The organism is Pseudarthrobacter sp. YAF2, from assembly GCF_052113345.1.
Classification (GTDB): domain Bacteria; phylum Actinomycetota; class Actinomycetes; order Actinomycetales; family Micrococcaceae; genus Arthrobacter.
Genome location: NZ_JBFRDA010000004.1, coordinates 166249 through 223919, shown reverse-complemented (window position 1 = coordinate 223919; position 57671 = coordinate 166249). Strand labels below are relative to the sequence as shown.

The window sequence follows — 57671 nt, the reverse complement described above, 5'->3', positions numbered from 1 at the left end:
CGTGGCCGCGGCCCGGAGCTCGTAGCCGTCGCTGCGGGCCTCGCCGCCTGACGGCGTGTTGAACACCATGTCGATCTCGCCGGCGACGATGAGGTCGGCAATGGTGCCTTCCCCTTCGGCGCTGCTTCCCTCGGCGACTTTGCGGACCGGGGTGGCCTGGATGCCGTTGCGGCGCAGGACGTCGGCGGTACCGCCGGTGGAGACGATCTCGAACCCGAGGTCCGAGAGCCGCTTGACGCCCATGATCACCGAGCGCTTGTCCCGGTTGGCCACGGACACGAAGACTTTGCCCTCGGTGGGAAGCGCGTTGTTGGCGCCTGCCTGGCTCTTGGCGAAGGCCGTGTCGAAGTGCTTGTCGATGCCCATGACCTCGCCGGTGGAGCGCATCTCGGGCCCGAGCAGGGAATCCACCACCTTGCCCTCGGGCGTCCGGAACCGGCTGAACGGCAGCACGGCTTCCTTGACTGCCACGGGCGCGTCCAGCGGAAGGGTGGAGCCGTCGCCGGTTTCGGGCAGCATCTTGTAGGCGCTGCGCAGCTGGTTGATGGTCACGCCGGTGCCGATCAGTGCAGCGGCCTTGGCCATCTGGACGCCGGTGGCCTTGGACACGAAGGGCACGGTCCGGGAGGCCCGGGGGTTGGCTTCCAGGACGTACAGGACGTCCGAGGCCAGCGCGAACTGGATGTTGATCAGGCCCCGGACGCCCACGCCTTCGGCGATGGCGCGGGTTGCGGTGCGGACGCGCTCGATGACGTTGCTGCCCAGGGTGATGGGCGGCAGCACACAGGCGGAGTCGCCGGAGTGGATGCCGGCTTCCTCGATGTGTTCCATGATGCCGCCCAGGTACATGTCGGTGCCGTCGTAGAGGGCGTCGACGTCGATTTCGACGGCGTCCTCCAGGAAGCGGTCGATCAGTACCGGGTGGTCGGGGGTGATTTCGGTGGCGTTGGCAATGTAGCGGGAGAGGTTGGGCTCGTCGTAGACGATTTCCATGCCGCGGCCGCCCAGCACGTAGGACGGGCGGACCAGGACGGGGTAGCCGATCTCGTCCGCGATCTTCTTGGCGTCCTCGAAGGAGACGGCGGTGCCGTTCTTCGGGGCCACCAGGCCGGCTTTGTCCAGCACGCGGGAGAACGCGCCACGGTGCTCGGCGAGGTCGATGGCCTCCGGTGAGGTGCCCAGGATGGGCACGCCGGCGTCGGCGAGCTGCTGCGCCAGTTTCAGCGGGGTCTGGCCGCCGAGCTGGACGAACACGCCCATGACGCCGCCGGTGCGTTCCTCGGCCGCGATGACCTCCAGGACGTCCTCGAGCGTGAGGGGCTCAAAGTACAGCCGGGTGGAGACGTCGTAGTCGGTGGAGACGGTTTCCGGGTTGCAGTTGACCATGACGGTCTCGTAGCCGGCCTTGCGCAGCGCCATGGACGCGTGGACGCAGGAGTAGTCGAACTCGATGCCCTGGCCGATGCGGTTGGGACCGGAGCCGAGGATCAGGATGGACGGCTTGGAGTGCAGTGCAACCTCGTCCTCCTCGTCGTAGGCCGAGTAGTGGTACGGCGTGTAGGCGGCGAACTCGGCGGCGCAGGTGTCAACGGTCTTGTAGACAGGGCGGATGCCGAGGGCCTGGCGGACGCCCCGGACCACGGCCTCCGGGTTGTGGGTGAGGGAGCCGATCTGCTCGTCCGAGAACCCGTGGCGCTTGGCGCGCTTGAGCATATCCGCCGTCAGTGCACCTGCCTGGCGGATTTCGTGGGAGATCTCGTTGAGCAGCTGGAGCTGGTCAAGGAACCAGGGATCGATCTTGGTGGCCTCGAAAAGCTGCTCCACGGTGGCGCCGCCCAGGAGGGCGCGCTGGACCTGGTGCAGGCGCTCGGTGGTGGGGCGCTTGGCCTTTTCGATGAGTTCGGCTACCTCCCATTCCGGGACGCTGCTGAAGTCCAGCTGTGAGCCCTTCTGTTCCAGGGAACGCAGTGCTTTCTGGAGGGCTTCGGTGAAGTTGCGGCCCATGGCCATGGCCTCGCCCACCGACTTCATGGTGGTGGTGAGGGTGTTGTCCGCCGCCGGGAACTTCTCGAAGGCGAAGCGGGGGACCTTGACCACCACGTAGTCCAGGGTGGGCTCGAAGGAGGCGGGGGTCTTCTGGGTGATGTCGTTGGGGATCTCGTCCAGGGTGTAGCCGAGCGAGAGCTTGGTGGCGATCTTGGCGATCGCGAAACCGGTGGCCTTGGACGCCAGCGCGGAGGACCGGGAAACGCGGGGGTTCATTTCGATGACCACCACGCGGCCGGTGGCGGGGTCGATGGCGAACTGGATGTTGCAGCCGCCGGTGTCCACGCCCACCTCGCGGATGACGGCGATGGCGACGTCGCGCAGCTTCTGGTACTCGCGGTCGGTGAGGGTCAGTGCCGGAGCCACGGTGATGGAGTCGCCGGTGTGCACGCCCACGGGGTCGAAGTTCTCGATGGAGCAGACGACAACCACGTTGTCGTTCTTGTCCCGCATCATCTCGAGCTCGTATTCCTTCCAGCCCAGGATGCTCTCTTCGAGCAGAACCTCGCTGGTGGGGCTGTACTGCAGGCCCTGTCCGACAATGCGGCGCAGGTCATCCTCGTTGTAGGCCAGGCCGGAGCCCAGGCCGCCCATGGTGAAGGAGGGGCGGACCACCATGGGGTACCCGAGGTCGCCGGCGGCGGTGAGGGCCTCGTCCATGGTGTGGATGATGTGGCTGCGGGCGGATTCGGCGCCGCAGCGCTCCACGACACCCTTGAACTTTTCGCGGTCCTCGCCGAGTTCAATCGCGGCGATGTTCGCGCCGATGAGTTCCACGTTGTATTTCTCGAGCACGCCGTTCTTGTCCAGGGCGATGGCGGTGTTCAGCGCGGTCTGGCCGCCCAGGGTGGGCAGCACGGCGTCGGGCCGTTCCTTGGCGATAATCTTCTCCACCACCTCGGGGGTGATGGGTTCGACGTAGGTGGCGTCGGCGAACTCGGGGTCGGTCATGATGGTGGCCGGGTTGGAGTTCACGAGGATGACGCGCAGGCCCTCCTCCTTCAGGACGCGCAGGGCCTGGGTGCCGGAGTAGTCGAATTCGGCGGCTTGGCCGATGACGATCGGGCCGGAACCAATGACGAGGACGCTTTTGAGGTCTGTACGTTTCGGCATTACTTCTTGTCCTCGGTCTTGTTGTCGTTTTTGGTGTCAGCGCCTGCGGGGTGGGCGGCGTCCACGGGTTCCTTTGACAGGTTGGCATTCCTGCCGTCCCGCGTGCCTTCCATGAGCTCGATGAAGCGGTCGAAGAGGTACGCGGCGTCGTGCGGGCCGGCGGCTGCTTCGGGGTGGTACTGCACGGAGAATGCGGGGATGTCCAGGCAGGCGAGGCCTTCCACGACATCGTCGTTCAGGCTGATGTGGCTGACTTCCACCCGGCCGTACCGTGCCTCCGGTGCCTGGGTGGCGCCGTCGAGCGGGGCGTCCACGGCGAAACCGTGGTTCTGGGACGTGATTTCGACCTTGCCGGTGCGGCGGTCCATCACGGGCTGGTTGATGCCGCGGTGTCCGTAGCGGAGCTTGTAGGTGCCAAAGCCCAGCGCCCGGCCCAGGATCTGGTTGCCGAAGCAGATCCCGAAGTACGGCAGCTTTTCGTCCAGGACGGAGCGCAGGAGGCTGACTTGGGCGTCAGCGGTGGCGGGGTCGCCGGGGCCGTTGGACATGAAGAAACCGTCCGGGTTGACGGCCTTGACGTCCTCGAGGGTGGCGGTGGCGGGCAGCACGTGGACGCGGACGCCGCGCTCTGCGAACCGGACCGGGGTCATGGCCTTGATGCCAAGGTCGATTGCCGCGATGGTGAAGCGGGGTTCGCCATCCCAGCCGTGGTCCTTCGGTTCCACCACGTAAGCTTCGTCCACGCTGACTTCCTCGGCCAGGCGGGAGCCCTCCATGGGGGCGCTGGCCAGGACGGCGTCGACCAGTTCCTTGTCCGTGGCCTCAGCTGCCGCGCCTGAGAAGATGCCGGCGCGCATGGTCTTGTGCTCGCGCAGGTGGCGGGTGACGGCGCGGGTGTCCACGCCCTGGATGCCGACAATGCCCTGGTCCACCAGTTCCTCGTCGAGGGAGCGCTCGGAACGCCAGTTGGAGGGCCGGCGTGCGGCGTCCCGGACAATGTAGCCGGCCACCCAGATCCGCCGGGACTCGGCGTCCTCGCTGTTCACACCGGTGTTGCCGATGTGCGGGGCCGTCTGGACCACCAACTGGCGGGCGTAGGAGGGATCGGTGATGGTTTCCTGGTAGCCGGTCATCCCGGTGGCGAAGACGGCCTCGCCCAGTGCGGTGCCGGTGGCGCCGTAGCTGGTGCCGCGGAAAATGCGCCCGTCTTCGAGAACTAGCGCTGCCGGAGCGGAGGTGGTTGCTGTCAATGTATTCGCTTTCACTGTCTTACTTTCCACTGGTGGCACCAGCCGCTGGGGCTGACGAAATCAAATTCTGAAGGGCCTGGTAGAGAACGTCCTTGTCGGCCGCGCGCCGGGTCCGGAAGCCGGTGTCCAGCCCGTGCGCGCCGAGCGTCCATGCCAGCACCAGCAGGCCGTCCTTCTCCACGAACTTACCCGCCATGCCGCTTTCCTGCCGGACACCCAGGAGGGAAGCTGCGGGGATGTACAGGGCCGGCGCGCCTGACCGCTCGTAGAGGACGCCGTGCGGGTACACCGCGAGGGTTGCGTTGGTGCGGATCCCCAGGCCATGGACGGCGATCCGGTCGAGCCAGTCACCGGCGGTGGTGGTAGCCACGTACTGCCCTTCGGCGACGGCGGCGGGCTCACCGGGTGCGGCGGGCACCGGGGGCAGCTGTTCGACGTCGGACTGGCGCCTCAGGCGGTTCCGCCAGCCGATGCCCAGGAGGACAAAGACGACGGCGACGACCGCCAGCATGGCAAGTCCGGGAAGGATCTTGTCCATCAGGCAGCTCCCGCAGGGGTTGCTGCGGCGTCGGGGTGCGGCGTATTCAGTGCACCATCGAGCACAGTGGGGTGTCCCTTGAAGAAGGTGACTACCACCTTGCCCGGCAGTTCCCGGCCCTTGAACGGCGAGTTGCGGCCCATGGTGGCCATCGCGAACGGATCGACGGTCCAGCGGGCTGCCGGGTCCACCAGGATGAGGTTGGCGGGTTCGCCCGCCTCGATGGGCCGTCCCTGGTCGGTGAGCCGGCCGATTCTTGCCGCGGCCGTGGACGTGACCCTGGCGAAATCCGCCCACGTCATGAGCCCGGTTTCGATCATGGCGTGCTGCACGACGGAGAGGGCGGTTTCCAGCCCGGTCATTCCCATGGCGGCCTGCGCCCATTCACACTCTTTGTGCTCGCTGGGGTGCGGTGCATGGTCGGTACCCACAACGTCGATCGTGCCGTCTGCGAGCCCGGCACGCAATGCCTGGACGTCTGCGTCGGTCCGCAGCGGCGGGTTGACCTTGAAGACGGGGTCGTAGCTGCGCACGAGGTCGTCCGTGAGCAGCAGGTGGTGCGGCGTCACCTCGGCGGTGACGTCGATGCCCCGTTCCTTGGCCCACCGGATGATTTCAACGGAGCCGGCCGTGGATACGTGGCAGACGTGCAGCCGCGAGCCGACGTGCTGGGCCAGCAGGACGTCGCGGGCGATGATGCTTTCCTCGGCGACCGCGGGCCAGCCGGTCAGGCCGAGGACCGCGGAGACGTCGCCCTCGTTCATCTGTGCCCCGGCGGTGAGGCGGGGTTCCTGTGCGTGCTGGGCCACGACGCCGTCGAACGCCTTGACGTATTCCAGCGCCCGGCGCATCAGCACGGGGTCGTGGACGCAGATGCCGTCGTCGGAGAACATCCGGACCCGGGCGCGGGAGTCGGCCATCGCACCGAGCTCTGCGAGCTGCTCCCCCGCCAGGCCGACGGTGACGGCCCCGACCGGGCGTACGTCCACCCAGCCTGCGGTGCGGCCCAGGGTGTAGACCTGTTCGACGACGCCTGCGGTGTCCGCGACGGGGGTGCTGTTGGCCATGGCGTGGACGGCGGTGTAGCCTCCCAGCGCCGCTGCGCGGGTTCCGGTTTCGACGGTTTCGGCGTCTTCACGGCCGGGTTCGCGGAGGTGGGTGTGGACGTCAACCATGCCGGGCAAGGCCACGAGGCCGGCGGCGTCGATCACCGTGGCCCCATCGGCAGCCAGGCCGTTGCCGATTTCGGCGATGATGCCGTCGCGGACCATCAGGTCTGAGGCTTCGCCGCCAAGGATGGAGGCGCCCTTGATGAGGTAGGTTCCGGTGGTGGTCGTCATCAGATGCTCTCCTTGATGGGCGGGGCGGTGTAGGCCGGGGCCCGGGTTGCGGCTGGTTCGCGGGAATCCCCGGAAAGCAGCAGGTACAGTGCGGCCATCCGGACGGACACGCCGTTGCGGACCTGCGCCAGGACGGTGGACCGGGGTGAGTCCGCTGCGGCGGCGCTGATTTCCAGGCCCCGGTTCATGGGACCGGGATGCATGATGATGGTATCGGTCATGCCGAGGTCGTCCAGGGCGCGGAGCCGGTTGTCGTCGAATCCCCAACGGCGGGAGTATTCCCTGGTGCTGGGGAAGAACGAGGCGTTCATGCGTTCGCCCTGGACGCGGAGCATCATGACGGCGTCCACACCGTTGGCCAGGGTTTGGTCAAGGTCATAGCTGACGCTGCAGGGCCATTGCTCGACGCCGACCGGCAGCAGCGTGGGCGGCGCCACCAAGGTGACCTCAGCACCAAGGGTACGGAGCAGCCAGACGTTGGATCGCGCCACGCGCGAGTGCAGGACATCGCCCACGATGGCTACACGCAGGCCCTTGAGGTCGGTTCCTTCCGACCCGGTGCCGGCCAGCCGGGCCCAGTGCCGGCGCATGGTGAAGGCGTCGAGGAGGGCCTGGGTGGGGTGTTCGTGGGTGCCGTCCCCGGCATTGATGACACCGGCGTCGATCCAGTCCGTTGCAGCGAGCCGGTGCGGCGCGCCGGACGCCCAGTGGCGGATGACGACGGCGTCGGCCCCCATGGCGGACAGCGTCTGGGCGGTGTCCTTGAGGGACTCCCCCTTGGATACCGAAGACCCCTTGGCGGCGAAGTTGATCACGTCGGCAGACAGCCGCTTCGCGGCGGCTTCGAAGGAGATGCGGGTCCGGGTGGAGTCCTCGAAGAAGAGGTTGACCACCGTGCGTCCGCGCAGGGCCGGGAGTTTCTTGACTTCCCGCTCCCCTACGGCAGACATTTCCTCGGCGGTGTCCAGGATGCGGATGGCGTTCGCGAGGCTGAGGTCCTCGGTGGACAGGAGGTGTTTCATGCGCCGCCCTCGATTACGACTTCGTTGACCGGGGTTCCGCCCTCGGGCGTGTCAGTCTCCTCGAGCCGGACCCGAACCTTTTCGGCGGAGGACGTGGGCAGGTTCTTGCCAACATGGTCAGCGCGGATGGGAAGTTCGCGGTGGCCCCGGTCGATCAGGACTGCAAGCCGGACGATGCGCGGCCGGCCGAGGTCCACGAGGGCGTCCAGGGCGGCGCGGATGGTGCGGCCGGAGTACAGGACGTCGTCGATCAGTACCACCACCTTGTTGTCAATGCCTGTGCGGGGCAGTTTGGTGGGGTACGGCGGCCGGGTCCCCTGGTGGGACAGGTCGTCGCGGAACATGGTGACGTCGAGCTGGCCCACGATGGCGGCGGCGTCCACAGTGGCGTCGGCGGCGGCGATTTTTTCGGCCAGCCGGAGAGCCAGCGGGTAACCGCGGCGGGGAATGCCCAGCAGGACCAAGTCCCGGGATCCCTTGTTGGCTTCGAGGATCTCATGGGCGATACGAGTGAGTGCCCGGTCAATGTCCGCCTGGCTGAGGACAACCCTGGCTGGAACCGGTGCGCTGGTGACAGAAGTCAACGCTCGTCTCCCCTTTCCCCGCCTCACAGGACGGAATTAAAAAAGGAATATTTGCTGTTCAAAATTACCACATGGCCTCCGGCTGCCCGTGCCCCGGGAAACGCGTCGCTGGTCACACCGGATGGCGCGGGTTTCCGGCTCCTTGGCCGTCCGGCGGCCCCCGCCTAGGCTTTCGGGTATGCCGACGTATCCGCAGCAACCAACACCTGGGCTCCCCGACGACCCGTACCGCGAGGCGCCCGGGCCGGTGCCCCAGCAGGCCAACCCCAGCTGGATGGGCCAGGTCCATCCCGGACATTACCGTTCAGCACCGGGGCACGGTGGCCTGCCGTTGGCCACGGTCGGGCCCCAGGTCCAAGGGACTGTACTGCGGGCATCGCGGGCGCGGAGTGGACTGGCGGGGCTGTCCATAGCAGGCGGTGTCCTCGCTCTCCTGAGCTTGTTCCTGGTGGTCCCGTTCCTTCTGTCCAACACCGGCACCGCCGGCTTCCTGATCGGGTTCCTGGCATCGCTGATTCCCTTGTCCGTGGTCCTGGGGGCGGTCCACATCATCGACAGGTGGGAACCGGAACCCAAGCGGCTGCTGTTCTTCGCGTTCCTCTGGGGCGCGGCGGTATCCGTAGCCGTGACGCTGCTTGTCCAGCCGTTCTTCGTGATCGCATTCCAGTTCACCGACCAGCCGGACCTGCAAACCTATATGGCCACTGTGCAGGCGCCCATCGTCGAGGAATTCGCCAAATCCCTGGGCCTGCTGATCATCCTGCTGGCAGCGCGACGGCAGTTTGACGGCCCGGTGGACGGCGTCGTGTTCGCCTTCACCATCGCGGGCGGGTTCGCCTTCACCGAAAACATCCTCTACTTCGGCAGGGCGGTGGCCGACTCAGCCTCCCCGGCCGGCGACCTCGCCCAAATCTTCTTCCTCCGCGGCGTGATGTCGCCATTCGCGCACGCGATCTTCACCGGAACCACCGGCCTGGTCATGGGTTTCGCCGCAAGGAAGTGGCACACCGGAGCCTCCGTGGCAGCGTTCTTCGTCGGGCTGCTGCCGGCCATGTTCCTGCACAACAGGTGGAACAGCATGGGCCGGGGTTTCCTGCTGGACTACATCGTGGTCCAGGTACCGATCTTCCTGCTGGCGGTGGGCGGCATCATCTTCCTTCGCGTTGCCGAGAAGCGGCTGACCCGGCAGCGGCTGCTGGAGTATTCGGCCGCGGGATGGTTCACCCCGGACGAGGTCCAGCTCCTGGCGACCCCCGGAGGCAGGCGCACGGCTTTGGCATGGGCCGCCAATTCGGGCCGGAAGCCACAGATGAGGCAGTTCCTGAAGGCCGCCACACAGCTCGCCAATACCCGCCAGCGGATCCTGAGCGGACGGGACGTGCCGCTCCACCAGGCCGAGGAACGGCAGCAACTCCAAAGGATCCTCGAGCTCCGCGCAGCGGTCTCCGGTTGAGAACGTAGAAGGGGCCCGCCGGTTGACCGGCGGGCCCCTTCTGCGTCACATGCTGTGAACCTGGTTGTCAGGTCAGGCGAGCAGCGATGGCTTCAGCTGCTGCAGCCTGCCGAGCAGGCCGTTGATGAACTGCGGCGACTCATCCGTTGACAACGTCTTGGCCAGCGCAACAGCCTCGCTGACCGCTACGCCGTCAGGGACGTCGTCGTTGTACAAGAGCTCCCAGGTGCCGATACGCAGGATGATGCGGTCCACGGACGGCATGCGTTCAAGGCTCCAGCCCTGCGAGTAGGTCTCCAGGAACTCATCAATGGCTGCCTGCTGGGACACCACGCCCTCGACGATTTCCAGGGTGTAGGGGTTGACCACCTGGTCGGTCTTTTCCCGGCGTGCGCGAAGCACGTCGAACGCCGAAACAGAGCGCTGCTCCGCCTCGAAAAGAACATCCAGTGCCCTGTTGCGGGCTTTACCGCGGGCGCTCACTACTCGGTGACCCGGCCCAGGTAGCTGCCGTCGCGGGTGTCCACCTTGACCTTGGTGTTGTTCTCGATGAACAGCGGCACCTGGATCTCGTAGCCCGTTTCCAGGGTGGCAGGCTTGGTGCCCGCGGACGAGCGGTCGCCCTGCAGGCCCGGCTCGGTGTAGGTGATTTCGAGGACAACGCTCGGCGGCAGTTCGATGTAGAGGGGGTTGCCGTCGTGGATGGCGATGTTCACCATCTGGTTCTCAAGCATGAAGTTGGTGGCGTCCCCCACCGTGGCGCCGGAAACGGTGATCTGGTCGAAGTCGGAGGTGTCCATGAACACGAAGTCCGCGCCGTCCTGGTAGAGGTACTGGTAGTCGCGGCGGTCGACGGTGGCCGTCTCAATTTTGAGGCCGGCGTTGAAGGTCTTGTCGACAACCTTTCCGGACATCACGTTGCGCATCTTGGTGCGGACGAACGCGCCGCCCTTGCCCGGCTTGACGTGCTGGAACTCGATGATGTTCCACAGCTGGCCCTCAAGCTTCAGGACCGTTCCGTTCTTAATGTCGTTAGTGGTTGCCACTGGTTTCCTCTGGTTTCGTTGTCCGGCCGTGTGGGCCAGGTGCTGTATGCCGGGCGGGCAAACCAATTCGGCCCGCCTGCACGTGTTTGTCAAAAATCGCGTGGATGCAAAAATTCCACAACCATTCTACCGGTAAATACCGGGCAGCCTTTCCGCCGCGGTGGCCTGCCGCCTCAGCAGGCCAAATCCAGGATGTCCCGTGCCCGCTGGAGCGCCACGGTGGTGGAGTAGATCTGGGCGGCATCCGCGGACTGTGCCACCCGCAGGTCCAAGGCCTTGGAGAAGGACTCCACAGCGGCGGACGTCTGGCCTGCCGCGTACTGGGTGGTGCCCAGGAACTGCAGTGCCAGCGCTTCGCGGGGAGTACCGTGGACCTCGGCCAGGAGCTGCCGGAACAGTTCAATGGCGCGGTCCATCCGGTGGGTGATGCTCAGTACCTCGGCTTCGAAGACGCGCAGCCGGAACGATTCCGGGTCCTTGAACCGTGCTTCGGCCAGGAGTTCCGCCGCCTCGGAGGCGTGGCCTTCGACCAGCAGGACGAAAATGTGGTCGGCGGGATCTGTCGAGGCTGACAGGGCTTCCCGGACAGCGTCCTCATTGACGATCTGCGGCATCAGGGTATCCGGGTTGATGCGGATTCCGGGGAACCCGGCCTGGGGCCAGTCGGCGGTGCCGGTCATGTCGGCCTGCATCAGGACGCAATCTCCTGGTACGCGGCGAACAGCAGCGAGGTGTCCGGCACGTCAAGGATGCCCGGCTTGGCGATTCCGTCCAAGACCACGAAGCGCAGCAGGTCGCAGCGGGACTTCTTGTCGCGCCGCATCCCGTCCAGCAGCCCCTGCCATCGGTCCCGCCGGTACGTGACCGGCAGCCCAAGCCCATCCAGGATGCTCCGGTGCCTGTCGGCGTCGGCATCGCTGAGACGGCCCACGCTCCGGGCAAGTTCGGCCGCGAACATCATGCCCACGGATACCGCGGCGCCGTGACGCCAGGAATACCGCTCCACCAGTTCGATGGCATGGCCCAGCGTGTGTCCGTAGTTCAGGATTTCCCGGAGCCCGGATTCCTTGAGGTCTTCGGAAACCACTTTCGCCTTTACAGCGATGGCGCGTTCGATCAGCTCGCGCAGGGCGTCCGAGCGGGGATCCACCACCGCGGCCGGGTCGTTCTCCACCAGGTCGAGGATGGCGGGGTCTGCAATGAAGCCGCACTTGATTACCTCGGCGAGGCCGGAAATGATTTCGTTCTTCGGCAGCGTGTCCAGGGTGTCCAGGTCCGCCAGGACGGCTGCCGGCGGATGGAACGCCCCCACCAGGTTCTTTCCCTCGGCGGTGTTGATGCCGGTTTTCCCGCCCACAGATGCGTCCACCATGCCCAGCAGGCTGGTGGGCATGTGGATGACCTTGACTCCGCGCAGCCAGGTGGCGGCGACGAAGCCGGCGAGGTCGGTGACTGCTCCCCCGCCAACGGCCACGATGGCGTCCGAACGGGTGAAGTCGTTCTGGCCCAGGACCTGCCAGCAAAATGCGGCCACCTGGATGTGCTTGCCTTCTTCGGCGTCAGGAATTTCCGCCGTGAGCGAGGTGAAGCCGGCCTCAGCCAGTTCGTCGCGGACGGTGTCGCCGGTGAGGCGCAGGGCACGGGGGTGAATCACCAGGACCCGCCTGACGCGTTCACCCAGCAGGGCGGGAAGTTCACCAAGCAGGCCGCGCCCGACGACGACGCCGTAGTTGTTGCCGGCACCTTCGCCGGTGACGTTGATGACTGTTGATTGCGTGTTCACTTCTCAACTTCCTGTTTGGCAGCTGCGTGGTGCCGCAGTGCTGCTTCCAGCCGTCCGCCGAGCTCGGGTATCGAACCGTGGCGGACGTCCAGGGTGATGTCGGCCAGCCTCTCGTAGACCGGCTTGCGGGTGGCGAACATTGCTGTCCAGCGCCCCATGGCATCGCCGGCGAGGAGCGGCCGGCCCGAGTTCCGGGCGATCCTGTCTGCCACGGTATCAGCGTCGCATTCGAGGTAGACCACTGTGCAGCGGCCCATGAGCTGCTGCGTCCCGGAGTCGAGGACGGCACCGCCACCCAGCGAAATGACCGTGGTGGTACCTTCCGCTTCCTCGACGGCCTCGGCGACGGTCCGGGCTTCAATTTCCCGGAACGCGTGCTCACCGCGGCCTGCGAAGATATCGGCGATGGATCCGTGCCCGGCAACGATGACGGCGTCCGTGTCAATAAACCGGACGCCCAGCTGTTGTGCCAGCTGCTGGCCAATGGCCGATTTACCGACGGCCATGGGGCCGATGAGCACAATCGGCCGGCCGCCTGCGTGGCCGGTACTGCCGTGATGAAGCACTATTGGCCGATCGAGTCCAGGGAAGCCGGGATGTTGTCCAGGTAACCCTTGATGTTGCGGGCGGTTTCTGCCACGGAGTCACCGCCGAACTTCTCGATGACGGCTTCGGCCAGGACCAGGGCAACCATGGCCTCGGCCACGACGCCTGCGGCCGGGACGGCACAGACGTCCGAGCGCTGGTGGTGGGCTTTGGCCGGTTCACCGGTGCTGACGTCGATGGTGCGCAGGGCGCGCGGCACCGTGGCGATCGGCTTCATGGCGGCACGGACCCGGAGGACGTCACCGATGCTCATGCCGCCTTCAATACCGCCTGCGCGGTTGCTGACGCGGCCGATGCGGCCCTTGGCGTCCCGGACGATCTCGTCGTGGGCGGCCGAACCCCGGCGTGCCGCGGTCAGGAAGCCGTCGCCCACCTCCACGCCCTTAATGGCCTGGATGCCCATCAGCGCCGCGGCCAGCCGGGCGTCGAGCCGGCGGTCCCAGTGCACGTAGCTGCCCAGTCCCGGCGGGAGCCCGTATGCGAGGACTTCCACCACGCCGCCCAGCGTTTCGCCTTCCTTATGCGCCGCGTCCACCTCGGCAACCATGGCATCGGAGGTTTCGCGGTCGAAGCAGCGCAGTGGATCGGTGTCCAAGGCGATCACATCGCCGGGCAAGGGCAGCGGGCGGCCTTCGGGCACAGTGACGCTGGCGATGGAAACCGTATGGCTGACCAGTTCGATCCCAAGATGCCGGAGGAACCGGGCTGCCACGGTACCAAGCGCCACGCGAGTTGCGGTTTCGCGGGCGCTTGCGCGCTCCAGGACGGGACGGGCCTCATCGAAGCCGTATTTCTGCATGCCGGTGAAGTCGGCGTGGCCGGGGCGCGGCCGCGTCAGCGGCGCGTTGCGGGCCTGGTCGGCGAGGATTTCGGGGTCCACGGGGTCGGCAGACATGATCTGCTCCCATTTGGGCCATTCGGTGTTGCCCACCTGGATGGCGACGGGACCGCCCTGGGTGCGGCCGTGCCGGACACCGCCCAGGATGGTGACCACGTCCTGTTCGAACTTCATCCGTGCGCCGCGGCCATAGCCGAGCCGGCGGCGGGCCAGGGAGTCAGCGATGTCCCCGCTGGTGATTTCCACACCTGCGGGAACACCCTCAATAATTCCCATCAAAGCCGGGCCATGGGATTCACCGGCAGTCAACCAACGCATAATTTCCATCCTGCCACGTAGGGCGGTCACAACGCCCGTCGGGCAAGGCCGACTGCGTCACACATCACATCTATGACAGCTGCGTTAACGTCTTCCCCGCGCCGGGTGAAGAGCCGCACCTGCTCCACCGCCTGGTACAGCAGCATCTCCAGGCCGGGCACCACGCGGCCGCCACCGGCCTGCCATACCGAGGCCACCAGGCTCGGCCAGGGATCGTAGGCGACGTCCAGGAGTACACCCGGCGTCGGTGTCTTCAAGGCGGCGATTTCCGCTGCGAGCCCGTCGGCCGTGCGCGGCGGCAGGGTGGAGATGACGACGTCGGCCTCCGACGTCGGGCGCGCAGCGGCAGCGAGGGGACGGACCTCCAGCGCGACGCCCAGGCTGTCGGCAGCGGCGCGGACGTCCGCCGTCCGCGAAGAATCACGGACGAAGACCTGAACCGTGGCTGTGCCAAGCTCCTTCAAGGCAGCAACAGCCGACGCCGCGGTGCCACCGCCGCCCAGGATGACAGCGGACGGTGCCGCAGCGGTCCCGGCGTGGCAAAGGGCATTGACGATCCCGGCGACGTCGGTGTTGGAACCGACAGTCTTCACCCCGTTGCCGGACTCCTCGAAGGTCACGGTATTGACGACGCCAAGGGTCTGCGCCACTCCGCGCACTTCGTCCACCTCATCGAGCATTGCGGTCTTCAGCGGCATGGTCACGGAGAGCCCGCGCCAGCCGGGCTGGTTCCGGATCTGGCGCATGAAGGACGGCAACAGCTGCTCGGTGACGTCGATGGCCGTGTAGCTGATAGCCGCGCCCAGCCACTCATACGCCGAAAGGTGCAGCGCGGGAGACTTTGAATGGCTGATCGGATGGCCCAGGACGGCAGCCCGCAGGCTCATGTGCAGCGGCCCGCGTTGGCCTTGCACCACGCGTTGTACTGCTCCACGTTGGCGTTGTGTTCGGCCAGCGTCTTCGCGAACTTCGTTTCGTTGGTGTCCAGGTTGACAGTCACCCAGTACAGGTAGTCATTGGACTTGGGCCTTGCGGCTGCGTCGATGGCAGTCTTCCCGGGAGAGCCGATGGGACCCGGCGGGAGTCCGGGGTTGGCGTAGGTGTTGTACGGGTTGGACTTGTCCTTGCGCTGTTCATCCGTGAAGTTCAAGCTCTTGGTGCCCAGGCCGTAGGTCACCGCCGAGTCGACCTGGAGGAAGCCGCCGGTCTGGTCGTTCGGCTTAAGGCGGTTGTAGATCGCACCCGCCACGTCCCCGTAGTCGGCCTGGCCGCCCTCGGCCTGGACAATGCTGGCCACGATGACGGCCTCGTACTGCTTGGCGGGGTCTGTGATTCCTTGCGACACCAGTTCATCGGTGGTGGCTTTCACCAGGGACTGGAGGATGTCCTTGGCCTGGGTACCCAGCGGGAAACGGTATTCGCCCGGGGCCAGGTATCCTTCGAGGTTCTTCGCGTTCGCCGGCAATCCAAACTGGGCAGGCTGGTTGCTCAGCGCTTGCAGCTGCTGCACGGAAATCCCCGATCCCTCGGAGATCGCCTGCAGCGACTCACTGATCCGCAGGCCGGCGCTAAGGGCGAAGTAGATGACCTTGGACTTGTCTTTGCCCGCAAGGACATTGACGGCGTCGGCGTTCTTCATTTCGGTCTTGAAGACGTAGTCGCCCGGGGACAGGGTTGCGCCGGATGCGTGGAACGCCTGCATGAAGGTATCGGCGTTGGCAACGACCCGCTGGTTCTCAAGATCGGTGGCAACGGACCGGGTGCCCTCGCCGCTTTGCACGGTCACGTGGACCTCGCCGGTCCCCGGTCCGGGGAAGTCTGATGGCTTGCCGCTGCCGAGGAGGGGCTTGAGGAACTGGGCTCCCACCGCCACGGCCGTCACGAACACAGCCAGCGTCAGGAAGAGGGCCAGCAACCTGCGGCGGCGCCGGACCTTCTTCGAAGGCCGCGGCACTACCTGGGCTGCCGAGGAGGCAGGAAGCAGCTCGTGGACGGGGTCCGGGTGAGTGGCGTCGGGATGCATATCGTCGTGGTGGCCTGCGTCGCCGTATGCATGGTCGTCGGGAATCTCCCCGTAGTGGTGCCCGTCGGCGTCATGGTGGCTGTCAAGGAGAAGAGCATGGTCCGGGTGGTAGGCCACGTCGTCGTGGTGCTGCATGTCCTGGTGATGCGCCGCGTCCGCGTAGGCGTGCGCAACCTCACGGTGCTCCGAGTCCTCAAAATGGGCCACGTCGTCGTGGTGCTGCACCTCCTCGTGGTTCGCGACGTCCTCGTAAACATGCGCATCCCCATGGTGCGCAACGTCGTCGTGGTGCGTGCCGGGCGAAGGCTCGTTGCCCCAGGTGTGGCCGGGGTGGGAATCACCGGCCGGCTGCACATCCTGAATGGACGGCGGCACTTCCGGGGCGGCCGGCACGTCACCGGCCTCAGGCAGCGGAGCGAAGGCTGGTTCGGCGGCGGAGGTACCGGCTGCCGGCGGCGTGGCGGGGGGCGGCGGCACCTCGCCCGTCTCATAAGCCTGCTCGGGGACGGTGTCGTGGCCGCCGGTATTGAGGCTCTTCTCGCGTGCGCGCAGTTCCTTGCGGGTCAACGGCCTCGCGGCCCCGGTGTCCTGCGGGCCGGAAGTGTCGTCAATGTTGGCAGGGCTCACTGTTGCCTTCCATTATCTGAAGATCGGGCCGTGTCTGCGGGGAGGGCGTGGACTGGTTGGTCCACCTCACCGGCCCCCAGGTCCACGGACGGGGATGGCGCTGTCACGCGTGAGCCGACATCCGCTCCCCTGGCTTTCTGCATGTCGATGGCGTGCTGAAGGATACCTGCCGCCGCGACCTGATCAACTACTTTACGGTGGTTCCTGCTGCTCATGCCAGCTTCGTGCAGGTTCCGGTGCGCCGTGACACTGCTCAGCCGCTCGTCCACGAGGTTCACCGGGACCGTCAAACCGCGGCCGGAAAACTCCGCGACCAGGAGCAGTGCGTAGTCAGTGGCCATCCTGGCGGAGGCGTGTTCCTCGCCTTTCATGGTCCGGGGCAGGCCCACGAAAACCTGGACGGCTCCCAGTTCCTCCGCAAGTTTGGCGATAACCCGCACGTCGGAGTTCTTCTTGGCGTTCCGGTCGAGGGTCTTGTACGGCGTGGCCAGGATCGCATCGCGGTCACAGATCGCCACCCCTACCCGGACGGTGCCCACGTCCACCCCCAGTTTGACGCCCTGGGGGTAGCCGCCGGCAGCTGCAGGATTGGTCATGGCTGGATTAGCGGGCCGAGATGGCGTCGACGACGGCGGCCAACGCGGCGCCAACCTTTCCGGCGTCGGTCCCTCCGCCCTGGGCGACGTCGTCCTTGCCGCCACCGCCGCCGCCGAGCACGCCGGCGGCAACGCGGACCAGCGCACCGGCTTTGACGCCGGCTTCCCGGGCTGCCTCGTTGGTAGCCACCAGGATCAGCGGACGGTCGTTCGCGACACCTGCGACGGCCACGGCGGCGGCCGCCGAACCGAGCCTGTTGCGAAGGTCCAGCGCCAGGCCCCGGAGGTCGTCAGCTCCGCTGACGGTGCCGGCGTGGTGGGCCAGCACCTTCACTCCCCCGGCATCCTTGGCGGTGTTGACCAGCTGCGCGGCTGAGGCAGCCAGCTGTTCCTTGCGGAGCCGGTCGAGTTCCTTCTCCGTGGCCTTCAGCTTGGCCAAGGTGGCGGAGATCCTGTCGGCGAGCTGGCCGGACGGGACCTTCAGCAGGTCGGTCAGTTCGGTCACCAGGGCGCGCTCGGCGGCAAGGTGGCGGAAAGCCTCCATGCCAACGAAGGCTTCCACGCGCCTGTTCCCTGAACCGACGGACTGTTCGCCCAGCAGGGACAGGCTGCCGATCAGCGAGGTGTTGGCAACGTGGGTGCCGCCGCAGAGCTCGCGTGACCATGCGCCGTCGATCTCCACCACGCGCACTTCGCTGCCGTAGTTCTCGCCGAAGAGGGCCATGGCACCCATGGCCTTGGCCTCGGCCAGCCCCATGATCTTCGTTTCCACCGCGTAGTTGTTGCGGATGGCCAGGTTGGACACCTCTTCGATTTCCGAACGCGTGGCGGTGCTCAGGCCCTCGCCCCAGGCGAAGTCGAAGCGCAGGTAGCCGGCTTTGTTGAATGAGCCGCGCTGGGTGGCCTCCGGCCCGAGGATCTGGTGCAGGGCGGCGTGCACGATGTGCGTGCCCGTGTGGGCCTGCTCAGCTGCATGCCGGCGTTCACGGTCGACGGCGGCGCGCACCAGCGAGTCTGCGCCGATCTCGCCTTCGCGGACAACGGCCTTGTGCACGCTCAGGCCCTTGATGGGGCGCTGCACGTCCAGGACCTCGACGACGAACCCGTCGCCGGTGATGAGGCCGGTGTCGGCAGCCTGGCCACCGGCCTCGGCGTAGAACGGGGTTTCGGCGAGCACGAGTTCGATTTCGTCGCCGGTGGCAGCCTGCTGGACCTTGCGGCCGGCGCTCAGGAGGCCGCGGACACGCGACTCGCCCTCGAGCTCGGAGTAGCCGGTGAAGACAGTCTCACCCTGGCCCAGGAGCTCCTGGAAGACGGTGACGTCGGCGTGGCCGCCCTTCTTGCCCTTGGCATCTGCCTGCGCGCGCTGGCGCTGTTCCTGCATCAGGCTGCGGAAGGCCGCCTCGTCAACTTTCAGGCCCGCCTCCTCGGCCATTTCGAGCGTGAGGTCAATGGGGAAGCCGTAGGTGTCATGCAGGGTAAAGGCATCCTCGCCGGACAGCGGCTTGTTGGCCGCCTTGGATTCCTTCACCGCGTCCTCAAGCCGGGCAGTGCCGGAGGCAATGGTGCGCAGGAACGCCTTCTCCTCGGCATAGGCGATGCGGCTGATCCGTGCGAAGTCGGTTTCCACCACGGGGTAAACGCCCTTCATGGCGTCCCGCGAAGCCGGCAGCAGCTCCGGCAGGCAGGCCTGTTCGACGCCCAGCAGGCGCATGGAACGGACGGCACGCCGGATCAGGCGGCGCAGGACGTAGCCGCGGCCCTCATTGGACGGGGTGACGCCGTCGGAGATCAGCATCAGGGCCGAGCGGATGTGGTCGGCCACAACGCGCATGCGGACGTCGTCCGTGTGGTGGGGGTCCTCGGGAGTCTCAGCGGAGGTGTATTCCCTGCCGGAGAGTTCCGCGGCCTTGTCGATGACCGGCCGGACCTGGTCGGTCTCGTACATGTTCTCGACACCCTGCAGGATCATGGCGAGGCGTTCCATTCCCAGGCCAGTGTCGATGTTCTTCTTGGGCAGCTCACCCACAATGTCGAAGTCCACCTTGGAGCGCACGTTTTCGATCTGGTACTGCATGAACACGAGGTTCCAGATCTCGATGTAGCGGGTCTCGTCAGCCAGCGGGCCGCCTTCGACGCCATAGGCCGGTCCGCGGTCGTAGTAGATCTCGGAGCAGGGCCCGGCCGGCCCGGGCTGGCCGGTGGACCAGTAATTGTCCGACTTGCCCATGCGCTGGATACGTTCAGCAGGGACACCGGTGTTCTTGAGCCACAGTTCCTCGGCCTCGTCGTCCTCTTCGTAGACGGTCACCCACAGCCGTTCGGGCGCGAGGCCGTAGCCGCCGTCGTCAACGCTTGTGGTGAGCAGTTCCCAGGCGAACTTGATGGCGTCTTCCTTGAAGTAGTCGCCGAAGGAGAAGTTGCCGCACATCTGGAAGAACGTGCCGTGCCGGGCGGTCTTGCCCACCTCTTCGATGTCGCCGGTGCGGATGCACTTCTGCACGCTGGTGGCACGGGAGTAGGGCGGTTCCTCACGGGCGGTGAGGTAGGGAATGAACGGGACCATGCCGGCCACCGTGAACAGCAGCGAGGGGTCGCTGGAGACCAGCGATGCGGAGGGAACCGCGGTGTGGCCCTTGCTGACAAAAAAGTCCACCCAGCGCTTTGTGATCTCCTGCGACTTCATGAGCTGTTTTCTTACCCTTCGTGGTCCGCGGCTCCTGCCGGGCGCGGAAAGTTAGTTCAGGTGGCGGGTTCCGGTTCGGTTCCTGCCGGTTTTCGTTGGCTGCTGCTTGCCCTGCGGCTCAGCGGCGCACCAGTTCCGCGGAGTCGACGCCCAGTGCGGCGCGGAGGTCGGTCTCACGCTCGCGCATCCCCGCGCGGACGGCGTCGGCGAAGTCGTACACCCCGTCCGCCAGCCGCCCAACAGCACGGTTGAGCCCCTCCGGCCCAAGGTTGGACTGGGCTTCGGTAACTTTGCGGAACGCGATGACGCCGATGGCCACGCCAATTCCCATCCAAACAATTCTTTTCATGTTGGTTCTTTTCGAATCTAGCGGCTGCGGCGGCCGGCGGCGGGCTTCGTGCGGTTGGCGAAGGCGCTGCGCACACCGTAGCTGAACGCGGCCACCTTGATCAGGGGCGAACCCACCGTGGCGGCTACCAGTGAGGACAGGGCGGAAATGTTGGCGGACGCATCCGAGACGTTGGACGAGATGCCATCGACTTTCTTCAGCTGCTGGTTGGTGGTCGAAACGGTGGCGGTGACCTCATCCATCAGGGGCGTGGCGCCGTCGCTGATGGACTTGATGGCAGTGCGCACCTCGTCGAAGACACTCCCCAGCTTCAGGATGGGTACTGCGAGCAGCAGTACCAGGAGCGCGAACACCCCAGCAGCGATCAGGCCGGCAATATCGCCACCAGACATAGACGTTCATCTCCTCGAAATTCCGTGGTCGGGTTCCATCCAGGCCGGGCCCGGAAGGCCCGTTGCGCAGATGTCCCCCAAGTACCTTACATACAAAGAAGCCCGTGGCGCTTGCCACGGGCTTCTTTGGATACGCTGCTGGGATTTAGCGTGCGTAGAATTCGACGACGAGCTGCTCTTCGCAGGTCACCGGGATTTCGGAACGCTTGGGGCGGCGGACCAGGCGGGCCTGCAGGGCTTCCAGCTTGACGTCCAGGTAGGCCGGAACGGCAGGCAGGACGTCGCGGTGGGCACCGGCTGCGGCAACCTGGAGCGGAACCATGGTCTCGCTGCGGCTGTGGACGTGGACCAGCTGGCCCTCGCCGACGCGGAACGACGGACGGTCAACGCGGACGCCGTCAACCATGATGTGGCGGTGCACAACGAGCTGGCGGGCCTGGGCGATGGTGCGGGCGAAGCCTGCACGCAGGACCAGGGCGTCAAGGCGCATTTCGAGCAGTTCGATGAGGTTTTCACCGGTCAGGCCCTTGGTGCGGCGGGCTTCCTCGAAGGCACGGGTCATCTGTGCTTCGCGGATGCCGTACTGGGCGCGCAGGCGCTGCTTTTCGCGCAGACGAACGGCGTAGTCGGAGTCCTGCTTCTTGCGGGCACGGCCATGCTCACCGGGGCCGTACGGGCGGCGCTCCATGTATTTGGCGGCCTTGGGGGTCAGAGCGATGCCGAGGGACCGCGAGAGGCGGGCCTGCCGGCGAGCACGAGTGTTGTTAGCCACTTGTGTCCTTCCAATATCTGCGGTGTGTCAGTGTTACTGGCCTCCACGATGGAGAGCATCGGCCAACCGCTGCCTTTTGCTACTGGGCACAGGGCATAACCTTCTCAACGTAAATTTGGGGAGATTGTGCGCCGGCCTTGCCAGACGAAGATTCAGCTTACCATGCCGTCACGTGCCCCGGACAATCTTCCGCAACCGCTCAAGCCGCACTGCGATGTCCCGTTCGGCGCCGTTGTTGGTCGGCTGGTAGTAGTCCCGCCCCACGAGGTCGTCCGGCGGGTACTGCTGGCTCGCCACCCCGTGCGGAGCGTCGTGGGCGTACTTGTAGCCAACGCCATGGCCCAGTTGCTTGGACCCCGGGTAGTGCGCATCCCGCAGATGAGCGGGGATCCCGACGCCCAGCCCGGCCCTGACGTCGGCGATGGCCTTGTTGATGCCCATGTAGACGGCGTTGGACTTTGGCGCGGTGGCCAGGTGGACCACTGCCTCGGCGAGGATGATCCGCCCCTCGGGCATCCCGATGAGCTGCACTGCCTGGGCTGCGGCCACCGCGGTCTGGAGCGCGGTGGGATCCGCCATGCCCACGTCCTCTGCCGCGGAAATGACGATCCGCCTGGCCACGAAGCGGGGGTCCTCCCCCGCTTCGAGCATCCGCGCAAGGTAATGCAGGGCGGCGTCCACATCGGATCCCCTGATGGACTTGATGAAGGCGCTGGCGACGTCGTAATGCTGGTCACCGGCCCGGTCATACCGGACGGCGGCAGCATCCAGCGCGCGCTCGGTGTGGCGCAACTCCACGGTGACCGGTTCGGAAGTGCCGCCTTCCTCCGGGACGGAACGTTCGACGTCGTCCGCGTCACCGAAGGCGACCCCCGCCGCGGCTTCCAGCGCCGTCAACGCCCGGCGGGCATCGCCGCCGGAGAGCCGGACCAGGTGGTCGAGTGCCTCGTCGCTGAGCCGTACCTTGCCGCCGAGCCCGCGGGGGTCCTCCACGGCGCGCACCAGGAGGCCCTCGATATCCGCGTCTGTGAGTGGCTTGAGCGTCAGGAGGAGGGACCGTGACAGCAGCGGCGAGACCACGGAAAAGGAAGGGTTCTCCGTGGTGGCAGCCACCAGGACCACCCAGCGGTTTTCGACGCCGGGCAGGAGCGCGTCCTGCTGGGCTTTGTTGAACCGGTGGATCTCGTCCAGGAAGAGCACGGTGGTGGTCTTGTAGAGGTCGCGGGCCGTCAGGGCGTCGTCCATGACGCGGCGGACATCCTTGACGCCGGCCGTGATGGCGGACAGTTCAACGAACTTCCGTCCCGGTCCGCGGGCGATGACGTGCGCCAAGGTGGTTTTTCCGGTGCCCGGGGGTCCCCAGAGGATCAGCGAGCTCGGCCCCGCCGGTCCGGCGGCGTCAGCACCGGCCGCCAACTGCCGCAATGGTGAGCCCTGGCCGAGCAGGTGCTGCTGGCCCACAACTTCGTCCACGCTGCGCGGCCGCATGCGCACCGCCAGCGGGCTCCGCGGCGACGCCTGCCCGCCGGGACCGGCACCTGCCCCGGCGACGGGACCGTCGTCGTCGTCGTTTTCTGGGCCGTGCCCGAAGAGATCATCCACATAGATAGGCTACTTCCAGTCCACTCCTGCTTTTCCCAGGGCTCCCGACAGTGAAGGATCGCCCATGCCCGCACCTGTTTCCGCCGGTGGCCCGCCGTCCGTCCGGACGGCGTTCGTGCCCGGCACCCGGCTGGCAGGCTGGGTGGAGCGGTTCGGGTCCTCCCACGGCGGTTACCTGTTGCAGGATGACGACGACGGGCTCCGGCTGGTGGCCGCCGATGGCACAACGGCCCTCCTGCAGGCGCCGTGGCCCGCGGACGGCCGTCCCGGACGCGGCAGCGACCCAGTGGAGCGCCTGGCCACCCTGGCGTCCCAGCCGCGCCGGCTCGGACTACTGCTGGTGCGGCGGGGTGGTTACGGCATCGGGGTGGCAAGCGAGGGCATAGTTCTGGCGTCGAAGGCGGGCACCCGGTATGTCCAGTCGCGCACCGCGGCGGGCGGCCAGTCACAGCAGCGCTTCGCCCGGCGGCGTTCCAACCAGGCCGACGCCCTGGTGTCCGCCGTTGCGGAACAGGCGGCTGGCGTGTTCGGTGGTGTGGCGTTCGAGTACGTGGTGCCGGGCGGTGACAGGGCCCTGGCGGACCTTGTCCTTCAGCAACCGCCCCTGCGCCCGTATGTCCAGCTGCCCCGCCTTGCTTATCTCGACGTACCGCAGCCCCGGGCCGCCGTCCTGAAGAAAGCTGCAGCAGACGCCTGCTCGGTAAGGGTCACGGTGACCGAACCCGCAGGCGGGTGACCTGGCCGGCAGGTTTCGACAGGCTCAACCACCGGAGGCGGGGCAGCCTCAGCAGCCGGTCAGCGACCGGCGCGGCCGTTCCTGCCGGTACAGATAGCGGCCCGCCTCCCGGAATCCGGCTTTGACATATAAAGCCTGTGCTCCGTGGTTCTGCGCCGTCACCAGCAGCCAGAAGTCCGTCACGCCGCGCTCCGCGCCGGCGTGCAGCATGGCCCGGAGAATGGCGTCCGCGTACCCCTGGCGGCGCGCGTCGGAACGGGTGGCCATGCCGTAAACGCCGCCGAGGGTGCTGCCGGCGGGCAGGGCCAGGCGCCCGACGGCGGCGGCGCGGCCGTCGTTGTCCCGCGCCAACGCGTACACCGACGGGCACCCTTCGAGGATTGCCCGTGCCGTGGCGAGGGCGTCCTCGCCTCCGCGGCCGTCGACCTCCCACCAGACCCGCAGCCAGTCCTCGGACGGCAGCTGTGACAGTTCGATTGCCTGGTCTCCCCGGCCGGCCCAAGGGGCACCGCCTGAGGTGGCGCTGCGCGTCATGACCACGGTCTCGGACTGCCGGGTGAAGCGCTCGGCGTCGAGCAAGTCGTTGAGCGCTGAAGTGGCGGGATTGTCGAAGAGCTGGAAGATCACCGGCAGCCGGCGCCTGCGGTACCACGCCCGGGCATCGGCGAGCAGACGGGCAAGGTCGCCGCCGGATTGGCCGGCGGACGCGGCGCGCGGCCAGATGGAGTTGGCCCGCTGCGTGACGCCTGCCGCCGCCCGGAGCACCCAGGTGCCGGCTTCATGCCGTTCAAGGGCCGGCCACGCAGCGTCCATGGCAGCTTCGAGGTCCAGCCGTTCACCCTGCGGGGTTTCGGTATTGCCGGGTGTGGACAACGGATGGCTCCTTCGTTAAAGGCGGGAGGTTCCCCGGTTTTCCGGGGAACCTCCTGGGCCTGCATCCTGATGCTGCCTGCTCTGCTCTACTGCTTTGCTTCGGGCTTCTTCTCTTCCGGCTTTTTGGCCTCCGGCTTGAAGTCCACGCCGGCTTCTTTGCGCTGCTGCGGCGTGATGGGTGCCGGTGCCTCCGTGAGCGGGTCATGGCCGCCACCGGACTTCGGGAAGGCGATGACGTCGCGGATGGATTCCACACCGGCGAGCAGCGAAACGACGCGGTCCCAGCCGAAGGCGATGCCGCCGTGCGGAGGTGCGCCGTACTTGAAGCCCTCCAGCAGGAAGCCGAACTTGGTCTGCGCGTCTTCCTTGTCCAGTCCCATGAGTTCGAAGACCCGCTCCTGCACATCGCGCTGGTGGATACGGATGGAGCCGCCGCCGATTTCGTTGCCGTTGCACACGATGTCGTAGGCGTAGGACAGCGCCGACTCCGGGTCCTTGTCGAAGGTGTCAAGGAACTCGGGCTTCGGCGAGGTGAAGGCGTGGTGGACAGCAGTCCACTGCCCTCCACCGACGGCCACGTCGCCTGAGGCAACCGCGGCGGCGGCGGGCTCGAACATGGGGGCGTCCACTACCCAGCAGAAAGCCCAGTCAGTGGGATCGATCAGGCCCGTGCGGTGGCCGATCTCGACGCGTGCAGCACCGAGCAGGGCTCGCGACGGGGTCTTCTCGCCCGCGGCGAAGAATATGCAGTCGCCGGGCTTGGCGCCAACCGCGTCGGCCAGTCCCGCGCGCTCGATCTCGGTGAGGTTCTTTGCGACCGGTCCGGCGAGCTCGCCGTCTTCTTTGTACAGGACGTAGGCAAGACCCTTGGCGCCGCGCTGCTTGGCCCATTCCTGCCAGGCATCAAGGGCCCGGCGTGCCTGCGAGGCACCCCCAGGCATGACGACGGCACCAACATAGGGTGCCTTGAAGACGCCGAAGTTGGTGTCCTTGAAGAATTCGGTGAGCTCGGTCAGTTCCTGGCCGAAGCGAAGGTCCGGCTTGTCGGAACCATAGCGCGCCATGGCGTCTGCATACGTGATGCGCTGGATCGGCGTGGGAATATCCACTCCGATGAGCTGCCACACCGCCTTGACGATGTTTTCGCCGAGCCTGATGATGTCGTCCTGGTCCACGAAGCTGGCCTCGATATCCAACTGCGTGAACTCTGGCTGCCGGTCCGCGCGGAAGTCCTCGTCCCGGTAGCAGCGGGCGATCTGGTAATACTTCTCAAAGCCGCCCACCTGCAGCAATTGCTTGAACAGCTGCGGCGACTGCGGGAGCGCATACCAGGAACCCGGTGCCAGGCGTGCCGGAACCAGGAAGTCGCGGGCACCTTCCGGTGTGGAGCGGGTCAGCGTGGGAGTCTCGATTTCCACGAAGCCCTCATCGTGGAGCAGTTCGCGGGCCACCCGGTTGGCCTCGGAGCGGAGGCGCAGGTTCCTGCTGGGGCCCGGACGGCGAAGGTCGAGGTAGCGGTGCTTGAGGCGCGCTTCCTCGCCCACTTCGACATGCTCGTCAATCTGGAAGGGCAGCGGGTCGGAGGTGTTGAGGATGGTGACGTCCTCGGCGATGACCTCGATCTCACCCGTGGCCAGGGCCGGGTTCTCGTTGCCCTCCGGGCGCCGGGAAACAGTGCCCTTGACCTGCAGGACGTATTCGTTGCGCAGGCCATGGAAGACCTCTTCTTCTCGCACCACCACCTGCGAGACACCGGAAGCATCGCGCAAGTCAACGAAGGCCACACCACCGTGATCACGACGGCGGCCCACCCAGCCGGCCAGGGTTACGGTTTGTCCAATGTGCTCGGAACGAAGGGATCCGAGGTCATGTGTGCGCAGCACAGCACGCCTTTCTGCGGGAAAACAGTGGGAAGTTCAATATGATCGTTCCGGGAACGATCCCGTCCGAGTTTACCCGCTGGAAAGGTACTGCCGCCTCATGGGCCAAACTCAGCAACTTCAACGAAGGCTCGGCACCTTTGATGCCACCGCCATTGGCCTTGGCTCCATGCTGGGCGCCGGCGTGTTCGTGGCCTTCGCCCCGGCAGCGGCCCTGGCCGGGAACCTGCTGGTCCTGTCCGTGGTCATTGCCGGCGTCGTGGCGTACTGCAATGCGGTAGCCTCTGCGGCTCTCGCCGCGAAGTACCCCACCAGCGGTGGAACCTATGTTTACGGCCGGAAACAACTGGGCGAATGGCCGGGCTTCGTGGCCGGCTGGGGGTTCGTCACCGGCAAGACGGCGTCCTGCGCGGCAATGGCCCTGACCTTCGGCAGTTACGTTGCACCGGACTACGCTGCCCAGGTGGCGGTTGGCGCGGTAGTTGCACTGACCGGCGTCAACCTCCTCGGCATCACCCGCACTGCCCTGCTCACGCGGATCCTGTTGTGCTTCGTGCTGGCGACCCTGGTGTTCGTCGCCGTGGCCGCGGCGCTCGGCCCGCATCCTGCCGCGGTCCTGTCCGGTGCAGGTTCCGGCGGGCCGGCCGGGGTCCTCCCAGCAGCCGGGCTGATGTTCTTCGCCTTCGCCGGCTACGCGCGGATCGCCACACTGGGGGAAGAAGTCAAAGACCCCACCCGGTCCATTCCGCGGGCTATCCTTGCCGCCTTGGCAGCCGCTTTCGCCATCTACCTGCTGCTGGCTTTGCTACTGCAGGCCCACTTGGGAAACCGGCTCGCTACTGCGAGGACTCCCCTGCTGGACGCGGTGCTGGGGTCGCAGCTGGCGGCGGGCGCACCGCTGGTGCAGGCCGGTGCCGCCGCCGCGTGCCTGGGCGCCCTGCTCGCGCTGATTACGGGAGTAGGGCGAACAACGCTCGCCATGGCGCGGGAACGTGACCTTCCCGGTCCCCTGGGCACGGTGGGCGGCACCCACACCGTTCCGTTCGTCGCCGAACTGGCTGTGGCAGCCGTCGTGGTCCTGCTCCTGTTGACCACGGACGTGATGACCGTGGTGGGCTTCTCAAGCTTCGGGGTGCTGGTTTATTACGCAGTTGCGAACGCCTCCGCCTACACTCTTGACGCGCACCCCGGCTACGCCCCCCGCTGGCTGAACGCGGCCGGTTTCCTGGGGTGCGTGGTCCTGGCCTTCACGCTGCCGCCGGCGCCGGTGCTGACCATGGCAGCAGTGCTCGCAGCGGGGGTGGCCGGGCGCTGGCTGGTGCTGCGATTCCGGCAGCACCAGCCCGGCCGGTAACGCGGGCGCTAGACGGACGCTGTCGCAGCCGTTGTGGTGCTGACCTGGACGGTGAGGTCCTCCACCGGCGGCATCCAGGTCTCCGGGGCGGCCACCACTTGCGCGCCGGTCCGAATGTCCTTGACCTGGTGGGTGCCGTCGTCGTCCGTGAACCATACGAACGGGATTCCCCGCCGGTCAGCGAACTTGATCTGTTTGCCGAATTTCTCCGCCTTCGCCGCAACCTCGGTGGGGATGCCCCTGCTTCGAAGCAGGGCAGCAACGTCCTGGGCGGCGCCCCAGCTGTCGTCATGGCTCAGGGCCACCAGCACGGCCGTGGGCACGGAACGGGAGGCCTTGGCCAGGTCCTGGCTGAGGATCCGGGACACCAGGCGGGTGACACCGATGGACAGGCCCACCCCCGGGAACTTTCGGTTGCCCTTTGACGCAAGGGCGTCGTAACGGCCGCCGGAGCAGATGGATCCCAGCTGTTCATGACCCACCAGGACGGTCTCCACGACGGTGCCGGTGTAGTAGTCCAGGCCGCGGGCGATGCTCAGGTCCGCCAGGACCTTTCCGGGGGCCCGCTGCACGGCAGCGTCGATCACCTGCTCCAGTTCGTCCAGGCCCTCGTCCAGGAGCTCATCGCTGACTCCCAGGGCACGCACCTTCGCCACGAAGGAGGTGTCTTCCGTACGGATGGCTGCCAGCTGCAGGGCCTTGGCCGCCTGCTCGTCAGAGGCACCGAGCTCTGTCTTCAGGAGCTCGGCCACCTTGGCGGAACCGATTTTTTCGAGCTTGTCGATGCTGCGGAGCACGCCGGCGGTGTCATGGAGCCCGATCCCCCGGTAGAAGCCTTCAGCCAGCTTGCGGTTGTTGATCCGGAGCCGGAAGTCCGGGATGGGAAGCGCGCTGAGGGCCTCGGCGATGACCAGGGCAATCTCCACGTCGTAGCGGAACGGCAGCTCGCCGTCGCCCACAACGTCGATGTCCGCCTGGGTGAACTCGCGGGCCCGGCCTTCCTGGGGCCGCTCGCCGCGCCACACCTTCTGGATCTGGTACCGGCGGAACGGGAACGCAAGGTAGCCGGCGTTTTCCACGACGTACCGGGCAAACGGAACCGTCAGGTCAAAATGCAGTGCAAGCGCGTGGGGATCAGCCTTGCCGCCCTTGACGGGGTTGTCGCTGTCGTCCTCCTGCAGCCTGCTCAGTCCGTACACTTCCTTGTCGATCTCGCCCTTGCGCAACAGCTGGCCCACCGTTTCCACCGCGCGGGTTTCGATCGAGGCGAACCCGTGCAATTCAAAGACCCGGCGCAGGGTATCGAGCACATGCAGCTCCACCAGCCGCTCCTCGGGAAGCCACTCGGGGAATCCGGACAGGGAGGCGGTGCGTGCCATGGGGAAGGTTCTCCTTAGGGTGAAAGGTGCGCCGGGGGCTGCCCGCGCGCCGCTCAAAGCCGACGTTCGGCGGCAGCACAGCCAGCCATGCATAAACTATGTGCGGCAGCCAGTTTATGCGTCATCCGTGTGCATCTCTAATGCAGCGGACCGGCGCTGACGCTGGCCCACCTGCGCCCGGCGGCCATCCGCCGGGCACCAGCAGCCCGACGACGAGGAGGACCCTTGGCGGCCAGTTCACGCAGTGCCCGCGAAACAAAACGGCGCATCCAGCAAATGGAGGCCAAGCGCGAGCTGCGGCGCAGCCAGGACAAGCGGCGCAAACGCGACAACCTTGTGGCCGCCGGCGCGGGAGCCGCCGCCGTGGTGCTCGCCGTCGTACTCCAACTCACCGCCTTCGCCGGGAATCCCACCGAAGACGAATACGCTGCCGCGCAAGCCGGCCTGACCGAACCGTCTGCATCCGCAAGCGCCTCCGCCACCCCGTCTCCGCAGACCTCCAACGGAGCGAACATTCCCGCTCCGGACACGGCCGCCGGCAAGACGTTCTCCGGCGACCTGTCACTTAACGGCAGCCCGCTCGGCGTGGAAGTGGACGGCACCAAGGCGCCCCAGGCGGCTGCAGTGTTCAAGTCACTCAGCGATCAAGGCTTCTTCAACGGCAAGGTCTGCCAGCGCCTGACCACCGCGGACCAGTTCGGTGTGCTCCAGTGCGGCTCCGCCAATGGTGACAGCAAGGGTGACCCGAACTACACCTGGGGCCCTCTGGAAAACACCCCGGCCGACAACACCTATCCCGCCGGGACCATCGCCGTGGCCCGGACCGGGAACAACGCGTACGGCAACGGAACCCAGTTCTTCATTGTCTACAAGGACACCGTGATCAACCCGGATTCGGCCGGAGGCTATACGGTGGTGGGCAAGGTGACCTCCGGACTTGATGTGGTGTCCAAGATCGCCGCCGCAGGCATTACGCCGGGGGCAAGTGACACAGACGGCGCACCGATTCAACCAGTCACGATAGACTCGTTTTCTCTGAAGTAGGACGCCGGGCCGCAGCGGCCACGGCGCAGTACGTGAGTATTTCCCTCCAAGCGAAAGACTTTTAGCGGTGACAGACAGTCAGAAATCCGACGAAACAGCAACAGACCTGACCGTGGCAACGGCCTCGGACACCAGCGAAGGCGCCGGCACCGAAGCAGACAACGCCCAGGCAGCCGCGGCCCCGGAAGAATCCGCTCCTGCGGAAGCTCCTGACGCCGCCCCGGCACCAGCTCCTGCGGAAGCTCCTGAGGCGGCACCGGCTCCGGGTCCCCGGCCTTCCGCACCGTCTCCTGCCGCGTTCGCGTCGCGTCCGAAGCCTGCCGCCGCCGCTCCTGCCGCTGCACCCGTTCCTGCCGCGCCCGGCACGTCCGTCGCCGAGGCCTCCAAGTGGGGCCGGGTGGAAGGGGACGGCCACGTTTACCTGACCATCGACGGCGGTGAACACCCGGTTGGGCAGTACCCCGGCGTCAGCGGTGAGGAAGCCCTGATCTACTTCGCGCGGAAGTATGACGACGTCGTGGCCCAGATCGTCCTCCTGGAACAGCGGGTCAGCTCCAAGGCTCCCAGCACTGACATGCAGAAGACGGTGACGCACCTGCATGAACAGCTCGCCGAGCGGAACATGGTGGGCGACCTCCGCACCGCCGAGGCCAGGCTGGAAAAGCTTGCCGGCCAGATCTCGGAACTCGAAAAAGCCGAAAAGGCCGAGCACGACGCCGTCCGCGCCGCTGAGCTCGCCGCCCGGGAAGCCATTGTTGCCGAGGCTGAGGAGATTTCCGGCCAGGATCCCGCGCAGACCCAGTGGAAAACCTCCAGCGCCCGGATGAACGAGTTGTTCGAGAACTGGAAAGTCGCGCAGAAGAGCGGCGTGCGGCTGGGCCGCAGCAACGAGGATGCGCTGTGGAAGCGGTTCAGGGCTGCCCGCACCGTTTTCGACCGCCACCGCCGGGCGTACTTCTCCCAACTGGACAGCAACAACTCCGCGGCAAAGGCCGCGAAGGAAAAGCTGATCGCCGAGGCCGAGGCCTTGTCCACGTCAACGGACTGGGGCTTCGCCGCAGGCGAGTACCGCCGGTTGATGGACCAATGGAAGGCGTCGCCGCGGGCCAGCCGCAAGGACGATGACGCGCTCTGGGCCAGGTTCCGCGCCGCCCAGGACGTCTTCTTCACGTCCCGCCAGGCTGCGAACGACGAGATCGACCAGGAATACACGGCCAACCTGGCCGTCAAGGAGGAGCTGCTGGCCGAGGCCAACGCGATTCTCCCGGTGAACGACCTCGCGGCCGCAAAGAAGGCATTGCAGTCCGTCCGTGACCGCTGGGAAGAGGCCGGCAAGGTTCCCCGGGCAGACATGGGCCGGATCGAGGCCGGCCTGCGGAAGGTGGAGGACGCTGTCCGCCACGCCGAAGACGAGCAGTGGCAGCGGTCCAACCCGGAGCGTAAGGCCCGCACCAACAGCGCGCTGTCCCAGCTGGAATCTGCCATTGCGGGCCTCCAGGAGGACCTCGTGAAGGCGGAGAAGAGCGGCGACCAGCGCAAGATCAAGGCCGCACAGGAAGCGCTCGAAGCCCGCCAGGCGTGGCTGGACCAGATCCAGCGGTCGGCCAGCGAGCTGTCCTGACATCCTGTCCTGACTCAGTCGCAGGCCCGGTCCGGTTATCCACATAACCGGACCGGGCCTGTGCCTGTTAACGGTCGTTTGGGCAGGATGGGGGTATGGCCACAGCACCAGCTTCTTCCGCCCCCGGGCAAGGCAGGTTTGCCTTAACCGCCCCTTCCGCGACAGGCGGCCAGGCCCAAGGCGTCGGGGCCGCCCCCTCCCCGCCCCGGTTTCCGGAGTTGTATGCGCCGGGGGTGCCCTTCGCCGGCCCCGAACTGCAGTCCCTTGCCGCAGACGGGCTGTTGGCCCGGTTCCACCAACACGGCTACACCCTGCCCGGGATACCCGCCTCGCCCCAACTGCGGGCACGGGCAGCCGCTGCTGTGGTTCCCACGCCTGTTCGGCAACGCGTCGTTGCGGGGCGGATGACCGCAGCGTGGATCTACGGCTGCGCGGCGGAACCTGACCGCCTGGCGTTATTGGTGGATACGAAGCGGAGGGTATCCAGCCTGCGGAACACGCGCGGCTGTACCCTGCACGAAGTAAAGCTCGGCCCGCTCGATGTCATCAGCCTGGGCGGCCTGATGGTCTCCAGTCCCCTGCGGACAGCGCTGGATATTGCCTTGCACGTCGAAACGGAACGCGCCCTGCCTGCCCTCACCGCGTTGCTGGCCAGGCCGCAGCAGGACGTGATGCTTCGGCTGCTGGTGCGTGCCATCGAGGCGACTCCCCGGGTTCCCCACAAGCGGGCGGCACTGGAAAAGCTGGCGCTGCTAGCTCCGGCGTTTGTTGCCGGTGGTGCGGTAGACGTCGAACACCCCGTCGATCCGTCGGACGGCGCTCAGGACGTGGCTGAGGTACTTGGGGTCGCCCATTTCGAAGGCGAACTTTGAGATGGCCACCCGGTCCGTGGACGTGTGGACGCTTGCCGCCAGGATGTTGACGTGGTTCTCCGACAGGACACGCGTGACATCCGAGAGCAGGGATTTCCGGTCAAGGGCTTCAACCTGGATTTCCACCAGGAAGACGCTTGACTGGGTGGGTGCCCAGTCAACGTCCACGATCCGGTCCGGCTGGTCCTTGAGGTCCGAGATGTTCGTGCAGTCGGTACGGTGCACTGAAACGCCCGAACCCCTGGTTACGAAGCCAAGGATGGGATCCGGGGGCACGGGGGTGCAGCAGCGGGCCAGCTTTACCCATACGTCCCCCACGCCGCGGACCACGACGCCGGAATCGGAGAAGCGGGCCTTGGTGACCTGGGTGGGGATGCTGACCTCTTCGACGTCATCATCGGCGCTTTCGTTGCCGCCCAGGCTCTCGATGAGCTTCTCCATGACCGACTGGGCCGAGGTGTGCCCGTCACCCACGCCAGCGTAGAGGCCGGAAATGTCGGTGTACTTGAAGTCCTCGGCGACGGCGGCCAGGGCCTCGTGCGTCATCAGCCGCTGCAGCGGAAGGTTCTGCTTCCGCATGGCACGGGTCAGCAGTTCCTTGCCGCGGTCGATCGCCTCTTCACGGCGTTCCTTGCTGAACCACTGGCGGATCTTGTTCCGGGCCCTCGCACTCTTGACGAAGTGCTGCCAGTCCTGGCTTGGGCCGGCGCCCTCAGCCTTCGAGGTGAAGATCTCCACCCAGTCGCCGTGGTTCAGCTCACTGTTGAGCGGGACCAGCTTCCCGTTGACCCTGGCCCCAATGGTGCGGTGCCCCACCTCGGTGTGCACGGCATAGGCGAAGTCAACCGGCGTCGATCCCGCCGGCAGCGCCATGACCTCGCCCTTGGGGGTGAAGACGAACACTTCGCGGGCGTTGATTTCGAAGCGGAGCGAGTCCAGGAACTCTCCGGGATCGGACGTCTCCTGCTGCCAGTCCACCAGGGAGCGCAACCAGCCCATGTCGCCGTCGCGGGGGCTTCCGGGCCCGACGGCGGTGCGGTTGGGCTGGTCCTTGTACTTCCAGTGCGCCGCCACGCCGTATTCGGCCCGGCGGTGCATCTCGTGCGTACGGATCTGGATCTCCACCGGCTTCCCGCCGGGGCCGATCACCGTGGTGTGCAGGGACTGGTACATGTTGAACTTGGGCATCGCGATGTAGTCCTTGAACCTGCCGGGCAACGGGTTCCAGCGCGAGTGCATGGTGCCCAGGGCGGCATAGCAGTCCCGGACGGAGTCCACCAGGACGCGGACACCCATGAGGTCATTAATGTCGTCAAAGTCCTTGTCGCGGACGATCATCTTTTGGTAGATCGAATAGTAATGCTTGGGCCGGCCGGTGATGGTGGCTTTGATGCGGGCGGCACGCAGGTCCTCGGTGATCTGGTCGCGAATGACGCCCAGGCTCTTTTCCCGTTCCGGGGTCCGGTCCCCCACCATGCGGACAATCTCTTCGTACACCTTGGGATAGAGCGCCGCGAAGGACAGATCCTCCAGCTCCCATTTGATGGTGTTCATGCCCAGGCGGTGGGCCAAGGGAGCGAAAATCTCCAGTGTCTCCCGGGCTTTGCGGGCCGATGATTCCGCTGACACGAACCGCCAGGTGCGGGCATTGTGCAGCCGGTCCGCCAGCTTGATCATCAGGACCCGGATGTCCTTGGCCATGGCGACGACCATTTTGCGGACCGTCTCGGACTGCGCTGCCTCACCGAAGCTGACCTTGTCCAGTTTGGTCACGCCGTCCACCAGCATGGCCACTTCCGGGCCGAAGTCCCGCTTCAGGTCCGCCAGGGTGTAGGGGGTGTCCTCGACTGTGTCGTGCAGCAGGGCGGCCGCGAGGGTGGTGCCGCTGAGCCCGAGTTCGGCCAGGATGGTGGCGACGGCCACCGGATGGGTGATGTAGGGGTCACCGCTCTTGCGTTTTTGCCCGCGGTGGCTGCGCTCGGCGACGTCGAACGCGCGCTGGATGAGGTCGAAGTCCTCTTTGGGATTGTTGGCCCGGACAGTCCGCAGCAGCGGCTCGAGGATGGGCGAGTAGGTGGCCGTTCCCCGTCCGGTCAGGCGGGCAAGCCGGGACCGCGTGCGCTCCCGGCGGCCGGGAAACGTGGCACGTGCGCCTGAGTTGTCCACGGGAACCAACGATCCGGGGCGCGCCGAGGATGCCATACCGGCCTGTACACCGGCAGGATTCTTATCTTCCTCTGCCGTTGGCGCCGACGCCGAACGTTCTTCCAATGAAGCACCCCTCACCACCGTTTAATTACCCCAGTCTATTCCCCAAGGCAGCGACTTTTATAACCGGCCCCGCATACGCAAAGACCGGGCAACGCAGAGTCTGCGTTGCCCGGTCTGGGCGCGGAGTGAGGGCTGCCGTCGGCGGTGGATCAGGCCTTGGCCGGCGAGGCGGGAACAGCCCGTTCGGCTGCTCCGGCACGGCGTTGCTCGACGCGCCTGGCCTGCTTGACCAGGGCCGGTTCACCCTGGCGGAGCCATGCATACATCGGAGCGGCCACGAAGATAGTGGCGGCCGTGCCGATGAGGATTCCGACGAACAACGCCAGGGACAGGTCGCGCAGGGTGCCCGCACCGAGGAGTCCGGCACCGATGAAGAGGATGGCCCCGACAGGGAGGATGGCCACCATCATGGTGTTGATGGACCGGACCAGGGTTTGGTTGACGGCGAGGTTGACCTCCTCGCCGAAGGTCCGGCGGGTGGAGGCATCAATCCCGGAGGTGTTTTCCCGAATTTTGTCGAAGACCACCACAGTGTCGTACAGCGAGTAGCTGAGGACCGTGAGGAAGCCGATGATGGCCGACGGCGTGACCTCGAAGTCGCTGAGGGCGTAGACCCCGGCGGTGATGAACATCGTCACCGCCATGCCGGCGAGAGCCGAGAGCGACATCTTCCAGGTGCGGAAGTACAGGGCCATCAGCAAGGCCGCGAGGAGCACGAACACCGCGAGGCCGATCAGCGCCTGCTTGGTCACGTCAGCACCCCAGGTGGGACCGACGAACGTCGATGTCACCTCGTTGTCGGTGACCCCGTAGGCCGTGGTCAGGCCTTGCTTGATCTTGAGGGTTTCGTCGTCGGTCAGTTTGTCGGTCTGAATGCGCATGGTGTTGCCTGCGACGTTGGCTACCCGGGGGACGCTGCCGGCCACAACATCAGTGACGGCATGCTCGCCGACGGTGGCGTCGGTCGTCTTCACATTGGAGACCGTGAATTCGGAACCGCCGCGGAACTCGATGCCGAGGTTAAAGCCGCCCTTGGCAACCGGGATGAGGATGGACAACGCCACTGCCACGGCAGCGATGAGGAACCAGATCTTCTTGGCGCCCACGAAGTCGTAGGAGCGCTTTCCGGTGTAGAGCTCATTACCAAAACTGGCGAAGCCTGACATTACTTGTTCTCCTTCGCGGAGGTCTTCGACGAGCCTGCAAGCTGTTCCTGCTTTTCCGCCAGGCGCCGTTCGGCGATGGTCATGCGGCGCTCAGCCTCGGCCGCGGCACCGGCGTTCTTGCCGCGCACCGCCGTGGCGGGCCGGTCATCGGGGGTCCGGATTCGGCCGGCACCGCGGTACAGCGGCACCGCCCCGAGCCGTTGCGGGTCCAGGCCGGAGAACTTATGGCCTTCACCGAAGAACTTGGTGCGTGCCAGCAGCTGCAGGGTGGGGTGCGTGAACATGAACACCACGATAAGGTCGGCGATGGCCGTCAGGCCCAAGGTGAACGCGAACCCGCGGACGTTGCCCACAGCCACGAAATACAGGACGAGTGCGGCCAGGAGGTTGACCGCCTTGGACGCCAGGACGGTGCGCTTGGCGCGCTTCCAGCCGTTTTCGACAGCTGACACCAGGCCACGGCCCTCGCGCAGTTCGTCACGGATGCGCTCAAAGTAGACGATGAACGAGTCTGCCGTCTGGCCGATGGCCACGATGATGCCTGCGACGCCTGCCAGGGACAGCCGGTAGTTCTCGGTCCAGCCCAGGATCGCGATGGCCAGATAGGTCAGGGCTCCGGCCACCACCAGTGATGCGATGGTGACGAAACCCAAGGCCCGGTACTGGAACAACGAGTAGACCACCACGAGGAGGAGACCGATCAGGCCGGCCAGCAGGCCCATGCGCAGCTGTTCGCCACCGAGCGTGGCCGAGATCTGCTGCTCGCTCTGGATGTCGAAGCTGATGGGCAGGGCACCGAAGCGCAGTTGGTCGGACAACGCCTTGGCAGTCTCCTGGGTGAAGCCACCCGTGATCTGCGGGCGCCCGTCGGTGATCACAGCCAGGGAACGCGGGGCGGAAATGACCTGATCGTCCAGCACAATGGCGAACTGGGACTTTGGATCGGTGCCCGACTCGCCGCCCGCGGCCACGTAGAACTGGTTCAGGCGCTCGGTGACGTCTTTGAACTTGGCCGTGCCTTCGGCGTCGAACTGGATGTTGACGGCCCAGTCATTGGTGACCGCACCCTGCGCGCCCTGCTGCAGTTGGAAGGACGAGGTGACGATGTTGGTGCCCTTGACCTCTACCGGGCCCAGAATGTACTTGATGGCAGGGGTTTTCGCGGTGGCGGCTTCGCAGGTGACCAATGGCTTGGTGGGATCGGAGCGCTGTGATTTCTCGGCTGCGGGGCTGTTGCAGTCCAGTGCCTCGAACTGCTTGTAGATCTCGGGCGTGATCCAGTTGGTGTCGCTGCTGTTGGCCGGGGCAGCCGTCGGCTTGGGCAACTGGTCATCAGGGGTTTGTGACTCCGGCGGCACTGCTGCACCGTCACCGTTGAGGAGGACGGGGCGGAAGTTCATGTCAGCGGATGCCTGGATCAGGTTCCGGGTTTCGGCTGACGGTGTACCGGGGAGACTGACCACCACGTTACGGCCGGACTGGGTGCTGATTTCCGCTTCGGAGACGCCGGCGCCGTCCACGCGCTGGCGGATGATCGCCACGGCTTGGTTGAGTTGCTGTTCGTTGATGTCCGAACCCCCCTCAACCTTCGGCGCCAGGATCATCTGGGTGCCGCCTTCAAGGTCCAGGGCCAGTTTGGGCGACCAGCTGGCTTGTCCGGCGATGGTGCCGCCGGCCAGGACGGCGGTCAGCGCTGCCAGGACTACACCGAGCCAGACCAGGACGCGAAGCCCGGGTTTCTTGCGGCCAGTTCGTGCCATTGTCGATCTTTCTCTTATTCGCGGAAGAACCGCCGGTGCGGGCTGTCGCCTGCGCCGGCGGTAATCCGCAGCGGTTGAGGGAGGAAAGGAGCCAGCGGGCCTAGCTGTCCTTCTTGCCCTCATCGTTGAGGCGCTTCAGGGTTTCCTCAGGAGACTCGGCGCCCGCCACTGAGCTGCCCGTCTCGGGAGTGGTGAGCGAATCGGGAGTGGTCAGCGAGGAAGCATCGTCCGGCACGGCAGGTGACGCAACGTCTGGTTCGGCAGCAGGCTCGACCACCTTGGTGACTGCCTGCCGGTGCACGGTGGCGAGGTTTCCGGGGGACAGTTCAAGGGTGACCTTGTTCTCAGCCTCGTCGATGTCCACGATCCGGCCGAAAAGGCCAAAGCTGGTCATGACCTCCACGCCCGGGGCAAATTTCGACTGGAGCTGTGCCTGCTGCTGCTGCGTCTTCTTGTTGCGGCGGAACATCATGAAGATGAAGACGCCGAGCATGACGAACAGGAGAATTGACATTGGATCCAAGGGGGAATTCCGTTCTTTTGCATGGGTGTTGCCGGTTTTCCAGCGACGTCGGCCTCGCTTCAGCCGGGGCGGGATGTAGACGCAGGCAAAGCCTGACGTTTCCTTCCCCAAGTGACGGAGGCGTCAGGGCCACCGGCGAAACAAAGCACCGAACGTGCCGGGCGTCATACCAGTCTAAAGGGAAAAGCTGAAGGGAGCCTGCTATTGACCTTCCGGGGCCCATTCCCCGGCGTTTGCGGCTTCTTCCCCGGAATCGAAAAGGTCCAGCTGTTCCTGCGCGAAGACCCCCGGCGGGATGGCGTAACCCAGGTGCGTCCACGCAGGTGCCATGGCGATCCGGCCGCGCGGGGTCCGTCCCAGCAGCCCCTCGCGGACCAGGAAGGGTTCCGCCACCGTTTCAACGGTTTCGGTTTCTTCACCGACGGCGATGGCGAGCGTGGACAGGCCCACCGGGCCGCCGCCAAACTTGGTGATGAGGGCATCGAGGACGGCACGGTCCAGCCGGTCCAGTCCCTTCTTGTCCACTTCATACATGTCCAGGGCTGCGGATGCGGCGCGGGAGTCGATCTGCTCGATGCCGTGGACCAGGGCCCAGTCCCGGACGCGGCGCAGGAGCCGGTTGGCGATGCGGGGGGTGCCGCGGGAGCGGCAGGCGATTTCGGCGAATCCCGCGGAGTTGACCTTCAAGTCAAGCAAGCCGGCAGAACGCCGCAGGACCAGCTCAAGCTCCGGAACGGAATAGAACTCAAGGTGGCCGGTAAAGCCGAACCGGTCCCGGAGCGGCCCCGGGAGCAGGCCCGCGCGGGTGGTGGCACCCACCAGGGTGAACGGCGGCAGCTCGAGCGGGATGGCGGTGGCGCCGGCGCCCTTGCCCACCACGATGTCCACCCGGAAGTCTTCCATCGCCATGTACAGCATTTCCTCGGCCGGCCGGGACATGCGGTGGATTTCGTCCAGGAACAACACCTCCCCCTCCGACAGGGAGGACAGGATGGCTGCGAGGTCGCCGGCGTGTTGGATGGCAGGTCCGCTGCTAAGGCGCAAGGGAGCGTTCATCTCCGCGGCAACGATCATGGCCAGCGTGGTCTTGCCGAGGCCGGGCGGCCCGGAAAAGAGCACGTGGTCCGCCGTCCGCCCGCGCATCCGGGAGGCCTGCAGCACCAGGGACAGCTGCTTGCGGACACGGTGCTGGCCAACAAAGTCATCCAGGTTCTTGGGCCGCAGCGCTGCCTCGATGGCCCGCTCTTCCGGCTCCTCCCCCGCTGCAACCAGTGACGGTTCAGCCACGGGTGCCTACGCGGTTGCCGGCCCGGGCACCGTCCTGGCCCAGCCAACGGAGCGTGGTGCGCAGGATCTCCGGAACGTTGCCGCGGAAGGAGACCTCCGGCTCGTCAGCCAGGGCTTTGTCGATGCTGCCCGACGCATCTTTTTCGGACCAGCCAAGGCTGGTCATGGCGGCGATCACCTGCGGCTTCCAGGCGGCCTCGGCCGGGGTGGCGGCACCGGCAGCGGGGGCGGTCCCGTGCGGGACAAGCTTGCCGGCCAGCTCCAGCACGATCCGGCCCGCCACCTTCGGACCGATCCCCGGGACCTTGGTGAAGGTCTTGCTGTCCCCTGTGTGCGCGGCAACCCGGATCGCCTCGGGCTCGTGGACCGCCAGCACCGCAAGGGCAAGCCTTGGGCCGACGCCGCTGACGCTGAGCAGGACGTCAAAAACCTCACGTTCGTCGTCGGAGGCAAAGCCGAAAAGCGTGAGCGAATCCTCCCGGACGATCAGGGAGGTGAACAGTTGCCCTTGGTCGCCCACGTGCAGCCGGCTGAGCGTCTGCGGCGTGGCGTGCACGCTCATCCCGGCGCCGTTGAGGTCGATGACGGCCGTGGACAGGCCAACGTGCGCTACGGTTCCGCGGAGGAAACTGATCAAGGCCGGGCTCCCGTTGTATCGCCGGCCTCACAGTGAGCACCCGGCTTATCCGAACATATCTACGAATACCCTAGCAAGCGGCGGGGACATTCAGCGTGCGCGGCGCGCCTTGGCCTCCGCCTCGGCCCACGCCCGTTGGGCAGGGGTCAAGGATGAACTGCCCGGACCGGTCGTTGCCACGGCCGCGCCGCTTCCTGCCCGCCACGCGTGGGTGATGGCCAGCGCCAGCGCGTCGGCGGCGTCGGCCGGGCGCGGCGGGGCGTCCAGGCGCAGGATCTTGGTGACCAGCTTGGTCACGGCGTCCTTGTTGGACGAGCCGCTCCCGGTCACCGCGGCCTTCACTTCCGACGGCGTGTGAAGCGCCACCGGGATGCCGCGGCGGGCGGCCGCCGCAATCACGACGCCGGACGCCTGGGCCACACCCATGACGGTGCTGACGTTCAGCTGCGAGAAGACGCGTTCAACGGCGAGGACCTGGGGTTCGTACCGGTCCAGCCATTCGTCAATGGCAGTGGCGATCACCAGGAGCCGCCGGTCCAGCGATTCGTCAGGCGACGTGCCCACCACCCCTACGGCCACCATCGTGGCCCTGCGGTTCCGCTCGACATCCACCACACCGATCCCGCAACGGGTCAGGCCGGGGTCGACGCCCAGGACGCGGAGCGTCACCGGTAGTGCCGGGCCTCAGTTGCCAAGGCGGGACGTCACTCTGATTCCAGGGCAGCCTGGACTTCGTCGCTGAGGTCGGCGTTGCTGTAAACGTTCTGGACGTCGTCGAGGTCTTCGAGGGCGTCAGCCAGCTTCAGGAACTTGCGGGCGCCGTCGACATCCAGCTCCACCTGCATCGAGGGGACGAACTCCACCTCATCGGTGTCGTACTCGATGCCGGCTTCCTTCAGTGCCTCGCGGATGGCCTGCAGATCACCCGGTTCCGAGTGGATCTCGAAGGTTTCGCCGTTGTCCTTGACTTCCTCGGCACCCGCGTCCAGCACGGCCATCAGGACATCGTCCTCGCTCAGGCCGTTCTTGGGGAGGTTGACCACGCCCTTGCGGGTGAAGAGGTAGCTGACGGACCCGGGGTCGGCAATGGTGCCGCCGTTGCGGGAGATGGCCAGGCGCACCTCGGAGGCTGCGCGGTTCTTGTTGTCCGTAAGGCACTCGATCAGAAGGGCAGAGCCCTGCGGGCCGCGGGCCTCGTACATGATCTCGGTGTAGTCCACCACTTCGCCGGTGAGGCCGGCGCCGCGCTTGATGGCGCGGTCGATGTTGTCGTTGGGGACCGACGTTTTCTTGGCCTTGGTCACCGCAAGTTCCAGGCCGGGGTTGCCCGCGAGGTCCGGTCCGCCCATCCGGGCGGCAACTTCGATGTTCTTGATCAGCTTGGCGAACGACTTTGCGCGTCGGCTGTCAATAATCGCCTTTTTGTGCTTGGTCGTCGCCCATTTGGAGTGGCCTGACATGCTTTACGCTTCTCCTCTGATCATGCGGATAAAAAGTTCGTGTACGCGTTTTTCGCCGGTCACTTCCGGGTGGAAGGAGGTGGCCAGCAGCTGGCCGGAACGCACTGCCACAATTCTAGCCGCCCCGGGCAGCGGGACGGCGTGGGAGGCATGCTCCGGGTCCGCCGGTTCAACCTGGGCGAGGACCTCCACGTCCGGGCCCACCCGCTCCACCCACGGGCCGCGGATGAAAACGGCGTGCACCGGCGCCACACCAGATTCGGTGGCGCTGAACTCCAGCCCCTTGAAGTCCAGATCCGTTTCGAAGGACTCACGCTGGCGGCCGAACGCGTTGCGGCGGACGGTAATGTCCAGTCCTCCGAACGTCTGCTGCGGGGCGCCGGAGAGGTCGGTTGCCGGATCGGCGATGTCCGATGCGAGCAGGATCATGCCGGCACAGGACCCGTACACGGGCAGCCCTTCGGCGATGTACTTCCGGAGCGGATCGGCGAGGTCGAAGGCCCGGGCGAGCTTATCGATGGTGGTCGATTCGCCGCCGGGGATAATGAGGCCGTCCAGGCCGTCCAGCTCCTGGGGGCGCCGCACCGGCACGCCGCGGGCGCCGGTGGCCTCGGCCGCATGCAGATGCTCACGGAAGTCGCCCTGCAGGGCCAGGACGCCGATCCGCAGGCCGGATCCCACGCGCGCAGGAGCAGCTGAAGGGGGATTTGTCATCCCTCCAGCATACGGCCATGCCCCTCAGCTGCGGCCCGCCCACCAATCCCCGCCGGGGGTTGCATGCCGTTGCTGGGATATATTCAAAACATGGTCTTCTTCAGTGTTCCGCTCGGCAAGCTGGTCCGCCGGGTGTCCCGGCTTCGGGGCGGCGGTTCGGCCCTGCCGGGCCTGGTGGTCGAGAAAATCGATCCCGGGTTCATGCGGCGGACGCTCAGCACCCTCCCCCACGGCGTTGCAGTCGTTAGTGGCACCAACGGCAAGACCACCACCACAAAAATGGTGGTTGAACTGCTGGAAAGCCAGGGGCTGAAGGTGTTCACCAACCGCACCGGCAGCAACTTCACCCGGGGCGTGGCGGCAGCACTCCTGGGCGAAGTGGACTGGCGTGGCAGGCTGGACGCCGACGTCGCGGTCCTGGAACTCGACGAAGCCCACGCGGTGCACTTCGTGAACAGCGTCCCGCCCCGTTACTGCCTGCTGCTGAACGTGTTGCGGGACCAGCTGGACCGCTTTGGCGAGATCGACAAAACCGCACAGCTGCTCCAGCACATCGCCGCCAAGACCACCGCAACAGTCGTGCTGAACCGCGAGGACCCGAGGGTGGCGCGGATCGCGGACACCCTTACCGGCCAGGAGGTCAAGTACTTCGGCCTGGACGAATCGCTGTTGGGCACCTTTCCCAACGACGACGACATGCGCGCAGCTCCCGGCAGCCCCGCTCCGGCGGACCTGCCGCAGAAGCCGCCTGCCGACGTCGTACTGCTGAAGGTGGGCGCTGACAGCGCCGAGTTTGCGTACGACGGCGGCACGGTCACCACGGCGATGAAGCTGCGCGGCGTGTACAACATCTTCAACGCCGCGGCCGCCTTGACGCTGGCCCGCAGCATCTGCGGCGGCGGTGCCGCCACCGCCAACCATGCCACCTTGCTGGAGGCGCTGTCCCGGGTGGCGCCCGCGTTTGGGCGCGGCGAAAGCCTGACCGTGGACGGCCAGCCGCTGGACCTGGTGCTGGTGAAGAACCCCAGTGGTTTCCGGCTGGGGCTGAAGTCGTTTCCGCCGGGTGGGTACGCCACCATGATCGCCATCAACGACAACTACGCCGACGGCCGCGACATGTCCTGGCTGTGGGATGTGGAATTCGATTCGCTCCGGGCCGAAGGCGTTGACCAGCTGACCGGTTCCAGGGCCTATGACATGGCGCTCCGGCTGCAGTACGACGACGTCCGCATCGGCGCCGTCCAGCCGGAGATCGCACCCGCGCTGGCGGCTTTCATCAGGGAAGGCCGCGGGAAGCCCAAGCGGATCTTCTGCACGTACACCGCCATGCTGGCCATCCGCCGTGAGCTGGCCAAAATCACCACCGTGGAGGTTGTCTCGTGAATCCTGCCGAAGCATCGACCGACGCCGATCAGTCCAAGGGCACGCTCCGCGTGGTACAGCTCTATCCCCGCGACATGAACATCTACGGCGACTGGGGCAACGCCCTGGTCCTGCAGCGCCGCATCGCCTGGCACGGCTACACGCCCGAAGTCCTTGAATACAACGTCGGCGATCCTTTTCCAGAAGCCGTGGACATCATCGTTGGCGGCGGCGGCCAGGACAGCGGGCAGCTGGTCATCCAGGACGATCTGCAGGCCCGGGCCGGCGAATTGCGGGAACTGGCCGAGGACGGCGCGCCCATGCTCGTCATCTGCGGCCTCTACCAGCTCTTCGGCCGGTTCTTCAAGACCCGCACCGGTGCCGTGATCCCGGGCATCGGCATCCTGGACGTGGAAACACACGGCACGGATGAACGCCTGATCGGCAACGTCAAAGTGTCAACCACCGAGTTCGGCGAAGTCCTCGGCTACGAAAACCACAGCGGACAAACCACCCTTGGCAGCGGTGTACGGCCCCTCGGCACGGTCGCCAAAGGGACAGGCAACAACAGCAACGACGGCCACGAAGGTGCCCGGTACCGGAACATCGTGGCCAGCTACCTGCACGGTTCCTTGCTGCCCAAGAACCCGGCCATTGCCGACTTCCTCATCCGGACAGCCGCTGAACGCAAGTTCGGCAGTTTCTCCCCCGGATCGCCTGACGACGCCTATGCTGTCCTGGCGCGGGAGCACGCCGCCCGAAGGCCCCGCTAAACCCCTTTCGCGTCAGGCAGCACAGCCCCGCCTAGCGCCACTGGAAATACTCACGGTGGATGTTCGCCCGGCGGACCCCGGCTGCCCGGAAGGCCTTCCGGAACTGGCGGAGCATGGCGTCCGGGCCGCCCATGAACACCGAGAGCCTCCGTGGGTCGGTGCCGGCCGCGGCCAGGACCGCCTCGGGGGTCAGGCGACCGTCCGACTCAGTGTCCACCACATGCACCGTGAGCCGCGGATGGTTCCTGGCCACGTCGGCGATCTCGTCGGCAAACGGGGATGGTCCCGCCGACGTGACGAAGAAGTGAACGTTTTCGTGCAGGTCCGCGTCGAGTGACCGGAGCCAGCTCAGGAAAGGCGTGATGCCCACACCGCCCGCGATCCAAACCTGGTCGGCCGTGCCGCGGTGCCGGTCGAAGCGGCCGTAGGGGCCACCGACCACCGCCGGCATACCTGGCTGGATGACGTCCGGAAGCCTGGTGGTGTGGTCGCCCAGCGCCTTCACGGTGATGCTGATGCCGCCCTCGCCGGCAGGCCCCGAAATGGAGAAGGGATGCCGCTGCCAGCCTTCTGCCGTTTCCAGGTAGATCATGGCGAACTGCCCGGGCTTGAAGGTCAACGGCTTCCCCAGGGGGCGGAGGGCGACCTCCACCAGGTCCGCCGCGACTGTCCGGACACCTGACACCTGGTAGTCGTGGTGCGGCAGGAAGTGGCGTGAGAGCAGCTCCCGATAGGTATAGAACACCAGCCCTGTTGCCCCGATTGCCACGTAGCTCCACCGCAACACCGGGGCCGCCTCGAAAGCGCTGGCATCCAGCAGGCCGTGCAGGAATCCAGCAGCCACGAACAGCCCGGTCAGCCGGTGGAAGCCGCGCCAGCGTTCGTAGCCTCCCAGCACCCGGCCGGCAAGCTGGAATGGCCGGGTCTGCAGCGACGCGGTGACCACGCGGCGGGCGGCCGCTGGAAGCATGGTCCGCCACCGCGGCAGGATAGCCCACACCACGAGCGCAATAAGGCCGCAGATGCCCACCACGGCCAGCGTTTTGCCCAGGCTCGTGGCTTCGGGGCTGGCCGCGAGTTCAATGTGCGGCACCAACAGGACGGTTGCGGTGATTGCGGCCCTGCGATGCCAGATGGCTGCGTGATCAATCCCGCCAAATATCGGTTCGACGTGCGGGAGCGTGCTGACCAGGATCAGTGCGATCGAGTACAAAAGGACGGACTCCCCGCCGAAAAGTTGGCCCACGTACCCAAGGACGGGTTCCCCGGCCGGACGCACCGCGTACCAGAACACGCCGTACGCCACCACCAACGCCAGCACCCCACCCGGGCCCAGCCAGCGGAGGGGCATGCCCATGACGGCGGCTCGTGGCCTCTTGGCAGGCTTGGTCATTGGCTGGATCCCTTCGTGCTGACAACCTGCTGCGGATCCATGCAGTGGACCCGCAAAGTGCCGGCCTTCATGGCCCGCATTCGCAATTCTAGGGATGCCGCCGCGCTGCGGCGGCTCTTTCGGGTAATTGAGAAGCGTGGCCTGCCGTGAAAGGTTTACCCCATGACGAACCCGCTCCTTACCGCCAGTCCCCTGCCCTATGGCTTGCCGCCCTTCGCACTCCTCACCGCGGAGCATTATGGTGAAGCCGTTGAGGCCGGGCTGTCGGAACATTTGCGCGGGATCAATGCCATCACCGCCTCCGCAGAGGCGGCGACCTTCGAAAATACTGCGCTGGCCATGGAACGCTCAGGGCAACTGCTGAACCGGGCGGCGGCGGCGTTCTTCACGCTGGTCTCCGCCGACGCCTCGCCGCGGATCAGGGAACTCGAAACGGAACTGTCCCCCATGTTCTCCGCCCACCAGGACGCGATCTTCCTCAACCGTGCACTGTTTGACAGGTTTGCCGCGATCGAGACCGGCGGCTGCGATCCGGAGTCAGCGCGCCTGGTGGAGGAATACCTCAAGGAGTTCCGCCAGTCAGGGATCCAGCTCGACGGCCCGGGCCAGGAACGGCTGCGTGCCATCAACGCCGAACTGGCCCGGCTGGGCACCGAATTCGGGCAGCGGGTGAAGGACGGGATGAAGTCGGCCGCACTGTGGCTTGAGGATGCCGGGGACCTGGCGGGCCTGCCGGCCGACGACGTGGCAAGTGCTGCGGAAGCGGCCCGGGCTGCCGGGCACGATGGCGGTTTCCTGCTCACCCTCATCCAGCCAGGCAACCAGCCGGCACTGGCAGCGCTCCAGAACCGGAATGTCCGGCGCCGCCTGTTCGAAGCTTCCGTGGTCCGCGGAAGCGACGGCAGCAGCCTCGACGTCCTGGACTTGGCCCGGTGCATGGCCGGGCTGCGGGCTGAGAAGGCCCGACTGCTGGACTTCGCCAATTATGCCGAACTGGTGGCGGACCGGCAGACGGCGCCCGATTTCCGGGCGGTCCAGACCATGCTGAACCGGATGGCTCCGGCTGCCGTCCGCAACGCCGATGCCGAGGCGGCAGCCTTGGCGGAAGCTGCCGGACATCCCCTGGAGCCTTGGGACTGGGCCTACTACGCCGCCAAGGTGCGGCGGGAGAAGTACGACGTCGACGAACAGGCCTTGCGTCCGTATTTCGAGCTGGACCGGGTCATCACGGACGGCGTCTTCTTTGCTGCCACGGCGCTGTACGGGATCACTTTCCACGAGCGGGCAGACCTTCAGGGCTACCACCCGGACGTTCGCATCTGGGAGGTCCGCAATGACGACGGGACCGGCTTGGGGCTGTTCCTCGGCGACTACTACGCCCGGGAAACCAAGCGGGGCGGCGCCTGGATGAACTCGCTGGTGGACCAGTCGGCGCTGATGGGCACCCGGCCCGTGGTCATCAACACGCTCAACATTTCCAAACCGGCCGCCGGTGAACCGACGCTGCTCACCTTGGATGAGCTGCGGACGCTGTTCCACGAGTTTGGCCACGCCCTGCACGGCTTGTTCTCCAAGGTGACCTATCCGCGGTTCGCCGGGACGTCGGTGCCGCGGGATTTTGTCGAGTACCCGTCCCAGGTCAACGAGATGTGGATCATGTGGCCCGAGGTGCTGTCCCACTACGCCCGTCACCACGTGACCGGGGAGCCGTTGCCCAAGGCCGTCGTGGACCGGCTGGAGGAATCCCGGCTGTGGGGTGAAGGTTTTGCCACCACCGAGTACCTGGGAGCTGCCCTTCTTGACCTGGCATGGCATGTGCTGGAGCCGGGAGATGTCCCCGAGGACGCGCTGGCCTTTGAAGCGAAGGCCCTCGCAGCAGCCGGTGTAGCCCACCGCCTGATCCCGCCGCGCTACCGGACAGGGTACTTCCAGCACATCTTCGCGGGGGCGGGATACGCCGCAGGCTACTACTCCTACATCTGGAGTGAGGTGCTGGACGCCGAAACCGTGGACTGGTTCAGGGAGAACGGCGGGCTGACGAGGGGTAACGGCGAACGCTTCCGCACGGAACTGCTCGCCAGGGGCAACAGCCGTGATCCGCTGGAATCGTTCCGGATCTTCAGGGGCCGGGAAGCCAACCTCGAACCCCTGCTCAAGCGCCGCGGCCTCGAATAACCCTATCGACTGCTGAGTAACTGCCGTTTTCAGGCCCCAAAACGGCAGTTACGGAGCAATCGATTTAAAAAGAACGACGCCGGTCCCCCACCAAGAAAGGTGGGGAACCGGCGTCGTCAATCACAACAGAAAGCAAGGCGACCACATGCGCCAGGCGGTGGTGATCCGGCAGCGTGCGTAAAAGGGGCCCCGCCCCAGCCCCCGCGATAATAGCGGCAGCGGGAGGCGGGGAATAGCACGCAGAGGATCAGCGCGGCCAGGCGCTCCAGAGGGGCGACAGAGAAAGTTACCAGCCGCGCTCAGCAAGGCGGTGCGGCTGGGGGATCTCGTCGACGTTGATGCCCACCATGGCTTCACCGAGGCCGCGGGAGGCCTTGGCGATGACGTCGGGGTCATCGTAGAAGGTGGTGGCCTTCACGACGGCGGCGGCGCGCTGGGCGGGGTTGCCGGACTTGAAGATGCCGGATCCGACGAAGACGCCGTCGGCGCCGAGCTGCATCATCATGGCGGCGTCAGCGGGGGTGGCGATGCCGCCGGCCGTGAACAGGACGACGGGGAGCTTGCCAGCCGCGGCAACTTCCTTGACCAGTTCGTACGGGGCCTGCAGCTCCTTGGCCGCGACGTAGAGCTCGTCCTCGGGCAGGGAGGACAGCCGTGCGATCTCGGAGCGGATCTTGCGCATGTGTCCGGTGGCGTTGGAGACGTCGCCGGTACCGGCCTCACCCTTGGAGCGGATCATGGCCGCGCCCTCGTTGATGCGGCGCAGGGCCTCACCGAGGTTGGTGGCGCCACAGACGAAGGGAACCTTGAAGTTCCACTTGTCGATGTGGTTGATGTAGTCGGCCGGGGTGAGGACCTCGGACTCGTCGATGTAGTCGACACCGAGGGACTGCAGGATCTGGGCCTCGACGAAGTGGCCGATGCGGGCCTTCGCCATCACGGGGATGGACACGGCGTCGATGATCTGGTCGATCATGTCGGGATCGGACATCCGGGATACGCCGCCCTGGGCGCGGATGTCGGCCGGAACGCGTTCCAGCGCCATGACGGCAACGGCACCGGCGTCCTCGGCGATGCGGGCTTGTTCGACGTTGACGACGTCCATGATGACGCCGCCCTTGAGCATCTCGGCCATGCCACGCTTCACGCGGCTGCTGCCGGTGACGCTGTTCGCGGACGAACCGGCCTCGTTGCTTACATCAGGTGTAGACACAAAAACCCCTATGGGTAGACAGATGAACTTCGCCGGGCATGCGGCGGCAACTGCCGGACGAGCACGCACGGATTGCCGGGTCCATTGACCGGGCAGTATTTATACTAGTCCCCCGGTGCCCGGCGGGCTTAATCATGTCTAATCAGCCGGCGTAGGCTCCGCCAATGCCTGCCGGCGCACGGAGATGACGCGCTGGACCACCGTAACAAGGCTGGCCGCCGCGAGGAGGAACAGGGTCGCCAGGAGCACCACCGTGGGGAGCCCCAGGCCGGTGAGGCCCGTGACTACCAGGACGGATACCAGGCGTTCGGCCCGCTCGGCGATCCCCACGTTGGCCGTGAAACCCAGCGATTCGGCCTTGGCGCGGGCGTACGAGACGACCATGCCCAGGACCAGGCAGACCAAGGCTGCCGTTGCGATGGTGGCATTGTTGCCGCCGGTGTAGAACCAGACGGCCACCCCGGCAAAGAGCGCGCCATCGGCGATCCGGTCCAGGGTGGAGTCAAGGAAGTTGCCCCAGCGGCTCTTCACGTTCTGCATCCGGGCCATGATGCCGTCCAGGACGTCGGAGAAGATGAACGCGGTAATGAAGAGCGTTCCCCAGAACAGCTGGCCCAGCGGGTAGAACGCCAGGGCCCCCACCGCCACGCCGAGGGTTCCGACGATGGTTACCGCGTCCGGGGAAACCCCTATCCGAAGCAGCCACCGGGCCAGCGGGGTGAACACGGCGGTGAAGAACCCGCGCGCATGCCTATTCAGCATCCGACTCCCCGGGCCAGGCGTCAGCCACTTGTTGCCGGACCTCGTCGAGGGTCTGGGTGATGGCCTTGGTCTGGGCAATGATCGGGAAGAAGTTGCCGTCGCCGCCCCAGCGCGGAACGATGTGCTGGTGCAGGTGGGCGGAAATGCCGGCTCCGCCCACAACACCCTGGTTCATGCCCAGGTTGAAACCGCCTGGATTGGCCACCTTGCGCAGGACCCGCATGGCCGTCTGGGTCAGGTCGGCGAACTCAGCTGTTTCCTCAAGGGTCAGGTCCGTGTAGTCCGGGATGTGCCGGTAGGGGCATACCAGCAGGTGGCCGGGGTTGTACGGAAACAGGTTCAGCACCACGTAGCAGGTCCGGCCGCGGTGGACGATGAGTGCCTCTTCGTCAGTGCGGCCCGGGCCAACGCAGAACGGGCAGTCGTTTTCGTTCTTGAACTGGTGCTGGCCGCCCTTGATGTAGGCCATGCGGTGCGGAGTCCACAGGCGCTGGAAGGCGTCCGGGACACCGGCGAGGGCAAAGTCGTCGGTAACGCCGGCATCACCTGGATAACCTGCGCCTGTGTTCTCCTGCACTGTCCTGTTTCCGTTCGGCTAGCTGGTCCGGTTACGAACGGCTTCGGTAATCCGTTTGACAGCTTCCGCCACGGGCACGCCGTTGTCCTGGCTGCCGTCCCGGAACCGGAAGGACACCGCTCCCGCCTCCGCGTCGTCGCCGCCCGCGATGAGCACGAACGGGATCTTGTCCTTGCTGGCCGTACGGATCTTCTTGGGGAACCGGTCCGTGGACGTGTCCACCTCGGCGCGGATGCCCGCCGCCTTAAGCTCGTCGACGACGTCGAACATGTACTCGTTGAAGGCCTCCGCCACGGGAATGCCCACCACCTGGACCGGGGCCAGCCAGGCGGGGAACGCGCCGGCGTAGTGCTCGGTCAGGACGCCCATGAACCGCTCCACGGATCCGAACAGCGCACGGTGGATCATCACGGGGCGCTGGCGGGTTCCGTCCGCGGCCTGGAACTCGAGTTCGAACCGTTCGGGCAGGTTGAAGTCCAGCTGGATGGTGGACATCTGCCAGGTCCGGCCCAGCGCATCCTTGGCCTGCACGGAGATCTTGGGTCCGTAGAACGCGGCTCCGCCCGGATCCGGCACCAGTTCCAGCCCGGACTCCTGCGCCACCTCGGCGAGGGTCCTGGTCGCTTCCTCCCAGGTGGCGTCGTCGCCTACGTACTTCTCCGGGTCCTTGGTGGACAGTTCCAGGTAGAAGTCATTGAGCCCGTAGTCCTTGAGCAGGTCCAGGACGAAGGTCAGGGTCTTGGTGAGCTCGTCCTTCATCTGCTCGCGGGTGCAGTAGATGTGGGCGTCGTCCTGTGTCATGCCGCGGACGCGGGTGAGGCCGTGCACCACGCCGGACTTCTCGTACCGGTAGACCGAACCGAATTCGAACAGCCGCAGCGGCAGTTCGCGGTAGGACCGGCCGCGGGAGCGGAAGATGAGGTTGTGCATGGGGCAGTTCATCGGCTTCAGGTAGTAGTCCTGGCCGGGCTTGCGCACGGTGCCGTCCTCGTTGAGTTCGGCGTCCACGTGCATGGCAGGGAACATGCCGTCCTTGTACCAGTCCAGGTGCCCGGAGACCTCGTACAGGTGGCCCTTGGTGATGTGCGGGGTGTAGACGAACTCGTAGCCTGCTTCGACGTGGCGCTGGCGGGAGTAGTCCTCCATCTCCTTGCGGATGATGCCGCCCTTGGGGTGGAAGACGGGCAGGCCGGAGCCGAGCTCGTCGGGGAAGGAGAACAGGTCAAGTTCAGAGCCGAGCTTGCGGTGGTCGCGGCGCTCGGCCTCGGCGATGCGCTCCTGGTAGGCCTTCAGGGCTTCCTTGGTGGGCCAGGCGGTGCCGTAGATGCGTTGCAGCTGCTGGTTCTTCTGGTTGCCCAGCCAGTAGGCAGAGGAGGAGCGGGTCAGTGCGAACGCGTTGGAGATGAGCTTGGTGTTGGGCAGGTGCGGGCCGCGGCAGAGATCGCACCAGACGGTGGTGCCTTCCTTGCGCTCCACGTTGTCGTAGATGGTGATGTCGCCGGCGCCGACCTCGACGTTCACACCCTCCCCGGCCTCGGCGGCCTCGTTCTTCTTGCCGAGCAGCTCGAGCTTGTAGGGCTCGTTCTTCATGGCCTCCCGGGCCTCGTCCTCGCTGACCACGCGGCGGACGAACTTCTGGTTCTGGTTGATGATCTTCTGCATCATCTTTTCGAGGGTCTTGAGGTCCTCGGGTGTGAAGGGCTCGGCAACATCGAAGTCGAAGTAGAACCCATCGGTGATGTAGGGGCCGATGCCAAGCTTGGCGTCGGGCCGCAGCTGCTGCACAGCCTGGGCCATCACGTGGGCGGTGGAGTGGCGCAGGACGTTCAGGCCGTCGGGGGAATCAATGGTGACGCCCTCCACCTCGGCGCCCTCGGGAAGTTCCTGGTCCAGGTCCTTCAGTTCGCCGTTGACGCGGGCTACAACAACGTCGCGGCGCTCAAAGAAGAGTTCCGCACCGGTTGTCCCGGTAGTCACCTTGGTCTCTTCGCCATCGACGAGAAGGGTGATCTGCTGGGCATCTGACACGGGTGTCTCCTATTCAAAGTTCGGCTTCATAGCTTGTGGCGTACGGGGACCACAGCCAGCCACCGTCAATGCTATCGGTTCCGGCAGGGGCAACCAACGCGGCACACGGTGCCCGGGACGGGGTTCAGCCGCTGAAACCGGTGATGGCCAGTGCCCGGCTGATGCCGTCCAGGGGATGCGGGCCGCCGGAGTCCGGAGGAGGTGTTGAGTCCGGGAACGGCAAAGTCTCTGTCCTTGCCAGGTCCCAGGCCATGCTCGCGCTCAGGCTGATGCCCCGGGGGCCGGTCCTTCGGGTGGTGCCGCGGATCAGCAGCAAACGGGTACCAAAAAGGAGGGGTCCCGCGCTTTCCTGCGCCTCATGGAAGAAGACCGAGTCCACGCAGCCGGTGCCGTCGTCGATGCTGATGAAAACCACCCGCCTGCCGCCGCGCATCGGAGGGGTCTGGGTTGCCACCCGGACACCGGCCACCAGGACCTCGGTGCCATTGCGAAGGCTGAGCAGGGAGTCGGCGGTGGTGACGCCGAGCCTGTCCAGCAATGGCCGGTGGCTGTCCATCAGGTGGCTGCTGACATCGACGGCCATGAGATCGAGTTCGGCCCTGACGTTTTCCACCAGGGTGGGTGCCGGCAGCCCTGGTTTGATATTCCGCAGTTCAACATCGCCCAGGGGAAATGACAGTTGGCCATCCAGGACTTCCACACCCTTGCGTGCCCCCTTGCCTTCTTGGAGTTGTTGGAGGTGCTGTACAAGGTCTGCCCGGTTGGCCTGTCCTCCGGCTTCACGGTGCAGTGAATCAAAGGCGCCCAACTGCGCGAGGCGCCTGATACTGGGCTTGCTGAGCCGCGAGCGCGCCCTGAGGTCCGCCAGGGAGTCGTAGGGCTGCCCGGCGACAATCCGCTTCAATTCAGTCGCTGAAAGACCGTAGATCCCGTTCAAGCTCAGCCGGATTCCCAGCTTGCCCTGGTCCTTGCCTGCCTCCACCCGTTCAACCCGGTACTCGCCCTGGCTGCGGTTGATGTCCAGCGGCAGGATGGGGATGCCGAGCCGCCGGGCTTCGGCCACCAGCAGCCGCTTGGGATACATTCCGGGATCGTGCTCCCAGAGCCCGGCCAGGAACGCTTCGGGATGGTGGGTCTTGAGCCAGGCCGACTGGTATGTGGGTACGGCAAATGCGGCCCCATGGGCTTTGCAGAAACCAAAGCTGCCGAACGCTTTGAGTGTTCCCCAGACCTTGTCCACCACCTCGGGAGAGTAGCTTCTGTTACGGGCTTCGCGGCGGAAGAATTCCTCCACCGCACCCTCCAGGACCTCGTTGCCGAGGGCGCGCCTGAATTCGTCCGCGCGGGCCAGGCCGCAACCGGTCATGACATGGAAGGTCTTGAGGATCTGCTCGTGGAAGACCGTCACTCCATGGGTTTCCTGGAGTACCGGTTTGAGGTCCGGGTGCGGGTACACCTCCGGGGCGAAACCGTGACGGTGTTCCAGGAAGGGACGAACCATGTCCGATTTCATCGGCCCTGGCCGGAACAGGGAGATGTCGATGATGAGGTCGTTGAATTCCCGGGGTGCCAGCTTTCCAATCAGTTCCCGTTGTCCCGGGGATTCGATCTGGAAACACCCCAGGGTGTGGGTGCTTCGGATCAGCTCATAGGTGGGTTCGTCGTCGAGGGGGACGGCGTTGAGGTCGATCCGGCCGTCCGCGGCGATGTAGTCAGGTCCACTGCCGTCCGGACCTGCGGGGTGGCGGCCGGCGGCCACCACCTCGGCCTTGGTGGGGTGCAGGCGGATCACCTCCCGGACCGCGAAGGCCATGGCGCTTTGCATCCGGACGCCGAGGACATCGAGCTTAAGCATTCCCATGGGGTCCATGTCGTGTTTATCGAACTGGCTCATGGGCAGGCCCAGGCCGCTGGGCTGGACCGGTGTGCGGTCCAGGAGGGTGGCGTCCCCCAGGATGACCCCGCAGGGGTGCATCGAGATGTGCCGGGGCAGCCGGTCCAGCCGCTCGGTCAGGTCCACCAGCAGGTCCAGTTGCTGGTTTCCTTCGGCGTCGCGATGCTCCACCCGGCCCGCGAACTCCCGGAGCTCGGGTTTTTCCTGCAGCGCTTCGCGGAATTTCCTGGCTGAGAACCGCCACAACTGCTTGGCGATCTCCCCCACTTCGCCATCGTCCATCCCCAGCGCCATTCCTGCGTCGCGCACTGCCCCACGGGCCCGGTACCCGTTTTGCATGCTCATCAGGGTGACGCGCTCGGAACCGAAGCGTTCGAAGATTTGGCGGTAAACGTTATGGCGTTCAGCGCTTTCGACGTCGATGTCGATGTCCGGGAGGGTGGCGCGGTCGTTGGAGAGGAACCGTTCAAAGATGAGGTCGTGCTGCAAGGGATTTACGTGGCTGACCTCGATCAGGTAATTGACCAGGCTGGATGCCCCGGACCCACGGGCTGCCGCCCTGACTCCCATGTCCTGGATCATCCGGGATACCTCTGCCACGGTCAGGAAGTAGGACGAGAAACCCAGGTTCCGGATGATGCCCAGCTCATGCTCCAACCGTGCCAGCATCGTTGTTTCGTCGTGTCCGCCGATCCCGGGGAACCGCCTGCCGATCCCCGCGTGGCACCGCTGGATAAGTTCAACGTCTGGATCCTGGGTGATACCAATGACCGATGCTTCCGGCACCACGGGCTGCTTCCACCCCATGTCCGTGCTGGGGTCCATCCGGCAAAGATCGGCGAGCGCCTCAGTTTGGGCCATCAGCTGCTTGAGGTCGGCGGCCCCATACCCAGCAGCGGCAATGATTTCCTTGCCCAGGCCAAGCATCTGGTCCGCGGTTTTCAGCCATCCCTGGCCGGTGGGCTGGAGCAGCGGTTCACCTGCAAGTTCCGGCAGGGACTTCAACGTCCGGGCAGAGTCCAGGACATCTGCGGTTGGCGCTCCGTCAGCAGCGCAGTACCGCACAGCATTACTGAGGACGGCGGGCACATGGTGTTCCTCGGCGAGCCGGAGCATGCGGACTGCATGGGCGGTGCTGAGGGGAGAGCCGGGTGCGCTGAGCTGGGAGACGATTTCTGCAACGACGGTTCCCGCGGGCATGGCATCCAGCCATTGTTTGAAAAGGGTCCGTGGACGAAGGTAACGCCGGCCTCCCATGGCCCTTCCGACGTCGGAGTCCGGACCAACCAGGACGGTCAGCACCGGCTTGAGGGTCACAGGGTCGAGGGTCCGGGAGGCAAGCTCGGCGCGGGTGACTGCCACGGGAACAGTTCCCCCGGCCTTCCCTGAGGTCCGTGCGTGGGCATCGGAAACCAGCCGGCACAGCGCACGGCACCCGGCACCATTGTTGTGCCCGCGGGCCAGCACCACCACCCGGCCGGCTACCTGCGTGCGGTGGTCACCGTCGTCATCGAAGACCGCAAGGTCAACCCCCACAAGGGGGTCGATGCCCGCAGCCATGCACGCTTTGAGGTGTTTGATGGTGCCGTACAAGCCGTCCCGATCGGTGCAGGCCAGGGCTGTGGCGCCGTCACTTGCTGCGGCCTGAGCAAGTTCCTCCGGCCAGGAGACGCCGTAGTGGGCGCTGAATGCTGTGGAAACGTGGAGGTGGGTGAAGCTCATGCTGTTCTGGGGCGAAGGGCGTCATGGATCCGCAGCAGCCGCCACCGGCCGCTGCCAACATGCCGGGTGAGGTCGAGGGTAAGGGGTTCTGAAGCATGGTGCGCGGCAGCAGGAAGCACCTGGATTCGCCAGATTTCGTGGTCAACCACTCCTGGTCCGCTGCCTAACGGAGCCCTGGCGTCTTCTGCCCACCACTGCCGGCGTTCATACCACCGGACGGGTTCAGCGCAGACGAGATAATCCTTGCCCGCCCACGTCAGCGATTCAGGCTGCCCGGATGCGGAACACGCCACGTCAATGGACTCGCTGAACATGCCCATGCGCGCCTCCCGGACGGTACTTCCCAAATGCCTTATTCGAATATGTGTTCGAATAAATCCAGTCTACGCCGGGGAGGCGGCAAAACATAGGCGGGGGTGGACGGACCGTGCAGCAGGGAGCAGGATGATGGCATGAGTACCGATGACGCACTCCTGAAGCAGGCAAGCATCAAGACCCAGGACTCCACCCTGGTGGCCACGTTCAATATCGATGGCGCCATTCCGGGAACCGGCGCTTATGTGGTGGGGCTGATGGGGGCCACACCTGACTATTCAACGCAGCGACGGCTGTGCATTGAATTCATGAACGGGGAGGCCATTGCCTGCTACGCGTTCAACCGGGACCAGGGAATCGAGGAAGACTACGACCTGTCCGGTGTATCCCACTCGGAGAGCACCATTACCGGGAGCTTTCCCGCAACGGCCTTGAACGGGCTCGGGAAAGGGCACGTCCTGTCAGCCTTCAGCGAAGCCGACGGACGGGAGTTCCAGCATGGGGTGCCGGTGGAGCAATCCCAGTAGGGGTTTTCTTAGCTGGTTTCCTTATGGATCTTCAGTTCGAGTTCGATGAACGCGGAGATCATGGCCCGGTAGGTTGACTCGACGATGTCCGGGTCGATGTCCTTTTTCTCGGCCGCGGCCCGGACGTGTTCAATGATCCGCTCAACTCGGCCGGCGGCCCGTACCTCGGCGTCGTCCCCCTTCAGGGTGCCGGCGATCCGGATCAGCCGTTCGCGGCGGGCGATGAGGGTAACAATCTGTTCATCCACCTCGTCAACGGCAACCCGGACAGCTGCGAGCTGTTCCCTGTCGGCCTGGGCATCCCGATCGTTTCCTTGAATTGTCGCCATCATCTGACAGTATCGAAGCATGGAGCCAAGAGTCGACTTT

Annotated in this window: 51 protein-coding genes (2 of these 51 only partly in view); 11 read left to right on the top strand and 40 right to left on the bottom strand. The window is 66.0% G+C overall.

Annotated elements, in window-relative coordinates; genetic code table 11:
• The 6 genes in view from carB to pyrR are tightly spaced (each overlapping or abutting the next) and all read right to left on the bottom strand, a layout consistent with a single transcriptional unit that may run on beyond the window.
• Positions 1-3159 carry the 5' portion of a carbamoyl-phosphate synthase large subunit gene (gene carB / locus AB4Y79_RS06535; protein ID WP_441859846.1) on the bottom strand. Its footprint begins 159 nt before the window's first position, so only the first 3159 of its 3318 coding nucleotides appear in the window; the start codon lies at positions 3157-3159; its stop codon lies off the left edge, out of view.
• Complete coding sequence (carA, locus tag AB4Y79_RS06530; protein WP_441859844.1) at positions 3159-4448, bottom strand: glutamine-hydrolyzing carbamoyl-phosphate synthase small subunit; 1290 nt, start codon at positions 4446-4448, stop codon at positions 3159-3161. The genes carB and carA overlap by 1 nt, the downstream gene beginning before the upstream one ends.
• Positions 4429-4947, bottom strand: coding sequence for a PH-like domain-containing protein (locus AB4Y79_RS06525; RefSeq protein WP_441859842.1), 519 nt, complete (start codon positions 4945-4947; stop codon positions 4429-4431). The genes carA and AB4Y79_RS06525 overlap by 20 nt, the downstream gene beginning before the upstream one ends.
• A complete protein-coding gene (locus AB4Y79_RS06520; RefSeq protein WP_441859841.1) occupies positions 4947-6287 on the bottom strand; it encodes a dihydroorotase in 1341 nt (446 codons plus the stop codon). Before AB4Y79_RS06520 ends, AB4Y79_RS06525 begins: the two co-directional genes overlap by 1 nt.
• Complete coding sequence (locus tag AB4Y79_RS06515) at positions 6287-7309, bottom strand: aspartate carbamoyltransferase catalytic subunit (protein WP_441859839.1); 1023 nt, start codon at positions 7307-7309, stop codon at positions 6287-6289. The genes AB4Y79_RS06520 and AB4Y79_RS06515 overlap by 1 nt, the downstream gene beginning before the upstream one ends.
• Positions 7306-7893 carry a bifunctional pyr operon transcriptional regulator/uracil phosphoribosyltransferase PyrR gene (gene pyrR / locus AB4Y79_RS06510; RefSeq protein WP_308930869.1) on the bottom strand — a complete coding sequence of 196 codons (588 nt, stop codon included), beginning with the start codon at positions 7891-7893 and terminating at the stop codon, positions 7306-7308. Before pyrR ends, AB4Y79_RS06515 begins: the two co-directional genes overlap by 4 nt.
• A 178-nt stretch (positions 7894-8071) precedes the next feature.
• On the opposite strand from pyrR, the gene AB4Y79_RS06505 reads away from it, so the two are divergent.
• Positions 8072-9346, top strand: coding sequence for a PrsW family intramembrane metalloprotease (locus AB4Y79_RS06505; protein WP_441859836.1), 1275 nt, complete (start codon positions 8072-8074; stop codon positions 9344-9346).
• Positions 9347-9418: 72 nt separating this feature from the next.
• On the opposite strand, the gene nusB is transcribed toward AB4Y79_RS06505, so the two are convergent.
• The 14 genes from nusB to AB4Y79_RS06435 all read right to left on the bottom strand — a co-directional run bounded on the left by nusB (position 9419) and on the right by AB4Y79_RS06435 (position 22984).
• On the bottom strand, positions 9419-9829 hold the full coding sequence (gene nusB, locus AB4Y79_RS06500; protein ID WP_018761427.1) for a transcription antitermination factor NusB: 411 nt from the start codon (positions 9827-9829) through the stop codon (positions 9419-9421).
• A complete protein-coding gene (gene efp / locus AB4Y79_RS06495) occupies positions 9829-10392 on the bottom strand; it encodes an elongation factor P (RefSeq protein WP_441859834.1) in 564 nt (187 codons plus the stop codon). Before efp ends, nusB begins: the two co-directional genes overlap by 1 nt.
• A gap of 173 nt (positions 10393-10565) precedes the next feature.
• Positions 10566-11084 carry a tetratricopeptide repeat protein gene (locus AB4Y79_RS06490; protein ID WP_441859832.1) on the bottom strand — a complete coding sequence of 173 codons (519 nt, stop codon included), beginning with the start codon at positions 11082-11084 and terminating at the stop codon, positions 10566-10568.
• Positions 11084-12175 (bottom strand): 3-dehydroquinate synthase, encoded by a 1092-nt coding sequence (gene aroB / locus AB4Y79_RS06485; protein ID WP_441859830.1) that lies wholly within the window; start codon positions 12173-12175, stop codon positions 11084-11086. The genes AB4Y79_RS06490 and aroB overlap by 1 nt, the downstream gene beginning before the upstream one ends.
• A complete protein-coding gene (locus AB4Y79_RS06480; protein WP_441859828.1) occupies positions 12172-12741 on the bottom strand; it encodes a shikimate kinase in 570 nt (189 codons plus the stop codon). The genes aroB and AB4Y79_RS06480 overlap by 4 nt, the downstream gene beginning before the upstream one ends.
• On the bottom strand, positions 12741-13940 hold the full coding sequence (aroC, locus tag AB4Y79_RS06475; RefSeq protein WP_441859883.1) for a chorismate synthase: 1200 nt from the start codon (positions 13938-13940) through the stop codon (positions 12741-12743). Before aroC ends, AB4Y79_RS06480 begins: the two co-directional genes overlap by 1 nt.
• Before the next feature lie 23 nt (positions 13941-13963).
• A complete protein-coding gene (locus AB4Y79_RS06470; protein WP_441859881.1) occupies positions 13964-14824 on the bottom strand; it encodes a shikimate dehydrogenase in 861 nt (286 codons plus the stop codon).
• Complete coding sequence (gene mltG / locus AB4Y79_RS06465) at positions 14821-16587, bottom strand: endolytic transglycosylase MltG (protein ID WP_441859827.1); 1767 nt, start codon at positions 16585-16587, stop codon at positions 14821-14823. Before mltG ends, AB4Y79_RS06470 begins: the two co-directional genes overlap by 4 nt.
• Positions 16584-17183, bottom strand: coding sequence for a Holliday junction resolvase RuvX (ruvX, locus tag AB4Y79_RS06460; RefSeq protein ID WP_441859825.1), 600 nt, complete (start codon positions 17181-17183; stop codon positions 16584-16586). Before ruvX ends, mltG begins: the two co-directional genes overlap by 4 nt.
• Positions 17184-17190: 7 nt before the next feature.
• Complete coding sequence (gene alaS, locus AB4Y79_RS06455) at positions 17191-19869, bottom strand: alanine--tRNA ligase (RefSeq protein WP_441859823.1); 2679 nt, start codon at positions 19867-19869, stop codon at positions 17191-17193.
• A gap of 118 nt (positions 19870-19987) precedes the next feature.
• Positions 19988-20218, bottom strand: a complete 231-nt coding sequence (locus AB4Y79_RS06450) for a DUF6167 family protein (protein ID WP_441859822.1) — start codon at positions 20216-20218, stop codon at positions 19988-19990.
• Between the two features lie 17 nt (positions 20219-20235).
• The gene (locus AB4Y79_RS06445; protein WP_441859820.1) at positions 20236-20610 is read right to left on the bottom strand and encodes a DUF948 domain-containing protein; all 375 of its coding nucleotides are present in this window, start codon (positions 20608-20610) and stop codon (positions 20236-20238) included.
• A gap of 145 nt (positions 20611-20755) precedes the next feature.
• Complete coding sequence (gene rpsD / locus AB4Y79_RS06440) at positions 20756-21382, bottom strand: 30S ribosomal protein S4 (protein ID WP_009357431.1); 627 nt, start codon at positions 21380-21382, stop codon at positions 20756-20758.
• Positions 21383-21550: 168 nt separating this feature from the next.
• Positions 21551-22984: a replication-associated recombination protein A gene (locus AB4Y79_RS06435; protein WP_441859818.1), complete on the bottom strand. Its 1434-nt coding sequence runs from the start codon at positions 22982-22984 to the stop codon at positions 21551-21553.
• Between the two features lie 64 nt (positions 22985-23048).
• Between AB4Y79_RS06435 and AB4Y79_RS06430 the strand changes: the two genes are divergently transcribed.
• Positions 23049-23720 (top strand): acVLRF1 family peptidyl-tRNA hydrolase, encoded by a 672-nt coding sequence (locus AB4Y79_RS06430; protein ID WP_441859816.1) that lies wholly within the window; start codon positions 23049-23051, stop codon positions 23718-23720.
• Between the two features lie 48 nt (positions 23721-23768).
• On the opposite strand, the gene AB4Y79_RS06425 is transcribed toward AB4Y79_RS06430, so the two are convergent.
• Positions 23769-24593, bottom strand: a complete 825-nt coding sequence (locus AB4Y79_RS06425; protein ID WP_441859814.1) for a GNAT family N-acetyltransferase — start codon at positions 24591-24593, stop codon at positions 23769-23771.
• An 86-nt stretch (positions 24594-24679) separates the two neighbouring features.
• Positions 24680-26476, bottom strand: coding sequence for an aspartate--tRNA ligase (gene aspS / locus AB4Y79_RS06420; protein WP_441859812.1), 1797 nt, complete (start codon positions 26474-26476; stop codon positions 24680-24682).
• Positions 26477-26573: 97 nt separating this feature from the next.
• Between aspS and AB4Y79_RS06415 the strand changes: the two genes are divergently transcribed.
• Positions 26574-27827 (top strand): APC family permease, encoded by a 1254-nt coding sequence (locus AB4Y79_RS06415; RefSeq protein WP_441859810.1) that lies wholly within the window; start codon positions 26574-26576, stop codon positions 27825-27827.
• Between the two features lie 8 nt (positions 27828-27835).
• Here the strand turns inward: AB4Y79_RS06415 and hisS are convergent, their stop codons facing one another.
• Positions 27836-29206, bottom strand: coding sequence for a histidine--tRNA ligase (gene hisS / locus AB4Y79_RS06410; protein ID WP_441859809.1), 1371 nt, complete (start codon positions 29204-29206; stop codon positions 27836-27838).
• 225 nt (positions 29207-29431) lie between these two features.
• Between hisS and AB4Y79_RS06405 the strand changes: the two genes are divergently transcribed.
• The 3 genes from AB4Y79_RS06405 to AB4Y79_RS06395 all read left to right on the top strand — a co-directional run bounded on the left by AB4Y79_RS06405 (position 29432) and on the right by AB4Y79_RS06395 (position 32743).
• Entirely contained in the window at positions 29432-30250 is an 819-nt protein-coding gene (locus AB4Y79_RS06405; RefSeq protein ID WP_441859808.1) for a peptidylprolyl isomerase, read from the top strand.
• Between the two features lie 67 nt (positions 30251-30317).
• On the top strand, positions 30318-31871 hold the full coding sequence (locus tag AB4Y79_RS06400) for a DUF349 domain-containing protein (RefSeq protein ID WP_441859806.1): 1554 nt from the start codon (positions 30318-30320) through the stop codon (positions 31869-31871).
• Positions 31872-31966: 95 nt separating this feature from the next.
• Positions 31967-32743 carry a hypothetical protein gene (locus AB4Y79_RS06395; protein ID WP_441859804.1) on the top strand — a complete coding sequence of 259 codons (777 nt, stop codon included), beginning with the start codon at positions 31967-31969 and terminating at the stop codon, positions 32741-32743.
• Here AB4Y79_RS06395 and AB4Y79_RS06390 read toward each other — a convergent pair.
• From AB4Y79_RS06390 to pdxT, 9 genes are all read right to left on the bottom strand, one after another.
• Positions 32624-35014, bottom strand: a complete 2391-nt coding sequence (locus tag AB4Y79_RS06390) for a RelA/SpoT family protein (RefSeq protein WP_308930851.1) — start codon at positions 35012-35014, stop codon at positions 32624-32626. The genes AB4Y79_RS06395 and AB4Y79_RS06390 overlap by 120 nt on opposite strands.
• 149 nt (positions 35015-35163) lie before the next feature.
• Positions 35164-36180, bottom strand: coding sequence for a protein translocase subunit SecF (gene secF, locus AB4Y79_RS06385; RefSeq protein WP_441859802.1), 1017 nt, complete (start codon positions 36178-36180; stop codon positions 35164-35166).
• Positions 36180-37940, bottom strand: coding sequence for a protein translocase subunit SecD (gene secD / locus AB4Y79_RS06380; protein ID WP_441859800.1), 1761 nt, complete (start codon positions 37938-37940; stop codon positions 36180-36182). The genes secF and secD overlap by 1 nt, the downstream gene beginning before the upstream one ends.
• Positions 37941-38040: 100 nt before the next feature.
• Positions 38041-38454 carry a preprotein translocase subunit YajC gene (yajC, locus tag AB4Y79_RS06375; protein ID WP_441859798.1) on the bottom strand — a complete coding sequence of 138 codons (414 nt, stop codon included), beginning with the start codon at positions 38452-38454 and terminating at the stop codon, positions 38041-38043.
• Between the two features lie 210 nt (positions 38455-38664).
• Positions 38665-39750, bottom strand: a complete 1086-nt coding sequence (gene ruvB, locus AB4Y79_RS06370; protein ID WP_441859796.1) for a Holliday junction branch migration DNA helicase RuvB — start codon at positions 39748-39750, stop codon at positions 38665-38667.
• A complete protein-coding gene (gene ruvA, locus AB4Y79_RS06365) occupies positions 39743-40387 on the bottom strand; it encodes a Holliday junction branch migration protein RuvA (RefSeq protein WP_441859795.1) in 645 nt (214 codons plus the stop codon). The genes ruvB and ruvA overlap by 8 nt, the downstream gene beginning before the upstream one ends.
• Positions 40388-40477: 90 nt before the next feature.
• Positions 40478-41056, bottom strand: a complete 579-nt coding sequence (gene ruvC / locus AB4Y79_RS06360; RefSeq protein WP_441859793.1) for a crossover junction endodeoxyribonuclease RuvC — start codon at positions 41054-41056, stop codon at positions 40478-40480.
• A gap of 35 nt (positions 41057-41091) precedes the next feature.
• Entirely contained in the window at positions 41092-41847 is a 756-nt protein-coding gene (locus tag AB4Y79_RS06355; protein ID WP_376977102.1) for a YebC/PmpR family DNA-binding transcriptional regulator, read from the bottom strand.
• 3 nt (positions 41848-41850) lie between these two features.
• Entirely contained in the window at positions 41851-42561 is a 711-nt protein-coding gene (gene pdxT, locus AB4Y79_RS06350) for a pyridoxal 5'-phosphate synthase glutaminase subunit PdxT (RefSeq protein WP_441859791.1), read from the bottom strand.
• A 90-nt stretch (positions 42562-42651) separates the two neighbouring features.
• Between pdxT and AB4Y79_RS06345 the strand changes: the two genes are divergently transcribed.
• Both AB4Y79_RS06345 and AB4Y79_RS06340 read left to right on the top strand, forming a co-directional pair.
• The gene (locus AB4Y79_RS06345) at positions 42652-43944 is read left to right on the top strand and encodes a MurT ligase domain-containing protein (RefSeq protein WP_441859789.1); all 1293 of its coding nucleotides are present in this window, start codon (positions 42652-42654) and stop codon (positions 43942-43944) included.
• Positions 43941-44696, top strand: a complete 756-nt coding sequence (locus AB4Y79_RS06340) for a type 1 glutamine amidotransferase (RefSeq protein WP_441859787.1) — start codon at positions 43941-43943, stop codon at positions 44694-44696. Before AB4Y79_RS06345 ends, AB4Y79_RS06340 begins: the two co-directional genes overlap by 4 nt.
• A 31-nt stretch (positions 44697-44727) precedes the next feature.
• On the opposite strand, the gene AB4Y79_RS06335 is transcribed toward AB4Y79_RS06340, so the two are convergent.
• A complete protein-coding gene (locus AB4Y79_RS06335) occupies positions 44728-46089 on the bottom strand; it encodes a ferredoxin reductase family protein (RefSeq protein WP_441859785.1) in 1362 nt (453 codons plus the stop codon).
• Positions 46090-46251: 162 nt separating this feature from the next.
• Between AB4Y79_RS06335 and AB4Y79_RS06330 the strand changes: the two genes are divergently transcribed.
• Positions 46252-48264: a M3 family metallopeptidase gene (locus tag AB4Y79_RS06330; RefSeq protein ID WP_441859784.1), complete on the top strand. Its 2013-nt coding sequence runs from the start codon at positions 46252-46254 to the stop codon at positions 48262-48264.
• Positions 48265-48550: 286 nt separating this feature from the next.
• Here AB4Y79_RS06330 and pdxS read toward each other — a convergent pair whose 3' ends face one another.
• The 6 genes from pdxS to AB4Y79_RS06300 all read right to left on the bottom strand — a co-directional run bounded on the left by pdxS (position 48551) and on the right by AB4Y79_RS06300 (position 56780).
• Positions 48551-49477 carry a pyridoxal 5'-phosphate synthase lyase subunit PdxS gene (pdxS, locus tag AB4Y79_RS06325; RefSeq protein WP_441859782.1) on the bottom strand — a complete coding sequence of 309 codons (927 nt, stop codon included), beginning with the start codon at positions 49475-49477 and terminating at the stop codon, positions 48551-48553.
• Between the two features lie 138 nt (positions 49478-49615).
• Positions 49616-50239: a phosphatidylinositol phosphate synthase gene (gene pgsA, locus AB4Y79_RS06320; protein ID WP_441859780.1), complete on the bottom strand. Its 624-nt coding sequence runs from the start codon at positions 50237-50239 to the stop codon at positions 49616-49618.
• Positions 50229-50816 (bottom strand): HIT family protein, encoded by a 588-nt coding sequence (locus AB4Y79_RS06315; RefSeq protein ID WP_441859778.1) that lies wholly within the window; start codon positions 50814-50816, stop codon positions 50229-50231. The genes pgsA and AB4Y79_RS06315 overlap by 11 nt, the downstream gene beginning before the upstream one ends.
• Before the next feature lie 18 nt (positions 50817-50834).
• Positions 50835-52844, bottom strand: a complete 2010-nt coding sequence (gene thrS, locus AB4Y79_RS06310) for a threonine--tRNA ligase (RefSeq protein WP_441859777.1) — start codon at positions 52842-52844, stop codon at positions 50835-50837.
• 124 nt (positions 52845-52968) lie between these two features.
• On the bottom strand, positions 52969-56460 hold the full coding sequence (locus AB4Y79_RS06305) for a DNA polymerase III subunit alpha (protein ID WP_441859775.1): 3492 nt from the start codon (positions 56458-56460) through the stop codon (positions 52969-52971).
• Positions 56457-56780, bottom strand: a complete 324-nt coding sequence (locus tag AB4Y79_RS06300) for a DUF6504 family protein (protein ID WP_441859773.1) — start codon at positions 56778-56780, stop codon at positions 56457-56459. The genes AB4Y79_RS06305 and AB4Y79_RS06300 overlap by 4 nt, the downstream gene beginning before the upstream one ends.
• Before the next feature lie 132 nt (positions 56781-56912).
• Between AB4Y79_RS06300 and AB4Y79_RS06295 the strand changes: the two genes are divergently transcribed.
• The gene (locus AB4Y79_RS06295) at positions 56913-57302 is read left to right on the top strand and encodes a hypothetical protein (RefSeq protein WP_441859771.1); all 390 of its coding nucleotides are present in this window, start codon (positions 56913-56915) and stop codon (positions 57300-57302) included.
• An 8-nt stretch (positions 57303-57310) separates the two neighbouring features.
• Here the strand turns inward: AB4Y79_RS06295 and AB4Y79_RS06290 are convergent, their stop codons facing one another.
• A complete protein-coding gene (locus AB4Y79_RS06290; RefSeq protein WP_441859769.1) occupies positions 57311-57634 on the bottom strand; it encodes a chorismate mutase in 324 nt (107 codons plus the stop codon).
• 16 nt (positions 57635-57650) lie between these two features.
• Here AB4Y79_RS06290 and AB4Y79_RS06285 point away from each other — a divergent pair, with 16 nt between their 5' ends.
• Positions 57651-57671, top strand: partial view of a VOC family protein gene (locus tag AB4Y79_RS06285; protein WP_441859767.1) — the start only. 402 nt of this gene lie beyond the right edge of the window; only the first 21 of its 423 coding nucleotides appear in the window; its start codon is at positions 57651-57653; the stop codon falls past the right edge of the window.

What these genes read in the sequence shown, in the direction of transcription:
- AB4Y79_RS06525 (WP_441859842.1), bottom strand. Translation starts at nt 4,947, where the DNA reads ATGGACAAGATCCTTCCCGGACTTGCCATGCTGGCGGTCGTCGCCGTC.
- AB4Y79_RS06520 (WP_441859841.1), bottom strand. Translation starts at nt 6,287, where the DNA reads ATGACGACCACCACCGGAACCTACCTCATCAAGGGCGCCTCCATCCTT.
- AB4Y79_RS06515 (WP_441859839.1), bottom strand. Translation starts at nt 7,309, where the DNA reads ATGAAACACCTCCTGTCCACCGAGGACCTCAGCCTCGCGAACGCCATC.
- AB4Y79_RS06505 (WP_441859836.1), top strand. Translation starts at nt 8,072, where the DNA reads ATGCCGACGTATCCGCAGCAACCAACACCTGGGCTCCCCGACGACCCG.
- AB4Y79_RS06490 (WP_441859832.1), bottom strand. Translation starts at nt 11,084, where the DNA reads ATGCAGGCCGACATGACCGGCACCGCCGACTGGCCCCAGGCCGGGTTC.
- AB4Y79_RS06470 (WP_441859881.1), bottom strand. Translation starts at nt 14,824, where the DNA reads ATGAGCCTGCGGGCTGCCGTCCTGGGCCATCCGATCAGCCATTCAAAG.
- ruvX (WP_441859825.1), bottom strand. Translation starts at nt 17,183, where the DNA reads ATGACCAATCCTGCAGCTGCCGGCGGCTACCCCCAGGGCGTCAAACTG.
- alaS (WP_441859823.1), bottom strand. Translation starts at nt 19,869, where the DNA reads ATGAAGTCGCAGGAGATCACAAAGCGCTGGGTGGACTTTTTTGTCAGC.
- AB4Y79_RS06450 (WP_441859822.1), bottom strand. Translation starts at nt 20,218, where the DNA reads ATGAAAAGAATTGTTTGGATGGGAATTGGCGTGGCCATCGGCGTCATC.
- AB4Y79_RS06445 (WP_441859820.1), bottom strand. Translation starts at nt 20,610, where the DNA reads ATGTCTGGTGGCGATATTGCCGGCCTGATCGCTGCTGGGGTGTTCGCG.
- AB4Y79_RS06430 (WP_441859816.1), top strand. Translation starts at nt 23,049, where the DNA reads ATGCCCGCACCTGTTTCCGCCGGTGGCCCGCCGTCCGTCCGGACGGCG.
- AB4Y79_RS06415 (WP_441859810.1), top strand. Translation starts at nt 26,574, where the DNA reads ATGGGCCAAACTCAGCAACTTCAACGAAGGCTCGGCACCTTTGATGCC.
- hisS (WP_441859809.1), bottom strand. Translation starts at nt 29,206, where the DNA reads ATGGCACGCACCGCCTCCCTGTCCGGATTCCCCGAGTGGCTTCCCGAG.
- AB4Y79_RS06395 (WP_441859804.1), top strand. Translation starts at nt 31,967, where the DNA reads ATGGCCACAGCACCAGCTTCTTCCGCCCCCGGGCAAGGCAGGTTTGCC.
- secF (WP_441859802.1), bottom strand. Translation starts at nt 36,180, where the DNA reads ATGTCAGGCTTCGCCAGTTTTGGTAATGAGCTCTACACCGGAAAGCGC.
- secD (WP_441859800.1), bottom strand. Translation starts at nt 37,940, where the DNA reads ATGGCACGAACTGGCCGCAAGAAACCCGGGCTTCGCGTCCTGGTCTGG.
- yajC (WP_441859798.1), bottom strand. Translation starts at nt 38,454, where the DNA reads ATGTCAATTCTCCTGTTCGTCATGCTCGGCGTCTTCATCTTCATGATG.
- AB4Y79_RS06355 (WP_376977102.1), bottom strand. Translation starts at nt 41,847, where the DNA reads ATGTCAGGCCACTCCAAATGGGCGACGACCAAGCACAAAAAGGCGATT.
- pdxT (WP_441859791.1), bottom strand. Translation starts at nt 42,561, where the DNA reads ATGACAAATCCCCCTTCAGCTGCTCCTGCGCGCGTGGGATCCGGCCTG.
- AB4Y79_RS06345 (WP_441859789.1), top strand. Translation starts at nt 42,652, where the DNA reads ATGGTCTTCTTCAGTGTTCCGCTCGGCAAGCTGGTCCGCCGGGTGTCC.
- AB4Y79_RS06335 (WP_441859785.1), bottom strand. Translation starts at nt 46,089, where the DNA reads ATGACCAAGCCTGCCAAGAGGCCACGAGCCGCCGTCATGGGCATGCCC.
- AB4Y79_RS06330 (WP_441859784.1), top strand. Translation starts at nt 46,252, where the DNA reads ATGACGAACCCGCTCCTTACCGCCAGTCCCCTGCCCTATGGCTTGCCG.
- pgsA (WP_441859780.1), bottom strand. Translation starts at nt 50,239, where the DNA reads ATGCTGAATAGGCATGCGCGCGGGTTCTTCACCGCCGTGTTCACCCCG.
- AB4Y79_RS06305 (WP_441859775.1), bottom strand. Translation starts at nt 56,460, where the DNA reads ATGAGCTTCACCCACCTCCACGTTTCCACAGCATTCAGCGCCCACTAC.
- AB4Y79_RS06300 (WP_441859773.1), bottom strand. Translation starts at nt 56,780, where the DNA reads ATGGGCATGTTCAGCGAGTCCATTGACGTGGCGTGTTCCGCATCCGGG.
- AB4Y79_RS06295 (WP_441859771.1), top strand. Translation starts at nt 56,913, where the DNA reads ATGAGTACCGATGACGCACTCCTGAAGCAGGCAAGCATCAAGACCCAG.
- AB4Y79_RS06290 (WP_441859769.1), bottom strand. Translation starts at nt 57,634, where the DNA reads ATGATGGCGACAATTCAAGGAAACGATCGGGATGCCCAGGCCGACAGG.